Below are 57,671 nucleotides of genomic sequence, written 5' to 3'. Positions count from 1 at the left end.
AGAGCTTGACCTTTACGTCTGCCTGCGTCCCGTCCGTTACTTCGACGGCGTACCTTCCCCGGTTAAACGTCCGGAGCTCGTAAACATGGTTATCTTCCGCGAGAACACGGAAGACATCTATGCCGGCATCGAGTACCAAGAAGGTTCGGACGAGGTCAAGAAAGTGATCGCCTTCCTGCAAAACGAAATGGGCGTCAATAAAATCCGCTTCCCTGAAACGTCGGGTATCGGCATCAAGCCGGTTTCGGCAGAAGGCTCCAAACGTCTGGCTCGCGCCGCGATCGAATACGCGCTGAAGCACGGCCGCAAAACGCTGACGCTCGTGCATAAAGGCAATATCATGAAATTCACGGAAGGCGCGTTCAAGAACTGGGGCTATGAAGTGGCCGAGCAAGAGTTCGCGGATCAAACCTTTACGTGGGGCCAATACGACCGCATTAAAGAAGCCGAAGGCACGGATGCTGCCAACAAAGCGCAAAAAGACGCGGAAGCCGCAGGCAAGCTGATCGTGAAAGACGCGATTGCCGACATCGCGCTGCAACAAGTGTTGACGCGCCCTACGGATTTCGACGTGATCGCCACGTTGAACCTGAACGGCGACTACCTGTCCGACGCATTGGCTGCCCAAGTAGGCGGTATCGGCATCGCTCCAGGCGCCAACATCAACTATTTGACCGGACATGCTATCTTCGAGGCCACGCACGGCACGGCTCCGAAATACGCGGATCTTGACGTGGTTAACCCGGGTTCCGTTATCCTCTCCGGCGTTATGCTGCTTGAGCACCTTGGCTGGCAGGAAGCGGCTGATTCCATCTACAAAGGCTTGGAAACGGCGATCAACAACAAAACGGTCACGTACGACTTTGCCCGCCTGATGGAAGGCGCGACGGAAGTGAAATGCTCGGCGTTTGCCGACGAAATCATCAAACATCTGTAAGAAACAGGGGGTCCTGTTGACCCTTTAGTTTAAAAATAAAATCATAAGTGCATCCTCTAGATATTAAGTGCACCCCCTAAATCCCCTTGAGGGGGACCCCAAGGGCTTCGCCCTTTGGAATCCCTTCGAATAACGGGCGAGCAGGAGAGGCGCTTAAATGTAGATGCGTGCAGGGCTTACGCAAGATCCGCATGGCTTCGCTTATGCGGATCTTGCCCGCTTTACGTCGTTCGAGCGGTTAGGCGCTTGCAGCGTTCTATAAAACTAACGATGGCCGCTTGACGCGGTTATACTTATGGGAGGCTTTCTAAGATGGCGATTAAACGGCATAAGATTACGGTTGTCGGCGCTGGCTTTACCGGTGCTACTACGGCTTTGATGCTGGCGCAGAAACAGCTTGGCGACGTTGTGCTGGTCGATATCCCGCAGCTCGAGAACCCGACGAAGGGCAAGGCGCTGGATATGATGGAATCCACGCCGGTCCAAGGTATCGACGCCAAAATCACGGGTACGTCCAACTATGAAGATACGAAAGACTCCCAAGTCGTGATCATCACGGCCGGCATCGCCCGCAAACCGGGGATGAGCCGCGACGATTTGGTCAACACGAACGCGGGCATCGTGAAATCCGTCTGCGAGAACATCAAAGCAACCAGTCCGGACGCTTACGTCATCATCTTGTCCAACCCGGTCGACGCCATGACGTACGTGGCTTACAATGCACTGGGCTTCCCTAAGAACCGCGTCATCGGCCAGTCCGGCGTGTTGGACACGGCGCGTTACTGCGCGTTCATCGCCGAAGAGCTGAACGTATCCGTTGAGGACGTTCGCGGCTTCGTGCTCGGCGGGCACGGCGACGACATGGTTCCCCTCGTACGGTATTCCAACGTCGGCGGCATTCCGATCGAGAAGCTGATTTCGGCCGATCGCATCGAGGCGATCGTGCAGCGGACCCGCGTCGGCGGCGGAGAAATCGTCAACCTGCTCGGCAACGGCAGCGCGTACTACGCGCCTGCGGCATCGCTGGTCCAAATGACCGAAGCGATTCTGAAGGACAAAAAACGCATCACGCCGGTCATCGCGCTGCTGCAGGGCGAATACGGCTACGACAATCTGTTCATGGGCGTACCGGCGATTCTGGGCGGCGACGGCATCGAGAAAGTGTTCGAGCTTGAGCTGACCGAGGCCGAGAAAGCGGCGCTGGAGAAATCCGCGAATTCCGTTCGCAGCGTGATCGCTGTCGTGAACGGCTAGTCGATACGTTTATCGCAACACTCATGAAGCACATGAGACCCTGACTGATCAGCCGTCAGGGTCTTCCTGTTTTTACGGCCTTATGAAACGGATTATTATGCAAAAGCGATTTTCAAGCGGATACCTAACACGTTTAAGGAGGGAGTCTTATGCATCTCGAAGCGCTGCAGACGCTAAAAAGGATTTACGGCTATGACAGCTTCCGCAAAGGACAGAGCGATATCATCGAGGGCCTGCTCTCCGGCAAGGATACGTTGGCGATCCTGCCGACGGGCGGGGGGAAATCGGTCTGCTATCAAATCCCCGCCATGCTCCAGACGGGCACGACGATCGTGGTCTCGCCGCTCATTTCATTGATGAAAGACCAAGTCGATACGCTGAACCGGCTGGGCGTGCCCGCCGCGTATTTGAACAGCTCGCTCGATGCGGCCGCATACCGGGACGTCGTCAGGCAGACCTCGCAGGGCGCCTATAAGCTGCTGTACGTCGCGCCCGAGCGGCTCGACAGCGGCATGTTCGAGTCGTTGTCGGCCCAAATGCATATTCCGCTCATCGCGATCGACGAAGCGCACTGCGTCTCCCAATGGGGGCATGATTTCCGTCCGAGTTACCGCCAATTGGCGGGCTGGATCGGCCGGCTCGAGAACCGGCCGCCGGTCGCCGCGTTCACGGCCACGGCGACGCCGGAAGTGTCGGAAGATATCGCGGCGATGCTTGGGCTGCACGATCCGAATATATTCGTAACGGGATTCGCGCGAACGAATCTGACGCTCTCGGTCGTAACGGGAACGGACAAACGCAAGTTTCTGCGGGATTTCGTGCAGCAGAGGCCCGATCAATCGGGCATCGTCTACACCGCCACGCGCAAAGAAGCCGAGGAAGTGTGCGAGGACCTGTCCCGGCTCGGCATCGCGGTCGGCAAGTATCACGGCGGCCTGAACGACGGCGAACGCGCGGATGCGCAGGAACGGTTCCGGTTCGATGAGAACCGGGTGATGGTCGCGACGAATGCGTTCGGCATGGGCATCGACAAGCCGAACGTCCGCTTCGTCGTGCACTGGCAGATGCCGGGCGACGTGGAATCGTATTATCAAGAAGCCGGACGTGCCGGGCGCGACGGCGAGGAAAGCGAATGCGTGCTCTTGTTCGAGCCGCAGGACGTCCAGGTGCAGCGGTTTCTCATCGACCGCGGTACCGCGGATCCGGAGCGCAAGACGGTTCAATTGAACAAGCTGTATACGATGATGCACTACAGCCGGTCGGAGAAATGTCTGCTGCAATACATCGTTCGGTACTTCGGCGAAGCGGACGTTCCGGAATGCGGCAAATGCAGCAATTGCCTCGACGTCAGCGCGATGGCGGACGTCACGGAGGACGCCCGCAAGGCGTTGTCCTGCGTAGGAAGGCTGAAGGGCCGGTTCGGAATTTCGATGGCGGCGAAGGTGCTGAAGGGCTCGCGGGAGAAGCGCATCCTGGAATTCGGCTTCGATCGTTTGTCGACCTACGGGCTGATGCGTCAGTGGGCGGAACGCGACATTGCCGATTTGATGTATTTCCTGGTCGCCGAAGGGTATTTGCGCATCAGCGAAGGCGAATACCCGACGGTCTCCTTGACGGCGGAGGCGCTGCCGGTCTTGGAAGGCTCCGTGCCCGTGCAGCGGCGTCAGAGCGCGTCCGTCAAACGGCGGGATACCGGTTCAGCGGTGTCGGCCGCGAATGCGCAATTGTTCGAGGCGTTGCGTGAGTGGCGCCGGGAGACGGCGGCCCGGGAGAAGGTGCCGCCGTTCATGCTGTTCTTCGATTCGGCGCTGCGGGAAATCGCGGACAGGCAGCCCGTTACGTCGGAGCAGCTGCTCGGCGTGAAAGGGATCGGCGCGGCGAAAGTCAGCAAATACGGGCACGACGTCATCGCGATCGTCAGGCAGCATAAGCAGGACGGAGCAGAGGGGCAGGCGCGGAACGGTCCGGTAACCGGGGGATTCGCGCCGTCGGCGGCGGTTCAATCCGCGCAAGATTCGTCGGGTGTTACGTACGCCGATGAAGGAGCAAGCTACGGCGCCGCCACCGGTGCGGCCGGAGGCGATGAGTTGGCCCGGATAGCGGATCTGCCGAGCCATGTGCAGACGCTGACGCTGTTCGCCGATGGCAAATCGCTGCCCGAGATCGCTTCGCTTCGCGGAATGAGCCGCGTGACGATCGAGAACCATCTGCTTCGGTGCGGGGAAGAGGGCGAGGAGCTGCCTTGGGGTGACTTCATCCCGGAGCGGCACGAGGCGCTGATCGTGGAGACGATCAAGGAGATCGGCACGGAGAAGCTGAAGCCGATCAAGGAGGCGCTGCCGGAGGAAGTCGATTATTTCGCGATCAAGGCGGCCATCGTGAAGCACCGCCTGTCGCAGGCCGGCGAATAAAGCGTTTCTTTGTATTGCAGGGTCAGTTTTAGTATACTTAGAAGTGACTATAGATCTACCGAGGAGGACGCTTGATGTTAAGTTTTATGTTGTTTTTGCACGTAATCGGTGCAGCCGGATTGGGGTTCTACATCGCCCTGCCTTTCATGGCCGGACGCGCGTCCAAGCTTGACGGCGGCGGACAAGCCGGATTGGCCGACGGACTGGCCGCGGCGAACCGCATCGCCCAATACTTCCTGGTGCTTCAGCTTCTTACGGGCGGTTATTTGATGTCTCAGAGCGATTATAAAGTCATTTGGATGATCATCGTCATCGTGCTGTTCCTGGCGATCGCCGCGATCGGCGGCATTATCACGAAGCCGCTCAAGCGGATCTCGTCCGCGATCCAAAGCGGACAAAGCGCGTCGGCGCATATCGCGAAAGTACGCACGATGAGCGTTATTTTGCTGCTCGTCTACCTGGTGACGCTCTATTTCATGAAGTATCCGATCCTGAAGTAGGAACCGGCTGCGGACGATAGAGGAGGGGAACGGTTGTTGAAATCGCAATCACCGGATTTGCTTACCTTCGGGGAGACGATGGCGCTGTTCATGCCGCAGGATTTCCGAAGCATCGAACACGCTTTTTCGCTCGAGCAGAGCTTCGGCGGGGCGGAGAGCAACGTGGCGATCGGCGCGGCGCGGCTCGGATGCTCGGTCGGTTGGTTTGGCGCATTGGGCGACGATCCGTTCGGTCGGCTGATTCTGAAGCGGGTCCGCGGAGAAGGCGTCGACGTATCCAGGGCGAAGCTCGCGCCGGATGCGCCGACGGGCATGATGTTTCGCGAGACGGTCGCGGGGAAGCTCGCGGTCCACTACTACCGCAAGCAATCGGCGGCAAGCCGGATGACCCCGGACGAGCTTGATCTGGACTACATACGGGGCTGCAAGATTCTTCATGTTACCGGGATTACGCCGGCGCTCGGCGACAGCTGCCGCGAGACCGTATTCGCGGCCGTGTCTGCCGCGAAATCGGCGGGCGCGCGCATCAGCTTCGATCCCAACCTTCGGCTCAAGCTGTGGACGATCGAAGAAGCGCGGCGCGTCGTGCTGCCGCTCGCGGAGATGGCGGATTACTTTCTTCCGGGTTGGGACGAGCTGCGCATGCTGTACGAGACGGACGACTTCGAGCTCGTGAAGGATAAGCTGTCGCAATTGAAAGCGGTCAGCGTCGTGAAAGGCGTCGGCGACACGACGGTCGTGCTGGAGAACGGCAACGTCGTCGAGATCCCGTTCTACCCCGTCGATCAGGTCGTGGATACGGTCGGCGCCGGCGATGCGTTCGGTTCCGGATTTTTGGCCGGGCTGCTGAAGGGCATGAGTCCGGCCGAGGCCGTCCGACTCGGCAGCATTAACGGCGCGCTTGTCGTGCAGATGCGCGGCGACTGGGAGGCGCTTCCCGATTGGACGACGGCAAGCCGCAGACTATCGGACAAAGGCTGGGTGGAACGGTAGATGGCGGAGGTGCAATCGTCGAAAGGGCAGCGTCGCCGCGAAGGGATCATGAACGTGCTGAAGCGGCAGGGGCGGATCACGATCCAGGAGGTCGTGGAGCGATTCGGCGTTTCCGAAGCGACGGCCCGCCGCGACCTCGAGCTGATGGAGAAGGCGGAGCCCGTCATTCGGACGATCGGCGGCGCCATGTACGACGGACTGAACGCGGTGCGCGAGCTGCCATTCGCCGAGAAGGAAGGATTGTCCTTCCTGGAGAAAGAGCGGATCGCCGCGGCCGCGGCCGGTCTGATCGCCGAAGGCGACGTCGTCGGCTTGTCCGGCGGCACGACGAACTATTATTTGGCGAAGCTGCTAAAGACGCGCAGAGGCATTACGGTCGTGACCAACACGGTGAACGTGGCGATGGAGCTCGCGGGCAGCGACATCAATGTCGTCGTGACCGGCGGCATGATGCGGCATAACAGCTTCGAATTGTGCGGACCGCTCGGCGAAGGCATGGTCGCGCAGCTGAATATCGGCAAAATGTTTCTCGGCGTGGACGGCGTGTCCTCGACCGGCGGGATTACGACGTATTCGGAGCAGGAAGCCCAGATCGCCAAAGCGATGATCCGGCGTTCGCAGGCGACGTACGCCATGTTCGATCATACGAAGATCGGACGCACTTCGCTGTTCTCGATCGCATCCCTGGCGGAATTGCAGGGCTTCATCACCGATCGGGAGCTGCCGCAGCAGCTGGCTTCCATTGCGAACTCGCACGGCATACAGACGGTGATCGCATCCGTCGGGCATGAAGATTCCGGCATTTAACGAGAAAGCCCGATGCCGCAGGGGCTTTCGACTGGCAAGGTCCGTATCGCGCATCGGCGCGGCGGGCCTTTTTTAGTAAGCTTAAAATTTTCTCACATTATTTTTAACTCCCGAGATTCTCAAGATTTGGTATACTGGGAGGGATCTTATTCGCAAAGGAGAAATGATACGTGTCTGAAAAATTGATCATTGGCAGCGCATCACATTCTTACGAAGTCGCCAGCGGCTGGGGCAAACTTCCGGAGGGCATCGCTTACGGATATACGCACGGGATTGTAGTGGATGAAAATGATAACGTTTACGTACATAACACGAGCAAGGATTCCGTCGTCGTGTTCGATAAAGACGGCCAATTCAAAACGTCATGGGGCGCGGAATTCGAAGGCGGCGCGCACGGCTTCTACCTGCACCGCGACAACGATGGCATCGAATATTTGTATTTTGCCGACACGAACCGCTCCCTCGTCGTCAAGACGACGCTGGCCGGCGACGTGCTGCTTGAAATCGGCACGCCAGACCGTCCGGATCTATACGACGCGGAACGCCGCTACGTGCCGACGGACGTATGCGTGGCGCCGAACGGCGATATCTACGTATCGGACGGCTACGGCCAATATCATATCCATCATTACGATGCCAAAGGCGGCTACATCCGGACGTTCGGCGGCCGTGGCTCGGAACCGGGCAAAGTCATCGAGCCGCACGGCATCTCCATCAACCTCCGCGGCGGAGAGCCGGAAATCTACGTGGCGGACCGGGGCAACGGACGGATTCAAGTGTTTACGCTCGAAGGCGAGCATAAACGCTTCGTCGATCACAACCTCGACCGGCCGTGCAGCTTCTATTTCTTCGGCGACGAAGTGTACCTGCCGGATCTGGACAGCCGCATTACGGTGCTGGACAGCGAAGACCGCTTGATCACGCATCTGGGCGAAGACCAGAAGGCATACAAGCAAGAGGGCTGGCCGAACCTGCCGAAAGCGTACTATCGTCCGGACAAATTCAGTTCGCCGCACGGCGTCTGCGTCGATTCGCAGGGCAACGTGTACGTGGCGGAATGGATTTTCGACGGCCGCGTGACGAAGCTGATTCGGCAGAAGTAAATTTCCCGGACTTGCTCGCATGGATGGTTAAATAGAAAAGAGCCCATGAAAGCCGCCAGTCGGCTTCCATGGGCTCTTTTTAAGTATAGGCGAGGCTATGCCCGGATCGATGGATGGCGCCGAAGCGCTTCAGCCGAATCAAACCTGCTTCGCATCATGAACAAGTCTTCCCTGCACCCAAGTATGGCTGACGCCGGAGAAGGACGCATCCGCAAGCACGAGATCCGCAGCCATACCGACCGCGATCGCTCCCGTCACGTTCTGAAGGCCGAGCTGCTTCGCGGGATTGCCGCTGGCCATGCGGCTGACCTCGGCAACGCTAAGCGAGGTATGTTCGAGAACGTACCGGACCGCGTCGATCATCGTCAGCGTGCTGCCGGCGAGGCTGCCGCCTTCGCGAAGGCGGGCGACGCCGTCCGCGACATCGACGTCGAGTCCGCCGAGATCGTAACGGCCGTCGCCGAGGCCCGCGGCCGACATCGCATCGGTGATCAGGATGACGCGGTCGCGCGGCTTCGCCTGCATGAGCAGGCGGATGGCGGCCGGATGCACGTGATGGCCGTCGGCGATCAGCTCGGCGTGGATCCGGTTATCGCCGAGCACGGCGCCGACGGTGCCCGGTTCGCGGTGATGCAGCGCCCGCATGGCGTTGAACGTATGGACGGCCTGCGACAAACCGGCCTTGACCGCCGCTTCGACCTGCGCGTAAAGCGCGTCCGTATGGCCGGCGGCCGCGACGATGCCATTAGCGGCAAGGTACGCGATGACCTCGCCCGCGCCTTCCTTCTCCGGAGCCAGCGTCAGCTGCTTGATCGTGCCGGGATAGGCGTCGTTCCAGGCTTGCACCCAATCCAGACGCGGCGGCGAAATGAAACCGGGATTTTGCGCGCCGGGCCAGAGCTCGCTGATGAACGGGCCTTCCAGATGCACGCCTTCCAGGCTGGCGAACGGCATCGGATTCCGCCTGTAAGCGGCGGTTGCGTCCAGTACGGCTTCTATGGCTTCCGGCGGTGCGGTCACCGTCGTCGCCAGCATGCGCGTGGTGCCGTGCGCGGCGTGGAAAGACGTGATCGCGTCGTACGCTTCTTTGGAGGCATCCATGAAATCAGAGCCGAAGCCCCCATGGACATGCACATCGATAAACCCGGGCAGCAGCCAGCCGCCGCCTCCGTCGATAAGGGGTGCGCCATCCGCTTGCGGACGCTCCCCGCCGACGAGAATCTCCGCGATCTTGCCGTTCGCGATCACGACGACTACATCTGCGGCCTCAACATCGCCGATGACCGCGCGGACGCCTTGAATGATCCATTTTCCTTCGGCCTTGTTCATGGTTTACAACAACCTCCCTGCCTCTCGATCGACCAATACCGTAACGTTTTTGTGCGTTTGCAGCAGCGACGCGGGGCATTCCGTCGTAATCGGCCCCTGCAGCGCTTGTTTGACGATGACCGCTTTATCCGAGCCTTTGACGACCAGCAGGATGGATTCCGCTTTTAGAATCGAGCCGACCCCCATCGTGATGGCCTGCGTCGGAACGTCGTCGATGGAAGCGAAAAATCTCGCGTTGGCTTCCCGCGTCGCTTGTTCAAGCTCGACGATATGCGTGCCGCCCCGCAGCTCCCGGTCCGGCTCGTTGAATCCGATATGGCCGTTATGGCCGAGTCCGAGGAGCTGAATGTCGACGGGCCGCTCCTCCAGCATCCGGTCGTAGTTCGCGCATTCCGCCGCCAAATCGTCCGCCGTGCCCCGGGGAAGATGAATCTGCCCGGCCGGAAGATCGATATGGGCGAACAGATGCCGATTCATGAACCGCGCGTAGCTCTGTTCGTGGTCCGGCGTAAGCCCGACGTACTCGTCGAGGTTGAAGGTAGTCGCGTATTTGAAGGACATATCGCCTTGTTGGTACAGCTCTATCATTTTTTCATAAATTCCGACGGGTGTCGAGCCGGTGGCCAGTCCGAGCGTCGACTCCGGTTTCTCTTTCAATGCGTCGGCAAACAGCTGCGCGGCATAGCGGTCCAATTCGGACGTCGTTTCAAAGAATTTCAGTTGCATCGCAAGCGCCTCCCAGTAGGTTCGTTCTGATGCTAATTATAAATTATTTTGTTGGAATCGACAATTAAAATGATTGTAAAAATCATTTTAAAGATAAAAATGATCAAAATACCCATAATGAGGCACGGACTTGCTCCGTTGCCGACTCTATGCCATGATGGATGGAAATCGAATGGGATGGAAGGAGCACAATCTCAGCATGACGGACAGAATGGATGCGGAGCATGCCGTTACCGCAAACCGGAAGGGCGAGCATATCCGCATTTGCCTGCAGGAGCAGGTACAGAGCACGGGAGCGGGACCGGGCTTCGACGGCTATCGGTTTCGTCATCAGGCGCTTCCGGAAATCGCCTACCACGATATCGATCTTGCCGTTTCTTTTCTTGGCAGGAGGCTGTCGGCGCCGCTGCTCATCAGCTCGATGACGGGCGGAACGGAAGAGACCGCGCTTATTAACGCCCGGCTTGCCGAAGCCGCCGAGACGCGGGGCTGGGCGATGGGACTCGGATCCATGCGTGCCGCAATCGAGAACGAAAACCTCGCGTCGACGTTTCAGATGCGTAGGCTTGCCCCGAGCATTCCGATCATCGCCAATCTGGGCGCCGTCCAGCTTAATTACGGCTACGGGATCGATCAATGCCGACGGGCGGTGGAAATGGCCGAAGCGGATGCGCTCGTGCTTCATTTGAACAGCATCCAGGAAGTGTTCCAGCCGGAGGGCAACACGGACTTCCGGGGCTTGCTCCGCCGGATCGGCGAAGTATGCCGCTTGATGGACGTGCCCGTCGGCATCAAGGAAGTCGGCTGGGGCATCGATGCGGAGACGGCGGGCGTGCTGCTGGAAGCCGGTGTCGCCTTCATCGACGTGGCCGGAGCGGGAGGAACCTCGTGGAGCCAAGTCGAGAAGCATCGCGCGCGCGACGAGCTGCGCGCGGATGCCGCCGCGGCGTTCGCCGACTGGGGAACGCCGACCGCCGCGTGCGTCCGCGACATCCGGGCCGAACGGCCGGAAGCGACCGTGATCGCGAGCGGCGGCCTCGCGAACGGCGTGGATGCGGCGAAAGCGATCGCGCTCGGAGCCGATCTTGCCGCATACGGCCGGACGCTGCTCGGCGGAGCGGCCGATCCGGCAGCCGGCGCGAGCGGTCCGCTGCAGCGCCGGATGGAGCGCATCGAGTTCGAGCTGCGCGCGGCGATGTTCGGCATCGGCGCGGCGAATATCGGCCAGCTGCGGGCGACGGACCGGCTAATGCAGGTCTAGCATGGCGGCAGCAAGGGCAGAACCGTTTGGATAACGGGTCTGCCCTTGTTTTATTTGACGAGTCCCGTGCCTTCGATCTCGACCCGGACTTTGATGTCGAATTTCAAATCGGGGTAAATTTTTTGCCAATCCTTCCACGTCTGTTCGGTTCCGGGATGCGTGGCCCGGTAGCGCAGGCCGAAGCCGAACGGATCCACCTCCGCCTGCTGCATTTTCTTGAACAGCTTCTTGATTTCCGATTCGATCTGCTGATTGAACAGCGCCTCCAGCTGGTTCCAATCCTCCTCGTATACCCCGAGCGGAGCCTCTTCGAAGATGCCGCTGACGTTCAGCCACAGCCGTAATACATGCTCGCCGTTTCCGTTCGCGATTTTGAAATGCGTCGCGATGTGGTCCACGTTGATCACCATGGTGTTTCCGTTCTTCACGGCCGCTACCGTCGACTTCGCGTCTTGGTTCCGGATCTGGCTGTACGTTTCCGTCTCGCCCGGCGTCAACGTCTCCACCAGTTTGGATTTGTTCAGCACGCCCAGCCTCGTGATGGCATAGCCGTCCCGTTCCGCGCGGATGAGGGGCAGCACGGGATCGATCCCGTGTTCCCTGTAGCGCCGGATGAAATCGAACAAATAAACGGGAACGAGGTAGGAAGATTGCGTGCCGTCTTTGCCGAACATCAGGAACAGCGTGTTGCCCGGGTAGCGTTCGCTTTTCGGCTCAACCTGCAGAATCGACTTCGCGTCCGGCTGGGCGACGGCCACGTAAGCGATGCTCTGCACGTCCCGCCTGCGGGTTAGCCAGCGCAGAATATCGGTATAATCGCTTCGGGCCAGCTTCTCGCCGAGCGCGAACAATTTGCAATGGCCGAAATCGAATTCTTTGTCGACATGCGCTTTCAGCAGCCTCACGGCTTCCGCGATGGAGCTGGCTTCCATGGTGACTACCTGATTATTGCCGGCGCCGGGCTCGACCTTCGGCGAGGGCACCGCGAGCCGCAGCGTGATTTTATAGCCTTTCGCGCCATGATCCGCCGGGTCGATGCCCATCGCGATGACGAAAAACCGCTTGTCGATATCCCTGAAGCCGCATCCGGCCGTCGCCGCGAAGCTAAGCGCCGTCAGGGCCAGCAGCGTTATGCGAAGAATTTTCATGGCTCACCAGCTTCTTTCTTTTCCCTGATCCAAACAGGCTAAGCACGAAAACGAACAGCACCGAGACGATTTCCACGCAGGCTCGCAAGACGATCCAATGGCTCGTGATTTTCAAATTTTCCTTTTCGTTGAACCAGTAGGCGTAGGCGACCGTCAGCACGGCGAACAGCCCGACGATGACCCAATTCGAACGGGGCGTGCGCGCGGGATCGACATCCGTTTTCTTCTCCGGCAGGCAGCTTTTGACCATTTCCATCCCCATATGCCAGCCGATCATCGCGAAGATCAGCGATAACACCAGATACATCAGCAGAAATACGAAAATGACTCGTTCGATAAACCCGTAGCTCATGATGAGCGTGTCCGAGGTGACGCTCCAGATGTACAAGTAGTCGGCGGCTCCCTCCGTTCCGTGGAAGCCGATGGGAACGAAGAACGAAGTGAGCAGGATCAGGCTGCAGAAGATGGGGGTGACCCAACGAAACCGCAGCCGGAAATTCGGCGAATTCAGCCGGTTGAACATAAAGAAATTCATGTACCCCGTAAAGACGAACAAGGAGGCGGCGAACGGCTTTACCTGCGGGCCGCGGTTCCAATAATGGCTGACCGTCCGGATGGCGTCCCAGTCCAGCATCGAACTGTTGAAGGCTTTGAACAACAGGAACAAAATGATCGGGGCGCAAACGACCAGACCGACCTCCAGCACGAAGATCACCGTCAGCGTGGAACGCGTCGCGGCGTACATGCAGACGAGGCACATAAAGACGAGCACGATGAGCGAACCCGTGTCCGGATTGAAGAAACGGTTGATGAGCACGGAAAAGGCGTACAACGTAATGGACGATGCCGTCAGCCACATGACGGCGCAAACGATCAGAATGGGAACCGTCAGCGGTTTGGGCATAAACACCCGCAGGATTTCCGGCAGGCCTTTTCCGGGAAAGGTTTTCATGACATGCATGAAGAGCAGGGCGAGCACGGTACCGACGATCGCGGCGCACAGCATCGACATGATCGCGCCTTTGTAACGGTATTGAATCAACAGGTACGGGACGAACAGCATCAGATTCAGCAAACTGACGAGAATGACGTTGTAGAAGAAATAGCGGCTCATTACCGGCCCACCTGCCCGACGTCGCCCGATTGCGATTGTCTTCGCCCGAAGATCCGGAAGTACGGCTTGCCGAAGCTGCGCAGGTCGGCCAAGTAGACGAGGTAGCAGAAGACGCCGAACGTCACGCCGGAGATGCCGAAGAAGATCGCGGGCACGATCAAGGGATACTTCAGGAAACGTATGGCCGTCGACATGTTGTTGACGGGTATGACGAAGTTCGAGATGGCCACGACGGAGGTGACGATGATCATGATGCTGCTGACGAGTCCGGCCTGCTGCGCGGCCTGGCCGAGAATCAAGCCGCCTACGGTGGTGGCCGTCGAACCGATGTATTTGGGCAGGCGGACGCTGGCCTCGATCAGCGATTCGATCATGAAGAGCATGATGAACACCTCCACGAAGGACGGGTAAGGGACGGCGGAACGGCTGCCGGCAATGGAAAAGGTCAGCTGCACGCGGAACAGCTCCGGATTGTAGGACATGATGGCGACGTAAAGCGCCGGGAGCGTGACGGTCAGCACGACGGCGATATAGCGCAGCGTGATCATGGCGCGCGTCATCCAGAAGGAATCGTAATCGTCGTCTACCGCGTGCAGGAATTCGAAGAAGGTAGAAGGCAGGATAATCGCGAACATGGAGCCTTGCAGCAGCACGATTATTTTGCCGTCCTCGATGCCGGCGCAGACGCGGTCCGGACGCTCCGTCACCATCATCGAAGGGAACAGGCGGTAGCGGTCGCCCAGCGAACGGACAAGTTCCCCTGTGGCCGTGTAGAACGGATCGGAGATGCGCTCCAGCTTGGCGCGGATATGGCCGAGCACGGTGGCGTCCACCCGGTGCTTATCGTACACGAGCAGCATCCGGGTTTTGGAGATCGTCCCCACCGTGCGTTCCTCGACGGCAAGCTCCTCGCTCGGATACCGGCTTCGAACGATGTTGATCGAATCGATCAAATCCTCGCTCAGCGAGATCTGCGGACCCATAATGACGGTTTCCACCATCGTTTGGGGGTTTTCGTTGCGGATGATCCGCGCGGCGTCGAGCTTGTAGACCATGCCGTTCAATTGCAGCAGCACGAAGCCGTGGAGCAGCGTCTCGCCCCATTTGGCCGGATCGTCCAGCCTTTTGAAGGACGGATTGCGTTTGATCAAGTCTTCGAAAGGATGCTCCTCTTTCGTGAACGGAACGAGGATGAAGTCGCTGACCTTGCTCTCGTCGCAGAGGGTGTTGATGTAGGCGACCTCGATGATCAGCGTGTCGTTCTGCAAACGGTCCAAGGTCAGGTCCCGCGATTCGGCGAACAGAGTCCCGATACGGTTCAGCATGTCATCACACCCTTGATCGAAGAATATCCAACCGTTTATGGAAACGGCTGGCAGCTCGATATAGTATGGATTTCCAATTCGAAAAATATGCCCCGTTCGGCATTTTGCCAGATTTGCGGGCTTGCGTTACAATTGGGTGAGTTGCGCCTTGGCGCGAATGGTATCGGGAGGGGAAAGGATGGACGGAATAGCAGGAAGGCCGGCCGCGACGGCGTGGCCCGGCGGCATCGTGCAGGTACGGGTGCCGCTGCCTTTCTCGTTAAAATGGGTGAATGCTTATTTGCTGCGGGACGAACGGGGATATACCCTGGTCGATCCGGGCTTGCATACGCACGAAGCGAAGGCGGCATGGGAAGCGGCCATGGCGGAGCATCGGCTCGCGTTCGCGGACATTCATACGATTCTATTGACGCATCAGCATCCGGACCATTACGGCCTTGCCGGATGGTTTCAGCAGCACACCGGCGCGCCGGTCTGCATGTCCGCGGAATCGCATGCGTACGCGCAGCGGTTGTGGGGACCGGACGGCGGCGCCGCTTTCGCCGCGGAGCTGGCTGCGCTCTACGCGCGGCACGGGATGCCGGCGGAAGTCGTCGCGACGTTGAGGCCGCATTTGGACAGCTTCGTCGCGAAGGTGTCGCCGCAGCCGGAGGTGCGCTACATCGAGGCGGGGCAAACCGTCCGCATGGCCGGTTTGGATTGGCAGGCCATCGACGCCCGGGGACATGCGGGCGGACAGCTGTGCTTCTATGCGGCGGAGACGAAGTGGATGATCTGCGGCGACCAGGTGCTGCCGACGATCACGCCGAATATCAGCGTCGTGCCCGGGGAGGACGACCGGCAGCTGGAGTCGTTTCTGGCCAGCTTGCGGGAGCTGTCCGGCTATGAGGTCGAGCGGGCTTTTCCGGGCCACCGGGAACCGTTCGACCGCTTCGAGCGACGGACGGCGGAACTGGCCGCGCATCATGAACGCAGGCTCGAGAGCATCGCCGCGATGCTTCGGGAAGAGCCGTGCACGGGTTATCGGCTCTGCTTGCGGTTGTTCGGCGATAGAATCGCCGGGGACGCGCATCATATGCGGTTTGCCATGTCGGAAACGCTGGCCCACGTCTATTATCTGGAGCATCGGGGTTTGATCGGCAGGCGCGAAGCGGAAGAACGAATCTCGTATTTTGTGTAAAGGGAACGATGTTCCCGGAAAAGGAGCCCGCGGATCATGGTCATGTCACGCTCTGAATCCCATCAGCGTCAAAAGAAGCAGCGCTCCAAGCGGCTGCGCAGGCTCGTCGTCATTAACGGCATTTTGCTGCTGCTCATCGGCGCCTTAGCGGTCGCGTATGCCGTGCAGCGCGGCGGCGGAGGCGACAAATTGGACGCGCCGTCGAACGGTAACGGCACGACGGCGCAAGACGGCGCCGGGGACGGCGGAGAGGATGCTCCGCCCGCGCCTGAGGGCGACGCCGGCTCCGTGCCGGATGCCCCGTCGGGGAATGATGGCGCCTCGATTGATGAAGGGCCGGATGGAGACTCGGCTGGCGGAACGAACAGCGGAACGGGCGGAGAAAATGCCGGCGGGACGGGCGGGGGAACCGCCGGGGATGCGCCCGTTAACGCGCCGGCCGATCCGCTGACCGATTCATCGCCCGGCGATACGTCGGGTGCGGATGCCGGCGCTGCAGCAGGCGGCGCTCAAGGCGGGAACGGTTCGTCGCAAGGGTCGGCCGGAAACGGCGGAATTGCCGGTCCCGGAGAAGACACGGCCGATCTTTCCTTTACCGGAGATATTCTGCTGGCGGCGTCGGTCGAGAAGCTGATGCTCAAGAACGGTTACGAATACCCTTACGCGAAGGTGCGGAATTTCCTGCAGCTGTCGGACGTGACGGCGGCGAATCTGGAGACGCCCGTCACGCTTCGCGGCACGCCGGCGCCCGACAAGCAGTACGTGTACAAATCCTCGCCGGACGCGCTGCCCGCGCTAGTGGATTCCGGCATCGACGTGGTCAATTTGGCGAACAACCACACGCTGGACCAGGGCGAAGAAGGCCTGCTGGATACGATCGATTACTTAAACAAGGCGAAGATGCCGAACATGGGGGCGGGCAAGGACGATACCGAAGCGTTCAAGCCGGTCATCAAGGAAGCGAACGGCATCCGGATCGCCTATCTCGGCCTGACCCGCGTCGTTCCCGTCGGTTCGTGGAAGGCGGGCAAGAACCATCCGGGACTGGCGGAATCGTACGATCCGACGAGGGCCGTCGCCGCGATCAAGAAGGCGAAGGAAGAGGCGGACGTCGTCGTCGTCATGGTCCATTGGGGCACCGAGCTCGCGGATAAGCCCAATGCGGATCAGACGCGGCTCGGGCACGCGTACATCGATGCCGGGGCCGATCTGGTCGTCGGCAGCCATCCGCATGTGCTGCAGGGCTTCGAGGCGTACAAAGGCAAATGGATCGCCTACAGCCTGGGCAATTTTATTTTCAGCGGCATGCCGGATAAGCGAACGGCCGATACCGGCATTCTCGACGCCGCTTGCGATGCCCGCGGGACATGCTCGCTCCTGCTGCATCCGATGCAGGCCGTTCAATCGCAGCCCGCTCCGCTCGAGGGCGCGGAGGCCGCTGCGCTGTTGAAACGGATTTCGGGCATTTCCATCCATGCGTCGATCGATTCGAACGGTCGAGTTCATATGAAGGAGTGAGTTCATTGTTAAATCCTTGCGTTGCCCACCGGGGCGCTTCCGGCCTTGCGCCGGAGAATACGATGGCGGCATTCAGGGCGGCACTCGATTTTCCGTTCGTGCAGTGGATCGAGCTGGACGTCCAGCTGTCCAAGGACGGCATTCCGGTCGTCATTCATGACGATTCGCTGAGACGAACGGCGAATACGGGGGGCCGGGTCGGCGACTATACGGCCGAGGAGCTGGGTCGGATGGACGCCGGCGGCTGGTTCGGCAAGTCTTTCAAGGGAGAAGGCATTCCGACGCTCGAGCAGGTGCTGGATGCGACGATCGGCCGCTGCCGGCTCAATATCGAACTGAAAACCTACGGCGGGCGTTATCCGGGCATGGAACGGAAGGTCGTCGAACTCCTGTACGGCAAAGGGCTGCAGCATGACTCCGTCATCACGTCCTTCGATCGGGAGGCGCTTCGCCGGGTAAGGGAGCTGACGCCGGAAGTGCGGACGGGACTTATCATCGACGCGCTGCCTTGGACGCTGACCGACGAGCTGAAGCAAATGGGCGCCACGTTCTTGTCCATCGGGTACACGCGCGTCTCCGAAAAGCTGCTTGCGGACATGAAGCGGGCGAATATCGCCGTCATGGCCTGGACGGTCAACGACACGCCGATGATCAAACGGTTGGCGGGACTCGGCGAAACGCTGATGATTTGCACGAATTACCCGAACCGCTTCCTGGAGGCGGCCCAGTCGGGGGCGTAAGCCGCGGGCGCCGATTCGCGGGAAGCAAAAAGACGCATAGCGCGGCGCGGCCGCGACTATGCGTCTCGTTCTGTTGAGATATTTTCGGAGATAGCGCGCGGATTCGATCGGGCTTCGCGTAATGCTATAGCATCGGCTCGTCCCGGTAATGCTCGCGTATGCCCGGCAGCGCGGGCAGCTGCTCGAAGAAGACGTCGAAGATGCGCGATCGAAATGCCGGCCGCGCTCAACGCCAAGATGGAAGCGCAATGAACAACTGGCAGGATGGGGGAAACGCGGATGGAATGGTGGATCAGAGCGGGAGCGGGTCTAGTGGGAAGCGTCTTGATCGCGGGAGCCGCTTACCGGTCGCGGTCGCTCTCCGGTTCGGGCGCATGGTCGGCCGCGGTCATGGGAACAGGCTACGTGGCGCTCGGCGGTCCGCTGTGGTTCGGGACGCTGCTGGCGTTCTTCCTGTCGTCGACGCTGTGGTCTAAATGGAAGAAGCGCCACGCGCGTAAGGAAGCGGCCGAGGCGAATTACGCCAAGACCGGCAGGCGCGACGCCATGCAAGTCTGGGCGAACGGCGGGCTCGGCCTGCTCTTGTGCGCCGGTCATGCCGCATGGCCGGGCAACGGTTGGATCTACGCGTTCGCCGGCGTCATGGCTGCGGTCAACGCGGATACGTGGGCGACGGAGATCGGCGCGCTCAGCCGCCGGTCTCCTCGCTCGCTGCTTACCGGCCGCCGCGTATCGGCCGGAACGAGCGGCGGCGTCACGGCGCTCGGCAGCGCCGCCGCTCTGGCCGGCGCCGCCTTTATCGGCGCGACAGCCGCGGCGCTCGCGCCGGCGGGCATCACGCTCGGCCCGCTGGTCGCCGCCGCGGCTGTCGCGGGCACGGCCGGCGCCTTCGCGGATTCCTTGCTCGGCGCAACCGTGCAGGCCATGTACCGCTGCCCCGCATGCGGCAGCGAGACGGAGCGAGCCCATCACTGCGGCGTCGCTGCCGTGCGCATCCGCGGCTTCGCCGTCATGACGAACGATGCGGTTAATTTCGCATCCTCGGCCGTTGCCGGCATGCTGGCGTGGGGCATCGGCTGCGCCTTGGCCTAGGCGGCTCCATGCCGCCTCGATTTGCCGGCAGGGCATGGAAATGCCCCCGCCGCCTTCGGCCCGGCACTCCGCCCTCCGGCGCGGCATTAGCAGCCCCGCACGCCTTCGCCCCAGCACCCCGCCGTCGGCCGCGGCATCAACCTCCCCCCGCCATTAACGCGCACTGTATCACCCGAAGCGCGTACATCTGCCAACTCTACCAATGCGCCTATTATTCCATTTCCATAATTTTACCTATGTAAAAGCATACGTATGCAGGTTGACAGGGGGGACGATAGCCTAGTATTCTAACTCTAATAGAAAAAATTTACAAATAGTTTTCTTTTTTTGAAAGCGAATTCATAGGACGGAAGCGGAAGGGAATGACCGATCGTGACGAACGTGCCGGCGGAATCGCCGAATGCGCAGCCTTTGCTGCAGGCGGTCAACGTCAAGAAGGTATTCGGACGCGGCGACAATGCTGTAACCGCTGTCAAGAATATTGACCTCAACATACGTCAAGGCTCCATGATCGCGCTGAAAGGGCGGTCCGGCTCGGGGAAGACGACGCTGCTCAATCTGCTGGCCGCGCTCGACCAACCGACGGAGGGCCGGGTTTTTTATGAAGGGCGGGTCATCTCGGAGCTGCCGGAGAAGCAGCGAAGCACGTGGCGCAGAACGAATTTGGGCCTTGTTTTTCAAGCCTTCGGCCTGATTCCGCTCATGTCGGCGTACGAGAACGTGGAATTCGGGCTGCGCATCGCCGGCAGCGATCCCGCGCTGCATAAGGAGCGCGCGGAGCAGGCGTTGGAATGGGTGGGCATGAAGGGGCGGATGAAGCACCGTCCGCCGGAGCTCTCCGGCGGGGAACAGCAGCGCGTCGCGATCGCGCGGGCGATCGCTCACCGGCCGGCGCTGCTGCTTGCGGACGAGCCCACCGCCGAGCTGGACAGCCGCATGGGGCTGCAGGTGATCAAAGTATTTCGCGATCTCGTCGAAGACCTCGGCATGACGATCGTCATGACGACGCATGATCCCGGCATTATGGAAATTGTCGATCACGTTATAGCACTGGAGGATGGAGAGATTGTCGTTGAACCCAACGTCTAGACGCCGCCCCAAGCGGTTTGCGAAACAAGCTGCCGTCGTCATGGTCGCCGCAGCCCTGCTGTCCGGCTGTTCCCTGCTGCCGGCGAAGGAAACGACGCTGCAGCCGCCGCTGATCAAGCCCGCCGCCGAGAAGGTGGATGCCGTCGAGGTGAAGAAAGGGACGATCGAGCGCTATTTCTCCGGCACGGCCGTCGTCGCGTCCAGCCATGCGGTGCCGCTGTATTACAAGGAGAGCGGCCGCCTCAAGGAGCTTCACGTCTCGCAGGGCGACGAGGTCAAAGCAGGACAGCTCATCGCCGAGCTCGACAGGGGCGACCTGGACCTGCGCGTGCAGCTGGAGAAGCTGAATTTGGAGCGCGCCCAAATCGTGCTGAACGGCGCCAAGAAGGACGGCGTCACGGGAACCGATCTCCGCATGAAGGAAATCGACGTGGAACGCGAGCAGATCACGCTCGATTCCATGATGCAGCAACTCGAATCCGCCAAGCTCGTCGCGCCGATTAACGGCGTCATTTCCTATGCGGATACGAAATCGGCCGGGGACGGCATCAACGGCTACACGCCGCTCGTCGTAATCGCGGATCCGACGCAGACGCGTCTCGTGTACGCGGCCGAGGACGTTAAGCAGATATCGGGCATCGAGCGCGAAATGCCGGTCGAGGTGACCATTGACGGGAAGAAGACGGCGGGCAAGGTGCTGCAGGGACCGCTGGATGCGCCGCTCACCGGGAACAAAGACATCGACGACCGCAATACGAAGCTGCTCTACGTCGGCGTCACGGACCCGTCCGTCAAGCTGGAGCTGGGCAAATCGACCGATATCCGCATCGGGCTCGAGAAGAAGAACGACGTCATCGTCATTCCGCGAAGCGGCCTGCGCACGTACCTCGGACGCACGTACGTCCAAGTGGCCGACGGCGACCGCCGCAAGGAAATCGACGTGGAACCGGGCCTCATGACGCAGACGGACGTCGAGATCGTAAAGGGATTAGATGCGGGCATGAAAGTCATTTTGAACAACTAATTCCGGCGGATCGGTGAGAAGAGGTGAAACGATGGCATTATGGACGATGATTTTTCGGAAAATGGCGAAAAACCGCTGGCTTCAGCTTAATTTATGGTTCGGCCTTACGCTATGCGTCGCGCTGTTCAGCTCCATGCCGCTGTATTCGCACGCGATATTGCAGCGCACGCTGTTCAAGGAGCTGCAGCAGCTGCAAAAAGATCAAAATATTTATCCGGGCTTGATTCGCGCCACGACGTCCGTATCGGGCGGACGCGCCTTCGAAACGACGCATTCGCTCATTCAGAAGGCGGACAGTTATATGGCGGGAGCGCCGAAGCGCATGGACCTCGGCGTGCAGTCCTACATCGTCACGCGGAGCACGCAATCGTTCCGGATCCTGCCGGCGGACGCGTCGGACAAAGAGAAGAAGGATATGACGGTGTCCGGAAGCTTCCGTACCGTATCGGATCTCGACAAACACGTGAAAGTGATCGACGGGCGCCTTCCGGATCCGAATCGCGGCGACGGGGTATACGAAGCGGTCGTCACGCAGAAGTTCATCATTGATTTGAAGCGCGATCTCGGCAGCGAATTGGTGTATACGAACAAGGACACGGGCAATACGATCCGCATCGTGCCGGTCGGCATCGTGGAGTCGAATTCCGCCAACGCGTACGATCAATTCAGCGTCGAATCGAACAATTCGTCCTTCTATATTCCGTTCGAGCAATTCAATCACGACTTCGTGGACAATCAGGGTCCGCTTAATCTCTCGCTGCTGACCTGGCAGTATTCGTTCGACTACAGCCAGATGAACATCGACCGCATCGATACGTATTTATCGCAATTCAACGCCATGAACAATTATTTCAACACGCGCATCGGCATCGGCAACGCGGACATGCCGGCCAAGACGCCGATCGCGACCTATTCGGAGAAGAAAGTAAAGCTGGACCTGATGCTGTGGTCGCTGTATTCGCCGGTCATGTTCATGCTCGCTTTCTACCTGTACATGGCGGCCAATCTGATCATCGACCGGCAGAAGACGGAGATCTCGGTGCTGCGCAGCCGCGGTGCCAGCCGGCTTCAAATCATGACCGTGTTTCTGATCGAGAGCGTTATTCTCGGTGCGCTGGCGCTTGCCGCCGGACCGTTCGTCGGCGTGTATTTCACGAAATTATTGGGCGCTTCCAGCGGGTTCCTGGAGTTCGTGCAGCGCGCCTCGCTTGACGTCGTCCTGAACAGCACCTCATACAAAATCGCGGCCGCCGCGATCGTCGGCTCCATCGTGCTCATCCTCATCCCGGCCCTGCTCGCGACGCGGGTAACGATCGTCGGGCATAAGCAGCGGATGGCGCGCCTGACCAAATTATCGTTCTGGCACTTGATCTGCGCGGATTTCATTCTGCTTGCGGTATCGCTGTACGGGCTTTACACGCTCAAGTCGCAGCTGAACGGCTTGAAGGCGCTCGCCCTGGATCCGACCTCGATCCGGGTGGATCCGCTCATCTTCTTCATGCCGCCGCTCTTCTCGCTTGGCGCGGGGCTGCTCGTCCTGCGCGTCTATCCGTGGTTCATCAAGCTGGTATTCTGGATCGGCCGCAAATGGTGGACGCCGGCGCTGTATTCCACCCTGCTGCAGATCAGCCGTTCCTCTTCCCAGTATTTGACCATCAAGGTCTTTCTGATCATGACCGTCGCCACCGGACTGTTCAGCGCGAACGCGGCGAGGACGATCAACGGGAACATGGAGGACCGGATCCAATACATGACCGGCTCCGATATCCAGCTCTCCGTTCACTGGGACAACGACAAGCCGCCTCCGCCGCCTCCGGGCGCGCCGGGTCCGCAAGAGTCGGATCCGGCCGCCGCGGCGCCGAAGGTCGTCACCTATACCGAACCGTCGTTCATCACGATGACCGAGTTGGACGGCGTCGATTCGGCCGCGCGCGTCTTCCGCAAGGACAACGCAAGCTTCTCCGCGGGCTCGCAGAACGGGGCAACGACCTTGTACGGGATCGATCCGTACGATTTCGGCAAAGTGACCTGGATGCGCGGCGGCTTGCTGCAGTATCCGCTGAACAGTTATTTGAACCTGATCTCGTCCAACCCGAAGGCGGTGCTCGTCTCGCGCTCGATGGCGAAGCAGTACGGCGTCAAGGCCGGCGACACGATAGCCGCGAAATGGGAAGGACTCGACAGCGCCGATTTCCTCGTCTACGGCATCATCGATTATTGGCCGGGCTGGAGCCCGCTTCCGGTGTCGGGCGACAAGGACGATCCCGACGTCCGGCTGCCGAACCTCATCGTCGGCCAGCTGCCGTACATCCAGAATCATCTGGCGCTCGAACCGTACGAGGTATGGGTCAAGCTGAAGGCCGGTGCGGGCAGCAAGGTCGTATACGATGACCTGATCAAGAAGGATATTCCGATCGAGAACCTCGTCGATGCCAACCAGCTGTTGATCCGTTCCAAGAACGATCCGTTCCGGCTCGCGATCAACGGCGTCATGACGCTGGGCTTCGTCATTTCGATGCTGATCAGCTTTTTCGGCTTCCTGCTGTTCTGGGTGCTCACGCTGTCGGGCAGAACGCTGCAATTCGGCATCCTCCGGGCAATGGGCATCTCCTTCAGGCAAATAATCGGCATGCTCCTAAGCGAGCAGGTGCTCACCTCGGCGGCCGCTATCCTGTTCGGGGTCGTCATCGGCAATACCGTCAGCAGCCTGTTCGTGCCGTTATTCCAGTTGTCGTTCAGCGCGACGGATCAGGTGCCGCCGTTTGAGATCGTCCGGCAGCTGAGCGATTACGTGCAGCTTTACGGCGTCGTCGGCTTCATGCTGTTGACCGGGCTGGCCGTGCTCGGCATTCGGGTCTCGCGGATGAAGATCACGCAGGCGCTGAAGCTAGGGGAGGAATAGACGATGATCCATTGCGACGGACTCGTGAAAATTTACAAGACCGACGACCTGGAGGTCGTTGCGCTGCAGGGCTTGGACCTGCACGTGGAGGACGGCGAGCTGATGGCCATCATCGGCAACAGCGGCAGCGGCAAATCGACCCTGCTGAATATGCTCGGCGGGCTTGACCGTCCCTCCGCGGGCAAGCTGATCGTGGATGACAAGGATCTGCTGAAGTTTACGGAGCGCGACCTGGTCAACTATAAACGCGAAACCGTAGGATTCGTCTGGCAGAGCAACGCGCGCAACCTGATTCCGTATTTGACGGCGCTGGAAAACGTGGAGCTTCCGCTGCTGCTGAAAGGCCGCGGCAAGCGGCTCCGGGCGCTGGAGCTGCTGGATGCGGTCGGACTCACCCACCGCATGAAGAACCGGCTCAGCGAGCTCTCCGGCGGCGAGCAGCAGCGCGTGGCGATCGCCATCGCGCTGGCGAACGAGCCGAAGCTGCTGCTGGCGGACGAACCGACCGGGTCGCTGGATACGCGGATGTCCAATCAGATCCTCGACCTGTTCCGCGAGCTTAACCGCAGGATCGGCATCACGATCGTCATCGTCACCCATGATCCGCTGCTCGCGAGGAAGGTCGACCGCGTCGTGGCGATTCGCGACGGCAAGACTTCTTCGGAGATCATCCGGCGCCAGTCGTACGCGGAGGAGCTCGCCGCGCTCGAGAGCGGCGCGGTCATCGAGGAGGAGAGTCACGTGGAATATGCCGTCATCGATAAAGCGGGGCGCATGCAGATTCCTTCCTCCTACCTGCAGGCGGACGAGTTCAAGGAGAAGAACAAAGTGCGCGTGGAGAAGGAAGAAGGACGGATTATCATTTATCCGCCTGAAGCCTGACCGGAAACGCAAACGATCGTGCGGCTATCCGGCCCGCTAAGCAAACAAAACACAAACATGCCGCTTTCCTGCTAAGGAAGGCGGTTTTATATTGGCAGGCAATACCTACTTGACAGCGGCTGCATATGCGAGAGAGAAAACGAACGCAATCGATTTAATTCATAGTTTACGGGTAGGAATTATGGTTGTATAATGAATTCAATATTCATTTCACGAGGAGGAAGCCTGTCATGCCGAAAGCGATTATTATATCCGGAAGCCCGAATCCGGTTTCCCGTTTGAACGGGATCCTGCAGTACGCGGAAGAGAAGCTGGCATCGCTCGGCTGGGACGTCGTTTCCCTGCATGTGGCGTCGCTGCCCGCGGAAGACTTGATCGGCGCCCGCTTCGACAGCCCCGCGATCGCCGAAGCAAGCCGGCTCGTGGCGGAAGCCGACGCCGTCATCATCGCAAGCCCCGTCTATAAAGCTTCGTACACGGGCGTGTTGAAAACCTTCCTCGACCTGCTGCCGCAGAAAGGGCTCTTCGGCAAAATCGTCCTGCCGTTGTTCATCGGCGGCACGCTCGCGCATTTGCTCGCGCTTGATTTCTCGCTGAAGCCGTTGCTGTCCGCGCTTTACGCCAAGCACGTGGAGCCGGGCGTCTACGCGGTGGACTCGCAGATTCTGAAGACCGACGACGGCGGTTACGCGCTCGACGAGGAGCTGGCGCAGCGCTTGAACGCCGCGGTTGCTTCGTTCGTGGAGACGACGCTGCTGCTCAAGCAGCCCGCGGGTACGTTGAACATTTGACGCCGCGCGCGGACCGGACGGCTGCAGCCGTTTCGTCCTGCAGTTTGTACGCGGAGCGAATTTGCAACCGTATCGGCTAGATGGACGCAAGCAACCGAATAGCCGCATAACAAAAAGCAGCGGGTACCCCGGAGTCCGGGACCCGCTGCTTTGGCGTTGTCGGAGAAGCTTATTTCGTCAGCTGCTCCATTTGCTCGATCAGGCTTTCGAAGACGCTCATGGCCTCTTCGATCGGCGCAGGCGAGGACATGTCGACGCCTGCTTTTTTGAGAATGTTGATGGAGTAATCGCTGCCGCCGCTCTTCAGGAAGCCGAGGTAGCGTTCCACCGCCGGCGCGCCCTCCTCGAGGATTTGCTTGGAGAAGCTGGTCGCGGCGGAGAAGCCCGTCGCGTACTTGAAGACATAGAAGCTGGTATAGAAATGCGGGATGCGCGCCCATTCCATCTCGATCTCTTTATCGATGACCATTCCATCGCCGTAATACAGCTTGTTGAGGTCGTAGTAGATTTTGCTGAAATCCTGCGGCGTCAAGGACTCGCCTTCCTCGGCGCGCTCGTGGATGAGCTTCTCGAATTCCGCGAACATCGTCTGGCGGAACACCGTCGTGCGGAATTGATCGGCGTAGTAAGTGAGCAGGTACATTTTCTCCTTGGGATCGGTCGACTTCTTCAGCATGTAATCCATCAGCAGCGCTTCGTTCAGCGTCGAGGCGACTTCCGCCAGGAAGATCGTATACTGCGCGTCGCGGTAATCCTGATTGCCGTCGGAGTAGTAGGAATGCAGCGCATGGCCCATCTCGTGCGTGAGCGTGAACATGCTGTTCAGGTTGTCCTTATGGTTCAGCAGCACGTACGGATGCGTGCCGTAAGCGCCCCAGCTGTAAGCGCCGCTGCGTTTGCCTTCGTTCTCGTGGACGTCGATCCAGCTCTTGTCGAAGCCGTCCTGCAGTACGTTGAGGTAGTCCTCTCCGAGCGGCTTGAGGCTCGCCTTGACCGTTTCCTTCGCCTGCTCGTACGTGATGTCCATCTTGAATTCGTCCACCAGCGGGGCGAACAGGTCGTACATATGCAGCTCGTCGACCTTCAGCAGTTTCTTGCGCAGCTCCATGTAACGGTGCATGAGCGGGAGATGCTTGTGGATCGTGCCGATGAGGTTCGTGTAGACCTCTTTCGGGATGTTATCGCCGTAGAGCGACATCTCGAGCGTGGACGGATACTTGCGCGCGCGTGAATAGAAAATGTTCTTCGTCACGTTCGCGCTCAGCGTGGAGGCGATCGTGTTCTTCAGCTTGCCGTACGTCTCGTACATCGCCTTGAACGCGCCTTCGCGAACTTCGCGGTTTTTGCTTTCGAGAAACTGTATGTAACGGCCTTGGGTCAGCTCGACTTCTTCGCCGTTCTCGTCCTTCACTTTCGGGAATTTGAGATCGGCATTGTTCAACATGCTGAATATCGTGCCCGGCGCTTGGCTGACGTTGCCGACCTGCGCAAGCAGCGCTTCTTCCGACTTGGAGAGCACATGCGCTTTCTGGCGGCGCATCTCTTCCAGCGTTTGGCGGTATTTGGCGAGGTCCGGATTCTCGATCATCGCGTTCAAGGCATCGTCGGAGAGACCGAGCACTTCCGGCGTAATGAAGGAGAGCGCTTCGCCCGTCTCGACGCTCAGCTTCTTGGATTTCTCCGAGAGCGCCTGGAACGCCGGCTCGGCCGTATCCTCGTGATGCTTCATGTTGGCGAATACGTAGAGACGCTCGACTTTAAGCGACAGGTCGTCCTCGAGCTGGAAGCAGGCCTTCAACTGACCCGGATCGGACAGCTTGCCTTGATAGGCCTCGACGCTTTTCATTTGTTCTTTCGCCTGCGCGTATTCCTTGTCCCATGCGGATTGATCCGCGAATAAGTCCTCGAGCTTCCAACGGTGTTCGGGTGCGGTCTCGGAACGTTTCGGTACGTGGTTCATAGGAACCCTCCTCGCCTCGGTTTTGGATGGTGCTGCGGTTAATGCGGCATGGGAGGCTTGCGGAAGCAAGCGGTCCGCGCTGCCTTGGAGCAGAGAGAACGATAAAACGATCGGCAGCCATTTCATGCCGGAGGTCACGCTCCTTTGACAGAATGTGCCTCTTAGTGTGACCCGGCTGCCGGTTCGTTATGACCCCATGGTCGCCAAACTGTAAACGACCAGGAAAAACGCAAAGGCGATAAACACGATTGCCGCGATGGCCAGACCTCTGCGCAGGTTCGGGGGAATGTTGTTTCGCTGCATAAGAATGACGCCGCCCAGCGAAAAAGCCGCGATGATGAAAATAATCGTAGATGTCTTATCCACGTGACTTGAGCTCCCCTCCGCACAACCTATGCATGCTTACATACGGTTATGTTCGCTAAACCGGCCCCGTTTTCCTTCTTCTGGACGGACCGTGCCGGTCATACGCCGCGGAAGCCTTCCATGATGGCCGCGCGTTCCTCTTCCTTGCCCGCGAAATCCTCCGCGCGGAAACGGTTCTCCGCCCAATGCAGCATTTCCGGCCGGCTGACGAAGGTATGGCATTCCTCGCCCCATTGATCGGAGATTTCCCGCACGATCAGCGTCTTGCCCTGCACCTCCACGGTAAGCATGTTGTATTTATCGGTTTTATAAATTTGGACTTTCTTAAACATAAGACCATCCCTTCGCAATAAAGCGTGTGTATCCTCCAATGATAGCCAAAATGCGGGGTAGAAATCAACTCGGCGCCATGCTAAAATATGGAAACCGGACGGGCGGATGGCAATTCCGCTGCCGGTTGCAAGCGAGCCGAGCCAGGATTGCGAGTCGAGAAGAGACGAGGAGAGATGAGCATGAGTCAACGTTACGAGCAGCTCGGAGTGGCGGTTACCTGCCGCAGCTTCGAGGAGTATGTGCGGATGTTCGATTTGGAGGAAAGCCAGCTGGGCGGGCGCATTCTGGATATCGCGGGCGGGGCGTCCTCCTTTACCGCGGACGCGGTAGCGCGCGGGTTGGACGCCTGCGCCGTGGATCCCAGGTACGCCTTGAAAGCCGAGGCACTGATCCGGGAAGCCGTCGAAGAGATCGAAGTCTCGACGGCCAAGCTGGATAAGCTGCGCGATAAGTTCGATTTCAGCTATTACGGCAGCTTGGAGCGTCATCGCGCGAACCGCGAAGCTTCGCTGCAGCGGTTTGCCGGCCATTTCGGGGACCCGGCGAAGCGGGGGACGCGCTATACGGCCGGAAGTCTGCCGCGGCTGCCTTTCGAGGACGGTCGGTTCGATACCGTGCTGTGCAGCCACTTTCTGTTTTTGTACGAGGAGCAATTCGATTACGGCTTTCACCGCGACGCCGTGCTGGAGATGATGCGCGTCTGCAAGACGGGCGGCACGCTGCGAATCTATCCCGTCATGTCGCTTGGCTGGAGGCCGTACGCCCGCATGGAGGAGCTGCTCGATGCGATTCGCGGCCAGGGCGGAGCGCCTGGATTTTATGCATCCAAGCTGCCGTTTATACCCGGATCAGAGCTTGGCCTTTTTGTCAACCTTTAATTGCAAATCCCGCCCTCTAGGTATATAATGGAGGAAGCCGCCGGTCAACGGCGCTCATTTTTAGGAGGTTGTTACATTGAAAGGAACAGTAAAATGGTTTAACGCAGAGAAAGGCTACGGCTTCATTCAAGTTGAGAACGGAGAAGACGTGTTCGTTCACTACTCCGCGATTCAAGGCGATGGCTTCAAGTCTTTGGACGAAGGTCAATCCGTCGAATTCGATATCACCCAAGGCAACCGCGGACCTCAAGCCGCTAACGTTATCAAATTGTAAGATCGGTGCTTCCAAGGGGAAGCTTCTTATAATGGAGTAATGGAATAGATAGCAAGACGAACGAATTACCCGACATCCGCTGTCGGGTTTTTTATTGTGGCGGGCGGTCAGGCGGGAGCCGCTTCGCGATAAAGAGGCTCGTTCGATAAGCCAGGCGTTGGCGACGAGATTTCGTTGGCGAGCGAGAACCGCAAGGCAATTTGAGAGGCGGAACCTTTTATCGAGAAAGCAGAAGGGGAAATACGAGACGACCAGCGCCTGGTTCGTTAAAGCCGCATACATAGAATTACGCAGCATCAGTACTTCGCGGCCGATGGCGGCGCGCGTCTAAGGCGGCCGTCTGCCGAGTGACGGAGCGCCCCGGCGTCGGCGAGGAGTCCATGTCGACTTTCACTCCGAATTTGCGGCCTGATCGTATACGCGGCTTGAATTACGAAGCCCGGTACAGCATAGGGGGAACAAGTTTTCGCGCTGGATTTACATTCTATGAAATGGTACATTAGTGGATGGAGGTTTTGAGACGTGAACCATTACTTCATATGGGATGATCGGCTTGGAATCTCGCTGCCGGCGCTTCATCTAGCGTGGGATCGGTACAGCGAAGCGGAACGGACGTACATCGTCACGAAGTGGGAAGACATCCGCGGGACGATACCGGATCGGGTGCTCGCTTTCGAACGCATCATTAACGTGAAGCAGGAGGAGCTCTTCGAGGAGGAAAACTTCGAACGTTCCTGCGGCATTAATTCCGACATTGCGGAGTTGGCCAGCCGGATCAACGATCTGCATATCTGGTACCGCATTAACCAAGAGATCGAGAATAAGCGCCATTCATGAGCACGGAGTGGAATAAAGGAGGGCGCCGAAGGATGAAAACGTCAGCTAAGACCCGCCAAGTGCCCAAAACACCCGTTACCCTCATGTATAGGGTATACAAATATGTGTTGCCGGAGGTCCGCGCGGAGCTGGCTCGGCTTCGAGTCATCGCCGAGCGTATCCCGGACGATGAATTGCGCGTGCAGGCGCTTGCAAGCATGACAAGCAAGCAGTTCCACTGCGAAGGGGGAGGCATATACGCCGCCGCCAATTTGAACAGCAGGCATATCCTCGTTCCCCTGATCGTCTGCCTGCAGACGATCAGCGATTATCTGGATAACCTGTGCGACAGGAGCACGTCGCTGGACGCCGGCGATTTCCGCCTGCTCCATCAATCCATGCTCGATGCCGTGGATCCCGAAGCGCCGCTGCAGGACTATTACGCGCTTAGGGCGGAGCGGGACGACGGCGGGTACCTGCATGAGCTCGTTCGTACCTGCCAGGCCTGCGTCAGCATGCTGCCTTCGTACAAGTCCGTCCAATCGCTCGTGTCCGAGCTCGTCGGCTTGTATGGCGATCTGCAGGTGTACAAGCATATTGCCAAGGACAAGCGCGAGCCGGCGCTGCTGCAATGGTGGGAGAAGCATCGGCATGCCGTGCCGCATCTGCAGTGGAACGAGTTCGCGGCCGCAACCGGTTCGACCTTGGGGATGTTCATGCTGTTTCTCGCCGCGTCGGACGAGGACTGCACGCCGGAAGATGCGCTCCGCATCCGCAGCGCTTATTTTCCGCATGTTTGCGGACTGCACATCATGCTTGATTACTTGATTGATCAGGAAGAAGATCGAATCGGCGGCGATTTGAACTTCTGCAATTATTATACGAATCAAAGCCAGCTGATCGAACGGATCGGCGCCATCGTCGAAGGGGCCCGCAAGGACGTCGGCAGATTACCCGTTCCGAGATTCCATCGCATGGTGATCGAAGGGTTGATCGCGCTTTATTTGTCCGATCCGAAAGTGAGCGGACAAGAAGACGTTCGGCTCGTGTCCAAGCGGCTGATGCGCAGAAGTCCGTTAACGCGGTTGTTTTTCTGGGGGAACAGCGTCATGATCCGCAAACGACAATCTTCGAACTGAATCAATAGCATGCTTAGATAAAAAATAGAGGAGTGAGTGGAATGTCAGCAGTAAAATCGATTGCCGTCCTAACGAGTGGTGGAGATTCGCAAGGCATGAACGCCGCGGTCCGCGCCGTCGTCCGCAGCGCGTTGTACCACGGACTGGAAGTGTACGGCGTCCAGCGCGGCTACCAAGGGCTGCTTAACGACGACCTGCGCCAAATGGACCTTCGCAGCGTCGGCGACATCATCCAGCGCGGAGGCACCATCCTGCAAACGGCGCGCTGCAAAGAGTTTCTGACGCCGGAAGGCCAACAGAAAGGCGCGGAAGTGCTGCGCGAGCGCGGCATCGACGGCCTGGTCGTCATCGGCGGCGACGGCTCTTACCAAGGCGCGAACAAGCTCTCCAAGCTCGGCATCAAAACGATGGGACTGCCGGGCACGATCGATAACGACATTCCATTCACCGATTATACGATCGGTTTCGATACGGCCGTGAGCATCGTAGTAGACGCGATCAATAAGCTGCGCGACACGATGACGTCGCACGAGCGCTCGTCCGTCGTCGAGGTAATGGGCCGCCACTGCGGCGATATCGCGCTGTATGCGGGACTAGCCAGCGGCGCGGAGACGATCATCGTGCCTGAAGTGCCGTTCGATCTCGACACGGTCGCGAACCGGATGAAAGAAAACTTCGCGTCCGGCAAACGCCACAGCATCATCGTCGTCGCCGAAGGCGCAAGCACGGGCGAGGAAATCGGCCATGGCATCATGACGCGCTGCGGCATGGAGCCGCGGGTAACCGTGCTCGGCCATATTCAACGCGGCGGTTCCCCGACGCATAAGGACCGGGTGTTGGCGAGCCAGCTCGGAGATTTCGCGGTTCGCAAGCTGATGGAGGGCGATTCCGGCAAAGCGTGCGGCATCATCAACGGCGAGCTGGTCGTGACGGATATCGATAAAGTCGTCAACACGAAGAAGCCGTTCAACATGGAACTGTACAACCTGGCGCTTCGGTTGTCGCAATAATTCGGGCAAGCAAGCCTTAGAGCAGCGTGAGCGGAAGCGAGTTCCGAAGCGGCTGCCCGAGGCTTTTTTTATGCGAATTTTAGCCTTGGCGGTGCTTTCCGCATCGGTTGGAATAGGCGAATTCATTATTAGATCGCTTTTTGGGATCTTTCTATTGACCAAGCAGACTTTACATACTATTATGTATGTAAATATTGGAATTGTGGAGGGATTATCGATGCGCATTGCCATTCTTGTCGGGGCTACCCGGCGCGATTCTACGACGGCCTTGATCTCGGCCTATATCGCGAAATTAATGGAGGACGAAGGGCATGAGGCGACGTTGTTCGACCTGCGCGCGAAGCCGCTTCCGTTCTACGACGATGATGACGAAGAGATCCATCCGCATACCTCGGAGCTGATGGATGCGGTGCTGCATGCCGACGCCGTCGTGCTGAGCACGCCGGAATACCATGGCAGCTTGACAGGGGTGCTGAAGAACGCGCTGGATTATTTGGGCGGCGATCAATTCGGCGGTAAAGCGGTGCTGTCCGTCAGCTCGGCAGGCGGCGCGGTCGGGTTAAGCTCCCTGCAGCAGCTGCAGACGATCGTCCGCAACGTGCACGGCATCAATTCGCCGGAATGGATCTCGATCGGCGGCGCTCAGCGCCAATTTCTGTCGGACGGCACGCCGGAATCGCTGGACGTCCAGAAACGGGTTCGCCGGACGGTGGCGTATTTCCTGCAGCTGGCCGCCAAGCTCCGGGGATAACGAACGGGATATCGAATAAAACGCTCTGCTCGGTTGAGGTCGGAAGTTCATTCCGTCTCGGCCCGCAGAGCGTTTTGCGTTCTAAAATTTCGCGTCCGCCGTATAACGGTTGCCGGCGTTCCAGAGTAAATACTCGTCGACGCCCGATTCGTGCAGCGCTTTGATCTGCGCGTCGACCTGAGGCTTGCCGTAGGGGACATAATGCCCCTTGCCAAGCCAGCTTGCCGTGAAATCCTGAATCCATGGCCGGATGACGGGTTTGTAGGAACCGATTGGATCCAGCTTTTTATGCGTATCCCTCATGGCGCCTTTGATCGTCGCGTATGGATTCGTGTCCGGATCCTTCACGCCGAACCAGCCGGTACCGTAATGGCTCGGATAGATCATCGGCGAGATGACGTCCACGTTCTTGGAGATTTTCACGAAATCCTGACCGATGCCTTCCGCGGCGGGCACGGAAGCGGCATAACCGAAGATGTCGACGGAAACCCGGACGCCGAGCGGTTCGAGCTGCGCTTTCGCGTACTTCACGAACGCCGCGATCGTATCGACGCGCGAATCCTTCGTTTTGTCGAATACCAGGGAAGCGGCTTTATTCTCGAAGCCTTCGGGGAAACGAACGTAATCGAACTGGATTTCTTTGAAGCCCATTTTGGCCGCTTCTTTGGCTACGGCGATGTTATAATCCCATACTTCCTTCCGATAGGCGTTCACGAAGCTGTCGCCGTTGCCGTTGGACCAGATCGAGCCGTCCTTGCGCTTGAACGACAGCTCTGGATGGCTTTTGGCCAGCACCGTGTCTTTGAACACGACGATTCGCCCGATGGGGTAAACGTTATGCTTATCGAGCTTCGCCATCAAGGCCGGCAGGTCGCGGATGAACTTCTGCGGTTTCCCGTATTGCAGGAGCTCGGGGTTCGTCGAAGGGAATGTGATGTAGCCGTTGTCGTCCTTGACGTCGATGACCATGCTGTTCAACTCCGTATCGTCGAGCAGCTTCAGCAGCGAGTCCAGTCGAGCGCCGCCCGCGCTGTACGCGGTAACGTAGATGCCTTTGACTTTCGGCGCGTCAGGCTGCGGATCGTGCTTGACGATCGCGACGCCGGTGCCCGAACCGGGCTTGGCGTCCGCGGGAGCATCCGGCGTCATGCCGCCGGGTATAACAGGCGAACCGGGCTGCAGGCTAGCAGCAGGAGCGGTCAGGAGCGTCGCCAGCAGCTGATGCGTCGAGGCCGTTTCCGTTCCGGTCGCCGAAGATGAGCCCGTCAGTACATGAAACAATAATAATAAGGCCGAAACGATCGCGTCCATGGAACACTCTCCCCGCATGCAAAGTCACTTCGATTATAATGCAGCCGGCTAAGGAGGCACAGAGGTATTTCGTATGATTTCGGCCCTGGACGAACTTGATTACCGGCTCCCTCGCCCGTAAGCCTTATTAAACAAAAAAAGAACGAGAACAACAGGCTGTTCTCGTTCCGCGTTATCTAAAGGTCTATTGCAGAAGCACTTCTTTTTGATGCTCGCAAATGCTGTGCTGCACGATTTCCATCGCGTCTTCCGGTTCCAGCCATGCCAGTCCGTCCCGCAGCACGATATTCAAATTCAACTCCCGCTCCGTGAGGAAAGGCACTAATTCGGGTGCTAACTTCTCCACAATCTGTACGAGTCTGACCGTTTCCATATCCATGAAGCATCACCCTTTCATCGTAATGGAGGGTAAAACGTATGGCACGAAACTTTGTTGTACGGGATAGCTATATTATAACAGCCGAACTTTGAAAAACCTAGTGTCGCTTGCAAAAATCCATGTTTGCCTCCGCCTGTTTCCGGGGTAATTCCCTTATAGGGCCGGTTTGCGGAAGTCCCCCAGCACCCCGACCGTTTCGACGATGTTGACGAAGGCTTTAGGGTCGGTGGCCGCGATGATTTTGCGCAGCTCGCCCAGCTCGTAGCGCGTCGTCACCGTCATCAGCATGTCGTTCTCCGTATTCGAGTAGCCTCCCCGGGTTCGAATAACCGTGACCCCGCGGTAGAGCGGTATCAGCGCCTCGCGCATCGCTTCGGTTTTCGAGGTGACGATGAAAGCCGTCATTTTGTTATGGTTGATGTGAATCAGGTCGATGATTTTGCCGGACGTGAAGATGGAAAGCAGGGAGAAGAGGGCGACGTCCCAGTCTTTCGTGAGCAGCCCGAGCGCCCCGATGACGGATCCGTTCAGCACGAAGATCAGCATGCCGATCGAGATGTCCCGCTTGCGGGTCACGATGGCGGCGATAATGTCGAAGCCGCCGGACGAGGAGCCTGCACGGAGCGCGAGACCGCTGCCGAAGCCGACGACGACGCCTCCGAAGACGGCGCCGAGCATCAAGTCGCCGACCAGCGGCTTGACCGGAACGAGCTGCATGAACAACGTCGTCGCGGCCACGGCGACCAGGCTCCACCCGACGAAACGCAACCCGAGCACGCGCCATCCCCAGAGCAGAATCGGGACGTTCAGAATAAAATACAGCCAGCCGATATTGAGTCCGGTCGCGTAACCCGCGATCATCGTGATGCCGGAGACGCCGCCGCTGATCATTTTATGGGGGATGAGCAGCTGGTTGAAGCCGAAAGCGATCAGCAGCGCGCTGATCAATGTCGTAGCCGCGGTTCTGGACGTTCGCATGCAAAGGCCACCTCGATTGTTCGTAGCTGGGAATGATGTTTAGTATGTGTAAATAGTCCTTGCTGGTATTCTGAAACGCAGTTGTGCTATAATGAACTGTATATTTTCTGTAGGATGCAGATAGAAGGAGATTGAAACAGTTTGAAAACATTTGCTGAATTCGGCTTGGAACCTAAAGTGTTGCAGGCCATTACGGAGCTCGGGTTCGAGGAATCGACCCCGATCCAATCCAAAGCCATTCCAATTGCGCTGACCGGAACCGACTTGATCGGTCAAGCTCAAACAGGAACGGGTAAAACGGCTGCCTTCGGAATCCCGCTCGTGAACAAGATTCCGGTAACGGAAGACCGCATCGTGGCGCTCATCATGACGCCGACCCGTGAGCTTGCCATCCAAGTCTCGGAAGAGATCGGAAAGCTTACACGTTACAAAGGTTTACGTTCGTTGCCGATTTACGGCGGTCAAGAGATCGGCCGTCAAATTCGCGCATTGAAAAAGAAACCGCAAATCATCATCGGTACGCCGGGACGTCTGCTCGACCACATCAACCGCAAGACGATTCGCCTGGACGACGTTCAAACGGTGATTTTGGACGAAGCGGACGAAATGCTCGACATGGGCTTCATGGAAGATATCACGTCCATTCTTTCTTTGGTGCCGGACAACCGCCATACGATGCTGTTCTCGGCGACAATGCCTCCGAACATTCGTAAACTGGCCGATCAATTCCTGAAGGATCCGCAGCATGTGTCGGTTATCCCGACGCAAGTCAGCGCTCCGACCATCGAACAAGCGTATATCGAAGTGCACGAGCGTCAGAAGTTCGATGCTTTGAGCCGTTTGCTCGACATGGAATCCCCTGAGCTGGCCATCATCTTCGGCCGTACGAAACGCCGCGTCGACGAATTGAGCGAAGCGCTGCAGAAGCGCGGATACTCCGCCGACGGCTTGCACGGCGACTTGTCCCAGAATCAACGGGACGCCGTCATGCGCAAGTTCCGCGACGGCAGCATCGACGTATTGGTCGCAACCGACGTTGCGGCGCGCGGACTCGACGTATCCGGGGTAACGCATGTCATTAACTTCGACTTGCCGCAGGATCCGGAGAGCTACGTTCACCGTATCGGCCGTACCGGCCGCGCGGGCAAAGAAGGCACGGCGTGGTCGTTCGTGACGCCGCGCGAGCTCGATCACATGCACTTCATCGAGAAAGTAACGCGTCACAAGATCGCCAAGAAGCCGCTTCCTAGCATCGCGGAAGCGATCGAAGGCAAGCAGCGCGTAACGGCTGAACGCATGATTGAAGCGATGGACGGCGAATCCGTTCACGAGTTCAAGGCGATCGCGATTCAGCTTCTGGAGCAATACGATTCCGTCAATCTGCTGGCAGCGGCGATCAAGCTGATCACCGGCGAGAAGAAAGACGTGAATATCGAGCTGACTCCGGAGGATCCGATCCGCGCGAAGAAACGCAGACCGGATGTACGCACGAACGGACGCCGTTTCTCGGGCGGTCCATTCGGCGGCGGCAATCGCACGGGCAGCGGTCCTCGCGGCCGCAGCGAAGGCGGAGGCGGTTACGGCGGCGGCAATCGCGGCGGCTACGGCGGCAACCGCAGTTCGAGCAGCAGCACTAGCAGCAGTAGCAATAGTGGCGGCGGCGGTTACAACCGTGATCGCGACCGTGACGGCGGTTACAGAGGCCGCAACGAGGGTCGTTCCGACGCGCCTCGCCGTCCGCGTCCTTCCGCAGATGAATAGTACGAGATAACGTGGCCGGGGCTTCCGTTTAACCGAGCAATCGGATAAGCGGAAGCCTCTTTTTACCTTATGAGTCTGAGTCTGGTTTTCCGCAGGCGAGTTGGCATTTCCGAAGTCATGACCTGTATTGTTCGCTAGCGCGGCGACCTCCCTTCGGAATCGGACAAGGCTGCCTTGTCTCGACAGCGGATTCGGCAGGATCGATCCTATTCGACTCCGGATTCCCGAAAATGGACGTTGGCTTATCCGGCCGCCTATATTATAGTTAACATAGGATGAAATGAAATCGCTTGCTAGGAGGATTCGGCAATAATGGAAATGAAGGGCATGATGGGCGGGTTTTACAAAATCTCGGAATGGATAATGCGTTTATCGGTAACGAACATCCTGTGGATCATCTGTTCGATTCCGTTTGTTTTTGTGTTATTTCCGATTTTTTTCGCGGATACGACCGACCAGGTCACGTCGAATTTGATCTTTTCGGCGATTGTCGCTCCATTCACGCTATTCCCGGCTACGGCTGCCCTGTTTGGCGTAACGCGCAAATGGGTCATGGGGGAAGTGGACGCGCCGCTGCTGCGGACGTTCTTCAAGAACTATAAGGAGAGCTATCTGCAAGCGATGATCGGCGGAATCCTGTACGCGGTGCTGTTCACCGTCCTGATCGTGGACTTCCGCGTCTATCTCGTCAAATTGGGCTCGATGGGCATCATTTCGTACCTGTTCGTGGCGTTGATCGTGCTCGTGGGCGTCTCGTTGCTGAACTTCTTCTCGATGCTGGTGCACTATCATATGAAAACGCTGCAGCTGCTCAAGAACGCGCTGCTCATTACGATCGGCCGGCCGCTGCGGTCGCTGTCGACGGTCGTGCTTTGCGGCGTGGTGATCTATATCAGCTTCAGTTCGCCCAAACTGATGTTTCTCGTGCCGTTTTTTACGATGAGCATCGTCGGCACGATCGCGTTCTGGAACTTCTACGGCATCTACACGAAGCTGCAGTTGCAAGCGGAGAAAGCGGCCGAGGCGGAAGCCGAGGAAGAGCGCAATCGCCTGGAAGAAGACGCGGCCATCATGCTGCCGAACACCGACGATGGGCATACGACCATTAAATAACGGCGGACGCCAAGTTTACTTTTCCCCGGCATGGGGCTATAATAACAGTACATCCTGCGGTGTGCGTTACGGCTTATCACTTGTTTTGAACCAATGGCTGTTTTTAGGGAGATCAATATTGAAACGCAGCTGACAAGCCCTCGAAAAGGGATCTCAAAAACGTTTCTGCGGCCACCCACCTGCGAGAGCGGGTTCAGAAACAAGCAAGTCGGACGGCATGGCGGGTTACTTACTAATGAAAAGGGGGCAACCCCTTTTTTTTATGTTACAAACTGTGCTATGATAACTCTTAGCGTACATAGAAGACGTTGGAGGGGGAGATTACCTTTGTTGAAGCGGACCCTAATCGGGTTGCTGCGCAGTCACGAATTGACTGGCGATAAAGCGAAAGATCCATTGCTGAAATCCCATTATTACAAACTATCCCGTGAAAGAGCGTGGGAAGAAGTCGTCTCCACATTGAAAAAGATGCAAGGCTATAAAATCTTACATGAAGTCCAATCCGTCGGCGAGATCGTGATGGAGAGGCGCACGATGACCGGCCGTACCATGGATATTACCGTATCCGTCATCAACATCAACCCGGTAACGTCCGCGGTTGACATTTATTCCGCTTCACGCGGCTCCTTCGGTGACCTAGGGTCGAACTATCGCATCATTCTTGATATTTACCGGACGCTGGATAAGAAGCTGGCTCAATATAAAACGAGCGGCATATAATAACGAAAAAAGCGAGGAAGGGAGTCCCTGTCCTCGCTTTTATAATGATTGGCGGCTATCGCTTATACGAGTGCTTTCAATGCGTTCAGCGCGTTTTCATAGTTCGGGTGCTCGGTCATTTCGCTGAGCACTTCGATGTATTGAATCTTGTCGTTCGCATCGATGACGAAGATCGCGCGCATATCGAGCGTGAATTCCTTGATCAGCACGCCGTAAGCTTCGCCGAAATTGTTGTTTTTGTAGTCGGACAGCAGTTCGACTTTGTCGACGCCGGCAGCGCCGCACCAGCGAGCTTGAGCGAACGGAAGATCCACGCTGACCGTCAGGATGACGACGTTGTCGCCGAATTTGCTTGCTTCTTCGTTAAAGCGGCGCGTTTGCGCATCGCAGACGCCCGTATCGATGGACGGAACGACGCTGATGAGTTTTACTTTGCCGGCGTAGTCCTTCAAGGAAACGACGTCCACGAGCGACTTGTTCAGTTGGAAATCGGGAGCTTGGTCACCGACCTTGAGTTCCGGTCCGATCAGCGTAAGCGGGTTGCCTTTGAATGTGGAAACGCTTGTACGTTCTTGTGTCATTATGAAATAGCCTCCTTGATTGGAATTGGTTTCTACCAAATAATTATAAGCATAATGAATTACGGTTGTCCAATTAGGAGTGCGTAAAGGAGACTGCCATGATTTTTTTGCGCTATGAAAGCTTCGGCAGCTATCTGCGGATGTTTCCAGTCACGGCTGCCATTATTGCATTGAATATCCTGGTTTACGCGGCCGATCATCTGTTTCTGGACGGGCGGCTGTTGGATCGAGGTCTTTTTTACAGCTCCCCGAACGACAACTACTTCTCGTTGCAGGAACCATGGCGATACGTAACGGCAGTATTCCTTCATTTGAACCTGCAGCATATTTTCTTCAATATGTTCAGCATCCTCGTTTTCGCGCCGCCGCTCGAACGGATGCTCGGCCACGTCAAGTATGCCGTGTTCTATCTTTTGTGCGGGATCGTCGGCAACCTGTTCAGCGCGATCGCCGAGCAATCCACGGCAGGCGCGGGCGCGTCGGGCGCCATCTACGGCGTCTTCGGCGCTTACCTGTTCCTTGCGTTGCTCAAGCGCACGCTGGACGACAATTCGCGCAAGACGGTCTACGGGATATTGATATTCGGCGTCATTTATACGCTCATCGCGCCGAACATCGGCATATGGGCCCATTTCGGCGGGCTGTTCGCGGGGTTCGTGCTTGCTTACGCGTATGACCGGTATTTAACATCCAAGGAGAACAGACGATATAGAAGGTAGTCGTTCGGCGCCGGAGCGGATAGCGCGGGCCTTGAGGAGAAGAGGACGTCATGGAGCTTCGACAATTGTATTATTTCGTGAAAGTCGCGAAGCGGGAGCATGTCACGAAAGCAGCCGAGGAACTGCATGTGGCGCAATCGGCGGTGAGCCGGCAGATCCATCAGCTCGAGGAAGAGCTGGGGGCCAAACTGTTCCTGCAGAAAGGCCGCAACCTGCAGTTAACGCCGGTCGGCATCTTGTTCCTGAAGCGCGCGGAAGTGATATTGGCGGACCTGGAACGCGCGGTTTTGGAGATCCAGGAATTTCTGGATCCCGAGAAAGGCGAGGTTCGGCTCGGATTTCCCCACAGCCTGGGCATCTCGCTTATACCGGAGGTCGTATCCGCGTTTCGGAAACAGAATCCGAACGTGAATTTCCGCTTTAAACAAGGCATGTACCCCTCGCTCATCCAAGACGTGATGAAGGGGGAGGTTGATCTGGCTTTCGTGTCCCCTTGTCCGGAAATGCATTCGCATGTGACCGGCCAAACCGTGTTGACCGAAGAACTGTTCGCCATACTGCCGCCGGGACATCCTTTGGCGCAAGAAGAAGCGATCGACTTGATTCAATTGAGAGACGAGAAGTTCGTGCTCTTCAGCGACGGATATTCGCTTCGGCCGATCGTGTGGGATGCCTGCCTGGAAGCCGGCTTCACCCCGAATATCGGGTTCGAAGGGCAGGAGACGGATACGATTCGCGGTCTCGTCGCGGCGGGCATGGGCGTTAGCTTGCTCCCGGAGATGGCCCTGCACGGATCGGGGAAGCTGCAGCCGGCCAACGTCCGCGTTCGTTCGCCGCGCGTGACGCGCACGATCGGGTTGATCTATCGTTCGAACGAGAAGCTTCCGCTCGTCGCGAAAGTCTTTCAGCGGTTCTTGCTCGATTTCTTCGCCTGCGTCGAGTCGAAGGGCCGCCTATAAATCGGATAAGAGTCTTATTGCGGATGATCCCGTTCGCGATAAGGCTCTTTTTGCTGCTTATCCCAGGAGGAATCAATGATTGAACGTTTGACCGCAGGGGGATAATGGAAAGCGAGAATGCGATTCCAAAAAAGGCGGGCGAAGCGGCGAATGAGCAAAGAATGGCGAAGAGCAAGGCAACGGCGAGTGTTCCTCGTCCTGATCGGCATGAGTTTGTTTCTGGTCGCCATCCTGCTGCGGCTGGCGTGGCTCCAACTTTCGCCGGTTGAGCCGGCCGGCGCGGGGAGTACGCGCTGGAAGGCCGAGTCCGTCGCCCAGCGCGAGCGCGAGCTTGTGCTCGACAGCGGCCGCGGCGATTTCTACGACCGGTCGGGAATCGCGCTAACGGGGGAAACCTACGAGGCGCTCGCGGTATTTCCTTTGCATGATGCCAAGGCGCGGATCGCCGGAAACCCGGAGGATTTGAATAGGCTTGCCGGCGCGCTGCATATGCAGCCGAATCGCTTGGAGCGATGGATGCAGTCATTGAAGGAGCCGGCTTTCTGGCGCGAAGAGGACGCGCGCAGCCCGCTGAAGCTAACGGCGAAGCAAGCTGGCGTCATTCGGAATCTCCGCTTGAACGGCGTCCGCATCCTGCCCTACCGCAACCGCTACTTGGACGGATTCAACGCGAAGCACGTTATCGGTTACGTCAGCCAGCATCCGGAGCTGCTTCGATTGGATTACGGCCTGCGATTAAAAGAGCGGACGATGAAGCTGACCGATCAGACCGGCGGCGCAGGGCTAGAGCGATCGCTTGACCGCCTGCTGCAGGGGACGGGACCGACGACGGTGTCGTATTTTACGGACGGGGCGAATAAACCGATGCAGGGCTTGGACTGGCGGCTGAACAGCTCCGCCAATCCGTATTATCCGGTAAGGGTCCGGACGACCATGGATCTTGAGCTTCAGAATCGGTTGGAGCATTATGTCGACGCGGAAGGGCTGAGAGAAGGGGCGGTCGTCGTACTGGATGCCGGTAACGCGGATATCGTCGCGATGATATCGAGGCCGAGGCTTCCGCAAGTCAAACAGGGAGGCAGTCCGGAGGATTACGTGAATCATGCGGTTCGGGCCGCGACACCGGGGTCGATTTTCAAGCTAGTGACGGAGGCCGCCGCTTTGGAGTCGCATGCCGTGAACACGCATGAAACCTTTCAATGCCATGGGAATTATGGACGATACGGCCTGCATTGCTGGAAGAGAGGGGGCCATGGACAATTGACGCTGGAAGAAGCGCTCGCCGGCTCCTGCAACGTCGTATTCGCGACATTGGCGGAACGGATGAGCGCGCAGGAGCTGTACGTGACAGCGGAGAAGATGGGTATCGGCGAGCAGGTGGGATGGGTGAGCGAGTCCGCCTTCGCGCCGCTGGACAAGCCGCTAAGGCTTTTGCCGGAAGAGGAGGCGGGACATGTGTTTGCCTGGCTTCCGACGGTTCGTGACGGCGGACAACTGGCTCAAACGGGCATCGGGCAGCGGGATGTCCGGCTTTCGCCGCTTCAGGCGGCCAATCTCGTCGTTACGCTGCTGCACGGCGGTTCTGTGCAAGAACCGCGCCTCGTGAGCGACATTCGTTATGGAAACGGCCAGCTGCTTGCCGAGCTGCCGCGCCAAACTTGGCCATCTCGTTACGGACAGGTCAGCCGGCAGACGACGCAGACGATTTTGCGCGGTATGGCAGCGGTCGTGGCGTACGGAACGGGACAAAGCATCGCGGACGGCAAATGGGCCGTTGCGGGGAAATCTGGAACGGCGCAAGTACGGCAGCATGGAACAGAGCGGTTGAACCAGTGGTTCGTCGGTTACGGTCCAGTGCGATCGCCGCGATACGCCGTTGCGGTGCTGTCGGAGAACCGGGGCGTGCATACGTCCAATCAAGCGACCAAGCTATTTCGGGGCGTCATGGATATCCTGGCGGACCCCGGGCAATAAAAAGAGCCGGGCTCCATCATAGGATGGAATCCGACTCGTCGTATGGATTCGACGCATTTTCAAACTCCCCTTTGGGGGAATGGATCCAGCGGTGAAAGTAACGCTGATCGTACAATGCCTTAAGCAGGATCATGAGAATCGGCGAAAGAATGACGCCCGATATGCCGAAGATCGACAAGGATACGATCATGAAGGCGAGCATCGTGAATGCCGAGACGCCGAGCGTATCGCCGGTGATCTTGGGCTCCAGGATTTGCCGGGTCAGGACCACGAGCAGGAATAGCGCGGTCAGCCAGATCGCCAGCGAGGTTTGTCCGACGATGAACAGGTAGATGATCCATGGAATGAAGACGGTGCCGACGCCGAGCAGCGGCAGGATATCGAAAAACGCCGACAAGAGCGCGATCGAGAAAGCGTTTGGAACCCCGAGCAGCAGCAACGCGATGAAAATGACGACGAACGTGATGCTGATCAGCTTTCCTTGCGCTTTCAAATACCCGGCAATGCCGACGAATACGTTCTCGCGCAGGAATTGGAACGCGCGTTTGAACGTATTCGGCGTTTTATCGCGCGCGAGCTGTTTCCATTCCTTGATTTCCAGGCTGAGAAAATAAGCGAGAATAATCCCGATCGAGAAGTTAATGATAAAGGTTGAGAACGACATCAGGTAACCGCCCAGCGAAAGGAGAAACGTGCCGGCAAGCCCTTGGCCCCAGTCGGTGACATAGCCGATGACCTTCTCCGCATTGTCGACGACGTCCGGCGGAAGCCCGGAGATCTTGTCCTCAAGCAAACTGGCATGCTGCTGGAATTCCGTGACCAGTATGCGTTGGTACTCCGGCAGCTTATGGGCAAGCCCCGTGACCTGCGTCGTGACGACGTAACCGGCGCCGACGAAAGCGGCGACGATGATAAGCGTGAAGATCAGCACGGAAATGCCAGATGCGATCGATTTTTTCAGCCCCAGCCGGGTCAGCCAGCGCGCAGGCGGTTCGATGAACAAATAAATCAGGAACGAAAGAAAAATGGGCGTCGCGATCCGGTATAAGTAACTGAACAAGTACATGATGAGCCAAACCGTCAGGATGATCAGCGCGATGTCGAATGCGGTGCGCCAGTATTTTCGGTAGAAAGACAGCATAGTAAACTCCTTTTCGCACTATTATTCTTCTTATAGAATACCAGTATTTCCTAAAAAAGCTATGTTTAGTGCTTACCGCGGCAGCGTGCTTAAGGTTTACTTTAACTTTCGTAGCCGATTTCCGCAGGGCTATGGTACAATGGATGAAGTCAACGAGCAATGGGCACATGGCACTCCCTCTTCCATGGACGTACAAGGTTGAAACTAGGGGTGGTGGGAAAACAAGACATGGAAAACTTCCTGCTGTGGGGCTTTTATTTTTTGACGTTTTATGCGTTTTTACCCGGTTTGGTCAGCCGGACTTTCGGTTTTCACGTGTTTAAACGAGGGCGGGCGGAGCATGAAATCGCGCTCACGTTCGATGATGGACCGGATCCGGTCTATACGCCTCGGTTGCTTGATTTATTGAAGCGCTATGATGCGAAAGCGACCTTTTTCGTCGTGGGCATTCATGCGGAGAAGCATCCGGACATCCTCAAAAGGATGCATGACGAAGGACATGTAATCGGCATTCATAATTACGTGCACAAAACGAACTGGCTCATGCGTCCGAGGACGGTCAAGAAACAAATCCACCGCACTTCGGATATCATAAAACAGGCAACCGGATCACGAACCGCCTACTATCGTCCGCCGTGGGGCATCGTCAATTTGTTCGATTTCTCGAACTTGGGCTATCTCCAAATCATACTATGGTCGGCGCTTTTCGGCGACTGGCGCAAGCGCGTCGGCGCCGATCGGCTGCTGCAACGGATGATGAAGAAGCTTCGGCCGGGCGAAGTGCTGCTGCTCCACGATTGCGGTTTGACTTTCGGAGCCGACAAGGAAGCGCCGGAGAACATGCTTGCCGCGCTTGAACCCTTTTTGGCTGCGGGTCAGGCTAAAGGTTATCGATTCGTGCATATTACCGAGATGATCGCGCTGTCCGGTCGCGGCAAGAAAGTCAGCCGCACAAAGCCTTCGATCGGCTGGACGAAGCGTATCGCCGTCGCCTGCTGGATGGGATGGGAACGCGTCTTCCACGTATTGTTCCGCGTGAAGGAAGTCGCCGAGGATTGCATTTTCTATTATCGAATCGTGCCTTATCACGGGAAAACGCTGGAGCTGTCCGACGGCAGATCGATCACGGATAAGGATCGCGTCGTCGAGATTCACTTCGACAACAGGAAACTGGTCAAGTTAATGACGGAATCGCGATCGATGATGCAATTGGCCGTTATGCTTATTCGCGAAGCGAAGAAGGGAATGCCGCAGCTTGCCCATAAGCTTGCCGCTGACGAATCCGTACAACCCGCGAAAGGGATTTACGGCGTCAGCATGATTAACCGAGGCGTAGAGCAGTTCGGCTTTGATGTGCTGCCGCTGCCGAAGGGCCTATTTGATACGTCAACCCGCTTTTATTTGAAATTATTGCTGCGCGTCCTTAATCCTGCCGGCAAACAACGGTTGGCCGATCAGAACCATCGCTTGGAGCCGCGTATCATTGCTATGTCGATGGAACATTTCTGGCAAACCTCAGGCAGCAGGCAGCAAAATGAACCTGCAACTCCGCCAAGGAAACCGACCCTCCATTATGACGGAAGCATGCATGGCAACAGGGACGACATCCCGCCCGTATCATACGACAGTTCAAATGCCGCCAGAGAGTTTACTCCCTAGCGGCATTTTTACGTCCAAGCATCAACCAAAATTCGCGCCGACGAATTCAAATTGCAATTCTGACATTCCTTGGTAAGATGATGGTTGAACGTTTACTTCGATGGCGAAGGGATACTGGCAAACATGATGCGGTTGCGGATTCATGAAAGCAATGATCCTTGCGATGATGCGGCTATGTATATGTTCGACGGCCTGAGCGATTCCAGGCGAAATGCGTTTGAGTCGCATTTGGAGCGGTGCCCCGATTGCCAGCAGTTCGTGGCGGATATCCGCAGCGTTCACGAGCAGCTGCCGGCAGTCGACGATTGCCGCGAGTATCGCGCAAATGGAATGAAGACGTGGGTCACGGTGCATCTCATGCTGCGGGAATTTCGGAAGAATGACCGTGATCGGACTTCCTGGATAATCGGTTGTCTCGGAACTGTCTGCGTCCTGCTTATTCTGGCTACGGCGTTTCTTGCATTGCGGATCACAAGCCCGGCTTTGCACGGGGATATCGGTTCAAGCGCAGCCTTCCAGCCGAATGTTAAGAAAGTCGTCGATTTGGAAGCGCAAACGGGCGGCAGCGCTGCCGAGGGGCATGCCGTCATTATGCTGGTTGGCGGCGCCGTTCAGATCGTCGTGCAGGCCGCTCATCTGCCGCTTCCCGGCAAGGACGAGGCTTATCGCGTGTGGCTTGTGAAGGATGGCGCGCCCGTTGATGCTGGAGCCTTGCGGACCTTTGGAGGCGAAGGAGAGCTTCGTTATGCCGCCCGCGCGGACCGTTATGAACGAATATGCGTCTCTCTTGAACGGCAAGATGCCGATTACGGTCACGACGGGTTGGTCGTACTGGCTGGAAATTTGTCCTGAGCCAGGATCGGCACGCATTCGTCAATGGTTGATGTAGCGCTCGAAGACGGAGCCGAAATCTTTGGATTTGAACTGCTTTTGCGTGTCGGACATCCAATCGAACGCGATCTGATTGATCGATTTGAACTGCACGGACAAATCGTTTTCCGCTTTGTGAATCTGGCTGACCGCAGCGGTAGCCAGATCCAGGCTCTGTCTTGCAAAGCCGAGCGAGAGCTCGTTCTCATGCGTGATTTCGGCAATTTTAATGAGTGCCTTGTACAGATTTTTCAAGTCCTCGATATATTTTCTCCCTACATCGATGGTGAATGCTTTGCCTCCGAGCGCGAACTTGATCTCCACGTCCAGATCGACCGTTCCGGCCGTTTCCAGGCTGACATCGGAAACCTTGTACGTGCCGTAACCGTATCGGTGAAGCACGCGCTTCTTACTGACCGCACTCGTGCCGTCCAAATGAATCAGCGCCAGATTCGTGAAGCAGTATTCGTCTGATTTGGATTTAACGACGAAGTAAATCTTCTCGTTGTCTTCGCGAAGCACATAATCGTCCGCGTCGACTTTGTCGTAATTCTCCGGCTTGATCACGGCGCCGAGGTCGCTTAATCCCAGCACGTCGGCTGCTACTTTGCCAAACATAATAAGGTCTCATCCTCCCAATAAAAAATGCCCTGCGCAGATGACTGACATTCAGTCATACGCAGGGCATTTCCGCAAGTTTCAGCTCGGGCGGAAATTAGTTGAATTTCAGCACGCCGCCTGTGCTAGCGTTGGTTACCAGGTGCGAGTAGCGCGCCAGGTAGCCTTTTTTGATTTTGGATTCGAATCCCGGCCAAGCGGCACGGCGCGCTTCGAACTCCTCGTCGCTGATGAGCAGGTTCATTTCATTGTTGTTCAAGTCGAGCTCTACGAGATCGCCGTCTTGAACGAAAGCGATTGGTCCGCCTTCAGCTGCTTCCGGAGAAACGTGGCCGATGCTGATACCGCGGGAAGCGCCGGAGAAACGGCCGTCGGTGACGAGACCGACTTTCGCGCCGAGTCCCATGCCGACGATTTGCGACGTTGGCGCCAGCATTTCCGGCATGCCCGGTCCGCCTTTTGGACCTTCGTAGCGGATGACCACGACATGGCCCTCTTTGACTTTGCCGTTCGCGATGCCGTGAAGCGCATCGTCCTGGGAGTCGAAGCAGATGGCAGGACCTTTATGATAGCCTCCAACGGATTTGTCGACCGCGCCGACTTTGATGATCGCGCCGCGTGGAGCGAGGTTGCCGAACAGTACGGCAAGTCCGCCGCGTTGGCTGTGCGGGTTGTCCAGCGTGTGAATAACGTCGGTATCCTGGATTTCGCAGCCAGCTACGTTTTCGCGAAGCGTTTTGCCCGTAACGGTGAGAACGTCGCCGTTCAAGGCACCTTCATGTTTGAACAGCTCGTTGATAATGGCGCTTACGCCGCCAGCATTATGAACGTCTTCGATATGGTAATCGGAAGCAGGAGCGATTTTTGCCAGATGCGGTACGCGTGCAGCAATTTCGTTGATGCGTTCGATCGGGTACTCGATGCCGGCTTCGTGTGCGATTGCCAGCGTGTGAAGAACGGTGTTCGTGGAACCGCCCATAGCCATGTCGAGGGCGAAGGCATTGTCAATGGATTCCAATTTTACGATATCGCGAGGCTTGAGATCCAACTTGATCAGTTCCATCAATTGACGAGCTGCTTGTTTCACGAACTCTTTGCGCTCTGGCGATACGGCGAGAATCGTACCGTTGCCTGGAAGCGCAAGACCAAGGCCTTCGGCCAGGCAGTTCATGGAGTTGGCCGTGAACATGCCGGAACAGGATCCGCATGTCGGGCAGCCGTATTGTTCGAGCTCGGTCAAGCTGGCTTCGTCGATCTTGCCCGCTTGGAAGGCGCCTACGCCTTCGAATACGCTGGAGAGCGAAATCGGACGTCCTTCGGAGGTTTTGCCGGCTTTCATCGGGCCGCCGCTGACGAGCATCGTCGGGATGTTGACGCGAAGCGCGCCCATGATCATGCCGGGCGTGATTTTGTCGCAGTTCGGAATGCAAACCATACCGTCGAACCAGTGCGCGTTAACGACGGTTTCGACGGAATCCGCGATAATTTCGCGGCTGGCGAGGGAATAGCGCATGCCGATATGGCCCATCGCGATGCCGTCGTCGACGCCGATCGTGTTGAACTCGAACGGCACGCCGCCCGCTTCGCGGATCGCTTCTTTAACCAGTTTACCGAATTCTTGGAGATGAACGTGTCCGGGAATGATGTCGATATACGAGTTGCACACCGCGATGAACGGTTTGCCGAAGTCTTCTTCCTTTACGCCGGCGGCACGCAGCAAGCTGCGATGAGGAGCGCGGTCAAAGCCCTTTGTTATCATGTCTGAACGCATCTTTTTTGAAGCCATTTCGGTACCTCCCATGTGTTAGTTCAATACTGAGTAGTCTATCACATTGCACTAGGAATGACCAGTATTCCGGGCTGTTCGCGGCCTGGTGAGAGAGTCATTAGAGAGAGGAATAAGTCACCTCCGTCCAGCTATATTTCGACAAAATATGACACATCTCAGTGAGGTTTTTTGCAAATTGACGAATTATCTTTCATTTCGTGTCAGTAAATATGACGCAAATTATTTACTTGCCTTTGCACGGCCGTTATAATAGGAAGTGATCTTGTACGAATACTCTCATCGCGGTGCTACTTTATTGGCGTTATGCATTAAAGCGGTCATTTATAAAATTTAGGAAGAGGTGCCTCCATGCAGTTGACTGAACGCGAGAAAGAAAAACTTCTCATCACGATTGCGGCCGATTTGGCTCGAAGGCGCCTTCTCCGCGGCGTGAAGCTGAACTATCCGGAAAGCGTGGCCCTCATTACGTCCGAGATCTTGGAAGGCGCGCGGGACGGCCAAACCGTAGCGCAACTGATGGAATTCGGTACAACCATATTGAATCGCGAACAAGTCATGCCCGGCATTGCGGAAATGATTCATGATGTCCAGGTCGAGGCGACGTTCCCGGATGGGACGAAGCTGGTTACGATTCATCATCCCATACACTGAGAGCGAGAAGGTGATACGCATGATTCCCGGGCAATATCGCATCGTTCCAGGCGAGATCGAGCTTAACGCCGGACGGGCTACGGCTCGTATCGTCGTCGTTAACACGGGCGACCGGCCGGTTCAGGTCGGTTCGCATTTCCATTTCTTCGAGGTGAACCGGGCGCTTTCGTTTTCTCGAGAGGAGGCGTTCGGCATGCGGCTTGATATTCCCGCGGGGACGGCAGTCCGGTTCGAGCCCGGCGAAGAGAAGCCGGTCCAGCTCGTCGAGCTCGGGGGATCCAAACGCTCCTTCGGTTTGAATGCCTTAACGAACGGTCCGGCCGTACGCGGAGAGATACCGGAGGACGTACGGGCGCGCTTGACCGCATGGAAAGGAGAGCAGCCATGAGCAAAATGGACCGAAGCAGCTACGCGGCGATGTTCGGTCCGACGACCGGCGACGCCGTTCGGCTTGCCGATACGGAACTTTGGGCCCAAATCGAGCACGACTATACGGTCTACGGGGATGAAGGCAAGTTCGGCGGGGGCAAAGTCATCCGCGACGGCATGGGACAGTCGAGCGGTGCGCTGCGCGGCGAGGGCGTGCTCGATACGCTTATCACGAACGCCGTCATTATCGACCATTGGGGGATCGTCAAGGCCGACATCGGCATTCGCGACGGCGTCATCGTCGGTATCGGCAAAGCCGGCAATCCCGATATCATGGACGGCGTCATGCCGAATATGATCGTCGGCGCCAGCACCGAGGTGATTGCCGGCGAAGGGAAGATCGTGACGGCCGGCGGCATCGACACGCATATCCATTATATATGTCCGCAGCAGATCGAGACGGCGTTGGCTTCCGGGGTGACGACAATGATCGGCGGCGGCACGGGACCGGCGACCGGCACGAACGCCACGACCTGCACGCCGGGAGCTTGGCATATGCGCCGAATGCTGGAAGCGGCGGAAGCGTTCCCGATGAACCTGGGCTTTACGGGAAAAGGCAACTCGTCTTTCGCGGGGCCGCTTATCGAGCAGATCGAAGCGGGGGCGATCGGCCTCAAGCTGCATGAAGACTGGGGAACGACGCCGGCTGCAATCGATATTTGCCTGGAAGTGGCGGATCAATACGATGTTCAGGTGGCCATTCATACGGATACATTAAATGAAGCGGGATTTTTGGAGGATACGCTGGCGGCGTTCAAAGGGAGAACGATCCATACTTATCATACCGAAGGCGCCGGGGGCGGACACGCGCCGGATATCATCCGCGCTGCCGGAGAGCGCAACGTGCTGCCTTCATCGACGAACCCCACTCGACCTTTTACGGTGAATACGATCGAAGAGCATCTGGACATGCTGATGGTTTGCCATCACTTGGACAGCAGCATTCCCGAAGATGTCGCGTTCGCGGATTCGCGGATTCGCCCGGAGACGATCGCGGCGGAAGATATTTTGCACGACATGGGCGTGTTCAGCATGCTGAGCTCCGATTCGCAAGCGATGGGCCGCGTAGGCGAAGTCATTATCCGCACCTGGCAAACCGCCGACAAAATGAAAAAACAGCGCGGACCGCTCGCGCCGGATACGTCTGACGAGATCGATAATTTCCGAATCAAACGTTACATCGCGAAATACACCATTAACCCTGCGATCACCCACGGCATCTCGCATTTGGTCGGATCGGTCGAACCGGGCAAATTCGCGGATTTGGCCATTTGGAGCCCGATGTTTTTCGGTGTCAAACCGGACATGATCCTCAAAGGCGGGATGATCGCATATGCGCAAATGGGCGATCCCAACGCTTCGATCCCGACGCCTCAGCCGGTGTTCGGCCGGATGATGTTCGGCGGTTTCGGCAAAGCCGTGGCCAGTACTTCCATTACCTTCGTCTCGCAAGCGGCCTATGACCGCGGCATCGCGAAAGAGCTTGGCCTCGCGAAGCGTATCGAGCCCGTCCGCGGCTGCCGCGCCATATCGAAGAAGGACATGATCCACAACGATGCTACGCCAGTCATCGAAGTAAATCCCGAGACATACGAAGTGAAGGTCGACGGCGTGGCGGCTACCTGCGAACCCGCGGAAGTGCTGCCGATGGCGCAGCGGTATTTTCTGTTTTAAGCGAAGAGGTGTGCTGAAATGACGAAGGAATCGACTGCTTCGACGCGCGGAATCGTACCTTGGCTTGCGCTGCAACAGCTTCTGGATTCGGCGCTGCCGATCGGCGGCTTCTCGCATTCGTTCGGCTTGGAGACGCTCGTTCAGGAAGGGGCGCTGCGGACGAGCCGTCAGCTCGAGGCATATGCATCGACGATGCTGATGCAGAGCTGGGCGACGGCGGATCTAATGGTGATCAAAGCGGTCTATCGCGACGTCCCCGCAGGAAACTGGGGCTCGTTATGGGCCGTGGAGCGACGGGTTCATGTGCAGCGAACGGCGATCGAAACCAGAAGCGGCATCGAGAAAATGGGAAGGCGGCTGCTGCAGCTGCTCTCTGCGGCGTACCCGCAGCTGGATTGGAAACCGCTGTCCGAGGGACTGAAGAACGGCGCTTGTTTTGCGACGCATCCGCTTGTTTTCGGCTACGCGTGCTTCTCGCTCGGAATTTCGCTGGAGCAGGCGGCGCAAGGCTATTTGTACGGTTGCATCGTCACCTGCCTGAACAGCGCTTTGCGGCTGATGTCCATCGGACAGACGGAGGGGCAGAGCATCATTGCGCGTTTGACGCCGAGAACGGCGGAGGCTTGGCGGATCGCGGCGGCGCTCCAGCCGGAAGAAGCCTATACGAACATGCCGCTCAGCGAGATCGCGATGATGCGTCATGAGCACTTGTATTCGCGGTTATTCATGTCGTAGAACATCATTAGAGGAGGAATATATCATGTGCCAAGGACAAGGACATACGCATCAGGAATGGGAACAACCGGCGCTGGATCGTTCAAGACCGATCCGTATCGGCATCGGCGGCCCTGTCGGTTCGGGCAAAACCGCGCTGGTCGAGAAGTTGGCCGGAGCGATCAAGGATAAATATAATATCGCCGTCATTACCAACGATATTTATACGAAGGAAGACGCGCGTATATTGGCGGCGACCGGCGTGCTCCCGGAAGAGCGGATCATCGGCGTCGAGACGGGCGGCTGTCCGCATACGGCGATTCGCGAGGACGCATCGATGAATTTCGAAGCGGTCGAGGAGCTGACGGGCCGATTCGATAACCTGGATCTGATTTTTATCGAAAGCGGCGGCGATAATTTGGCGGCAGCCTTCAGTCCGGAGCTGGTGGACCGGTTTATTTATATCATCGACGTCGCCCAAGGGGAGAAAATCCCCCGTAAAGGCGGTCCCGGGATTATGCGTTCCGATCTGCTGATCGTGAACAAAATCGATTTGGCGCCTCATGTCGGCGCCAGCCTGGAAGTCATGGAAGCCGATACGAAACGGATGCGCGGCGACCGGCCTTACGTGTTTTCGAACCTGTACGGCGGCGTCAACGTCGATCGTATCGTCGCATGGCTGGAGCATGAGCTTGCTCACGCGAACGGAATCGCGCACCACCATGAGCACGAACACGAGCATGATGCAGCCCATCGCCATCACGCCTAGCGCGCTGCGTTCATCCACGCTCCGCGCGACGTTCCGAAAGCGGGAAGAGCGCACCTTCATCGTCTCTAAATACCACACGGCGCCGATCAAGATCGCGAAGGCTTTTCCGCTCGAAGGGCAGCTCGGCGTGATCGTCATGGACGTTTCGCCGGGGCTGCTTGACGGAGACCGGTACGATTTCCAGTGGAACGTCGAGGACGGCGCGCATGTTTACATTACCAATCAGTCTTTCACGAAAGTCCATCCGTCTCACGCGGCAAGCAGCGGTTCGTCGATGAGCCAATGGTTTGAACTGGGCTATGGGGCTGTCGTGGAGTCGATGCCGGAACCCGTCATGCTCTATCGCGATGCGGCACTCTTCAGCGAGTCCGAGGTGCGCTTGTCGCCGGGAGCGTTATGGATGGGGGCGGACGTGTTCTGTCCTGGAAGAACGCCGCGCGGCGAACGGTTTGCCTACCGTGAATTTCGGAATAAACTGAACGTTTATTATGGAAACGAACTGATTTACGCGCAGCATCAACGGATCGAGCCTTCGCGGCAGGAACTCTTTGCGCCGGGATGCATGGCTGAAATGACGCATACCGGCGTATTTTATGCGTTCTCTGATCGCATTGGCGCGCGCGAAGCGGACGTTGTTCGAGAGGCGTTGGATTTACTTCCGAAGCAGGAAGGGCAGCCTCTGATATGGGGGGTATCGTTGACTTTCAAGTACGGACTTACCGTTATGGTAGCCGGAAAAGCCGCCTGGGCGCTGCAAGAAGCGTTGGCGGCAGCCTGGGCGTCGCTTCGCTTGCACCTGTTGCAGCGGCAGCCCTTGAATTTTTTAAGATGAGTCCGGATCGAACAAAGCTGGCGGTTTAACCGCCAGCTTTGTCATGTTATTGAGGAGCATACTCCAACCTGGTCAGCCCGTAGTATTCGACATCCTCATACTGATTCCATTTCTGGATATGTTCTTTCATGCAGCCCTCGTATCGCAAACCGGCTTTGTTGAGAACGGAGGAAGAGGCGGGATTTCTCGTCATGGCAGCCCCCCAGATCCGATTGAGGTCAAGTTCTTCGAATCCGAATTGGATCATTCTTCGTGCCGCTTCCGTTGCGTACCCTTTTCTCCAATGCGCGCTTCCAAGCCAATAGCCGATCTCGGCGCGCCGGTGTGCGGAGGTTAGATTCAGGCTGATACAGCCGATGAGTTGGTTCGCGGCTTGCTCGACAATCGCGAAAGTAAAGCCGTGCCCGTGGCGCGCGGCATCCTCGCGGAAAGAAATCCATAATTCGGCGGCTCCATCGGGGTAAGGATGAGGAAGCGAGAGCGTGGTATCGGCTACGACGAATTCCCCCGCCATTAGCTGGACGTCCTTGGCATCTTCCTGAACAAACGGGCGCAGCAGCAGCCGTTCGGTATGAAAATGTACATGCAAACCCGATCACCTCGCCATGTTTTCATTTATTATACCAACAAAAAAGAACCCCGTGGATTCCCTTTTTGACTCGGGAAACGAGGGGTTCAGTAGGAACCGTCTATGGTGCTGAATTAGTCTTCCGAGCTGTTTTTGTTCTTTTTGTCCGACGTTCTGGTCGTTGTGTTCTTGCGACCATGACCTTGCTGTTTGGCCAATGGGATCTCCTCCTTCTGCATCAGCTGTAGCGTATTGTGCGTAAGAGAAGGAGGCATTATTCCATGAAAAAGCCTTGTTCGGAGACGATGTCCGTCACCTCCTGAACAAGGCCTTGATAAGGCTACATCGCCATTGGCTTATGTGCGGAAAGTAGGTTTTTGACGCCGTGCTGTCTCCATTTCGGAACGTGGATTTGTTTCGTTTCGGAACAGCCGCGGTCGAAACAGATCAAGCCGTCGGTAACGGAAATCACTTTGCCTGCATTGACGTAGCAATTCGAGCCTACTTTCACGAAATGCCCCGAAGTGATGTAGCTGTGCAGCTGCTCGGTAGAAATGCTCTTTTTTATGTTGTAGTTTCTACCGTGAAAGCTGACGAGTCCGAGTCTGCCGACTTTAAAGTAGTAAATATCCTTCTCTACCTCAAAGCTCTCGTATATACTGCGCGTGTCATCTGCTATTACATTCATCATGTAGTGCTCCCCCTTAATAAGATGAATTTGTTAGCGCTTTCATTCTAACACATCGGATTTATTTTGTGAACCGGAGGACAAAGCATTTACAAAAAAAATTCTGCGTATGTTTACAATTAAAACAGAATAGATATAGTAGAATGCGCTGTAACGTTGCAATTAAAGCATCTAGATTTTTCTTGATGTAAAATAATACCTGTTGCAACGTATGCGACGGATGTGGTAAATTCTAATTCCGGCCGAGAGAGATACACGGCAGCGGTGATCGAAATCGAAACAAGCCTAAAAATAAAGCTTGCAAAATGCTTTCGAAATATGATATATTATTATTCCGGGCTTGCACCGGTGTAACAACAAGCAACACACTTGTACCTTGAAAACTGAACAATGAGCGACCTGTCAAAAGGTTATAAATACGGTGAAACGATCGACGTCATCTAGGTGACGAAGCGAGTTTCATCGGGTAAGTCAGCGATGAGCTAACAAGCACATCCTTACAGACGAGTGCTGCATGTCCGACCTCGCGGTTGTACACGCAAACCAATCGTCTTTTATGGAGAGTTTGATCCTGGCTCAGGACGAACGCTGGCGGCGTGCCTAATACATGCAAGTCGAGCGGAGTTATCCTTCGGGATAGCTTAGCGGCGGACGGGTGAGTAACACGTAGGCAACCTGCCTGCAAGACTGGGATAACATTCGGAAACGAATGCTAATACCGGATACGCAGTTTCCCCGCATGAGGGAACTGGGAAAGGCGGCGCAAGCTGCCACTTGCAGATGGGCCTGCGGTGCATTAGCTAGTTGGTGGGGTAACGGCTCACCAAGGCGACGATGCATAGCCGACCTGAGAGGGTGATCGGCCACACTGGGACTGAGACACGGCCCAGACTCCTACGGGAGGCAGCAGTAGGGAATCTTCCGCAATGGACGAAAGTCTGACGGAGCAACGCCGCGTGAGTGATGAAGGTTCTCGGATCGTAAAGCTCTGTTGCCAGGGAAGAACAGCCAGGCGAGTAACTGCGCTTGGCGTGACGGTACCTGAGAAGAAAGCCCCGGCTAACTACGTGCCAGCAGCCGCGGTAATACGTAGGGGGCAAGCGTTGTCCGGAATTATTGGG

Annotated in this window: 54 protein-coding genes, 1 rRNA gene and 1 other RNA gene (1 of these 56 running past the window's edge); 39 read left to right on the top strand and 17 right to left on the bottom strand. The window is 57.5% G+C overall.

Annotated elements, in window-relative coordinates:
• From icd to AC50YL_RS13555, 7 genes are all read left to right on the top strand, one after another.
• Window positions 1–937 carry the 3' portion of an NADP-dependent isocitrate dehydrogenase gene (icd, locus tag AC50YL_RS13585; RefSeq protein WP_494832674.1) on the top strand. It extends 356 nt beyond the left edge of the window, so 937 of the gene's 1,293 nt are visible here — the last part of the coding sequence; the start codon falls outside the window, past its left edge; the stop codon is at window positions 935–937.
• A gap of 312 nt (window positions 938–1,249) precedes the next feature.
• Entirely contained in the window at window positions 1,250–2,191 is a 942-nt protein-coding gene (gene mdh / locus AC50YL_RS13580) for a malate dehydrogenase (protein WP_494832672.1), read from the top strand.
• A gap of 149 nt (window positions 2,192–2,340) precedes the next feature.
• A complete protein-coding gene (recQ, locus tag AC50YL_RS13575) occupies window positions 2,341–4,602 on the top strand; it encodes a DNA helicase RecQ (protein ID WP_494832670.1) in 2,262 nt (753 codons plus the stop codon).
• A 74-nt stretch (window positions 4,603–4,676) separates the two neighbouring features.
• Window positions 4,677–5,102 carry a hypothetical protein gene (locus AC50YL_RS13570; RefSeq protein WP_161744872.1) on the top strand — a complete coding sequence of 142 codons (426 nt, stop codon included), beginning with the start codon at window positions 4,677–4,679 and terminating at the stop codon, window positions 5,100–5,102.
• Between the two features lie 36 nt (window positions 5,103–5,138).
• On the top strand, window positions 5,139–6,095 hold the full coding sequence (locus AC50YL_RS13565; RefSeq protein ID WP_494832668.1) for a sugar kinase: 957 nt from the start codon (window positions 5,139–5,141) through the stop codon (window positions 6,093–6,095).
• Complete coding sequence (locus AC50YL_RS13560) at window positions 6,096–6,902, top strand: DeoR/GlpR family DNA-binding transcription regulator (protein WP_494832666.1); 807 nt, start codon at window positions 6,096–6,098, stop codon at window positions 6,900–6,902. It begins immediately after the preceding gene.
• Window positions 6,903–7,072: 170 nt separating this feature from the next.
• Complete coding sequence (locus AC50YL_RS13555; protein ID WP_494832664.1) at window positions 7,073–8,005, top strand: NHL repeat-containing protein; 933 nt, start codon at window positions 7,073–7,075, stop codon at window positions 8,003–8,005.
• Window positions 8,006–8,143: 138 nt separating this feature from the next.
• Here AC50YL_RS13555 and nagA read toward each other — a convergent pair whose 3' ends face one another.
• Together nagA and nagB are read right to left on the bottom strand one after the other, a co-directional pair.
• Window positions 8,144–9,334, bottom strand: coding sequence for an N-acetylglucosamine-6-phosphate deacetylase (gene nagA, locus AC50YL_RS13550; protein WP_494832662.1), 1,191 nt, complete (start codon window positions 9,332–9,334; stop codon window positions 8,144–8,146).
• Window positions 9,335–9,337: 3 nt separating this feature from the next.
• The gene (gene nagB / locus AC50YL_RS13545) at window positions 9,338–10,060 is read right to left on the bottom strand and encodes a glucosamine-6-phosphate deaminase (RefSeq protein ID WP_494832660.1); all 723 of its coding nucleotides are present in this window, start codon (window positions 10,058–10,060) and stop codon (window positions 9,338–9,340) included.
• A gap of 199 nt (window positions 10,061–10,259) precedes the next feature.
• Between nagB and fni the strand changes: the two genes are divergently transcribed.
• Window positions 10,260–11,321, top strand: coding sequence for a type 2 isopentenyl-diphosphate Delta-isomerase (fni, locus tag AC50YL_RS13540; protein ID WP_494832658.1), 1,062 nt, complete (start codon window positions 10,260–10,262; stop codon window positions 11,319–11,321).
• 50 nt (window positions 11,322–11,371) lie between these two features.
• Here the strand turns inward: fni and AC50YL_RS13535 are convergent, their stop codons facing one another.
• From AC50YL_RS13535 to AC50YL_RS13525, 3 genes are read right to left on the bottom strand one after another with little or no spacing between them, the layout of a single operon-like run.
• Window positions 11,372–12,469 carry a Ger(x)C family spore germination protein gene (locus AC50YL_RS13535; RefSeq protein ID WP_494832656.1) on the bottom strand — a complete coding sequence of 366 codons (1,098 nt, stop codon included), beginning with the start codon at window positions 12,467–12,469 and terminating at the stop codon, window positions 11,372–11,374.
• Window positions 12,426–13,583, bottom strand: a complete 1,158-nt coding sequence (locus AC50YL_RS13530) for a GerAB/ArcD/ProY family transporter (RefSeq protein ID WP_494832654.1) — start codon at window positions 13,581–13,583, stop codon at window positions 12,426–12,428. The genes AC50YL_RS13535 and AC50YL_RS13530 overlap by 44 nt, the downstream gene beginning before the upstream one ends.
• Window positions 13,583–14,908, bottom strand: a complete 1,326-nt coding sequence (locus AC50YL_RS13525) for a spore germination protein (protein ID WP_494832651.1) — start codon at window positions 14,906–14,908, stop codon at window positions 13,583–13,585. Before AC50YL_RS13525 ends, AC50YL_RS13530 begins: the two co-directional genes overlap by 1 nt.
• Before the next feature lie 178 nt (window positions 14,909–15,086).
• Here AC50YL_RS13525 and AC50YL_RS13520 point away from each other — a divergent pair, with 178 nt between their 5' ends.
• The 9 genes from AC50YL_RS13520 (at window position 15,087) to ssuE (ending at window position 26,126) form a co-directional block, all read left to right on the top strand.
• Window positions 15,087–16,088: an MBL fold metallo-hydrolase gene (locus tag AC50YL_RS13520; protein WP_494832649.1), complete on the top strand. Its 1,002-nt coding sequence runs from the start codon at window positions 15,087–15,089 to the stop codon at window positions 16,086–16,088.
• Between the two features lie 36 nt (window positions 16,089–16,124).
• Window positions 16,125–17,606 carry a CapA family protein gene (locus AC50YL_RS13515; RefSeq protein ID WP_494832647.1) on the top strand — a complete coding sequence of 494 codons (1,482 nt, stop codon included), beginning with the start codon at window positions 16,125–16,127 and terminating at the stop codon, window positions 17,604–17,606.
• Between the two features lie 5 nt (window positions 17,607–17,611).
• Window positions 17,612–18,346, top strand: coding sequence for a glycerophosphodiester phosphodiesterase (locus AC50YL_RS13510; protein WP_494832645.1), 735 nt, complete (start codon window positions 17,612–17,614; stop codon window positions 18,344–18,346).
• 279 nt (window positions 18,347–18,625) lie between these two features.
• Entirely contained in the window at window positions 18,626–19,438 is an 813-nt protein-coding gene (locus tag AC50YL_RS13505) for a DUF92 domain-containing protein (RefSeq protein WP_494832643.1), read from the top strand.
• A gap of 381 nt (window positions 19,439–19,819) precedes the next feature.
• Window positions 19,820–20,527: an ABC transporter ATP-binding protein gene (locus AC50YL_RS13500; RefSeq protein WP_161744952.1), complete on the top strand. Its 708-nt coding sequence runs from the start codon at window positions 19,820–19,822 to the stop codon at window positions 20,525–20,527.
• Window positions 20,511–21,551: an efflux RND transporter periplasmic adaptor subunit gene (locus AC50YL_RS13495; protein WP_494832641.1), complete on the top strand. Its 1,041-nt coding sequence runs from the start codon at window positions 20,511–20,513 to the stop codon at window positions 21,549–21,551. The genes AC50YL_RS13500 and AC50YL_RS13495 overlap by 17 nt, the downstream gene beginning before the upstream one ends.
• Before the next feature lie 31 nt (window positions 21,552–21,582).
• Complete coding sequence (locus AC50YL_RS13490; RefSeq protein ID WP_494832638.1) at window positions 21,583–24,453, top strand: ABC transporter permease; 2,871 nt, start codon at window positions 21,583–21,585, stop codon at window positions 24,451–24,453.
• A gap of 3 nt (window positions 24,454–24,456) precedes the next feature.
• Window positions 24,457–25,335 (top strand): ABC transporter ATP-binding protein, encoded by an 879-nt coding sequence (locus tag AC50YL_RS13485; protein ID WP_494832636.1) that lies wholly within the window; start codon window positions 24,457–24,459, stop codon window positions 25,333–25,335.
• Between the two features lie 230 nt (window positions 25,336–25,565).
• Complete coding sequence (gene ssuE, locus AC50YL_RS13480; protein ID WP_494832634.1) at window positions 25,566–26,126, top strand: NADPH-dependent FMN reductase; 561 nt, start codon at window positions 25,566–25,568, stop codon at window positions 26,124–26,126.
• Between the two features lie 169 nt (window positions 26,127–26,295).
• On the opposite strand, the gene pepF is transcribed toward ssuE, so the two are convergent.
• From pepF to AC50YL_RS13465, 3 genes are all read right to left on the bottom strand, one after another.
• A complete protein-coding gene (gene pepF / locus AC50YL_RS13475) occupies window positions 26,296–28,086 on the bottom strand; it encodes an oligoendopeptidase F (RefSeq protein ID WP_494832632.1) in 1,791 nt (596 codons plus the stop codon).
• A gap of 186 nt (window positions 28,087–28,272) precedes the next feature.
• The gene (locus tag AC50YL_RS13470) at window positions 28,273–28,452 is read right to left on the bottom strand and encodes a hypothetical protein (protein ID WP_161744853.1); all 180 of its coding nucleotides are present in this window, start codon (window positions 28,450–28,452) and stop codon (window positions 28,273–28,275) included.
• Between the two features lie 98 nt (window positions 28,453–28,550).
• The gene (locus AC50YL_RS13465) at window positions 28,551–28,784 is read right to left on the bottom strand and encodes a hypothetical protein (protein ID WP_161744852.1); all 234 of its coding nucleotides are present in this window, start codon (window positions 28,782–28,784) and stop codon (window positions 28,551–28,553) included.
• 180 nt (window positions 28,785–28,964) lie between these two features.
• Between AC50YL_RS13465 and AC50YL_RS13460 the strand changes: the two genes are divergently transcribed.
• The 6 genes from AC50YL_RS13460 (at window position 28,965) to AC50YL_RS13435 (ending at window position 33,653) form a co-directional block, all read left to right on the top strand.
• A complete protein-coding gene (locus tag AC50YL_RS13460; protein WP_494832629.1) occupies window positions 28,965–29,663 on the top strand; it encodes a class I SAM-dependent methyltransferase in 699 nt (232 codons plus the stop codon).
• Between the two features lie 76 nt (window positions 29,664–29,739).
• Window positions 29,740–29,937, top strand: coding sequence for a cold shock domain-containing protein (locus AC50YL_RS13455; protein ID WP_161744850.1), 198 nt, complete (start codon window positions 29,740–29,742; stop codon window positions 29,935–29,937).
• 522 nt (window positions 29,938–30,459) lie between these two features.
• Window positions 30,460–30,774 (top strand): hypothetical protein, encoded by a 315-nt coding sequence (locus AC50YL_RS13450; RefSeq protein ID WP_494832627.1) that lies wholly within the window; start codon window positions 30,460–30,462, stop codon window positions 30,772–30,774.
• Between the two features lie 32 nt (window positions 30,775–30,806).
• Window positions 30,807–31,892, top strand: coding sequence for a tetraprenyl-beta-curcumene synthase family protein (locus tag AC50YL_RS13445; protein ID WP_494832625.1), 1,086 nt, complete (start codon window positions 30,807–30,809; stop codon window positions 31,890–31,892).
• A 41-nt stretch (window positions 31,893–31,933) separates the two neighbouring features.
• On the top strand, window positions 31,934–32,902 hold the full coding sequence (gene pfkA, locus AC50YL_RS13440) for a 6-phosphofructokinase (RefSeq protein ID WP_161744847.1): 969 nt from the start codon (window positions 31,934–31,936) through the stop codon (window positions 32,900–32,902).
• A 217-nt stretch (window positions 32,903–33,119) separates the two neighbouring features.
• A complete protein-coding gene (locus tag AC50YL_RS13435) occupies window positions 33,120–33,653 on the top strand; it encodes an NADPH-dependent FMN reductase (RefSeq protein ID WP_494832622.1) in 534 nt (177 codons plus the stop codon).
• An 81-nt stretch (window positions 33,654–33,734) separates the two neighbouring features.
• On the opposite strand, the gene AC50YL_RS13430 is transcribed toward AC50YL_RS13435, so the two are convergent.
• From AC50YL_RS13430 to AC50YL_RS13420, 3 genes are all read right to left on the bottom strand, one after another.
• Window positions 33,735–34,964, bottom strand: a complete 1,230-nt coding sequence (locus AC50YL_RS13430; RefSeq protein WP_494832620.1) for a putative glycoside hydrolase — start codon at window positions 34,962–34,964, stop codon at window positions 33,735–33,737.
• Between the two features lie 184 nt (window positions 34,965–35,148).
• Window positions 35,149–35,343 (bottom strand): hypothetical protein, encoded by a 195-nt coding sequence (locus AC50YL_RS13425; RefSeq protein ID WP_161744844.1) that lies wholly within the window; start codon window positions 35,341–35,343, stop codon window positions 35,149–35,151.
• Window positions 35,344–35,496: 153 nt separating this feature from the next.
• Entirely contained in the window at window positions 35,497–36,321 is an 825-nt protein-coding gene (locus tag AC50YL_RS13420) for a YitT family protein (protein WP_494832618.1), read from the bottom strand.
• Between the two features lie 141 nt (window positions 36,322–36,462).
• On the opposite strand from AC50YL_RS13420, the gene cshA reads away from it, so the two are divergent.
• From cshA to AC50YL_RS13400, 4 genes are all read left to right on the top strand, one after another.
• Entirely contained in the window at window positions 36,463–38,082 is a 1,620-nt protein-coding gene (gene cshA, locus AC50YL_RS13415; protein WP_494832616.1) for a degradosome RNA helicase CshA, read from the top strand.
• A gap of 312 nt (window positions 38,083–38,394) precedes the next feature.
• Window positions 38,395–39,195 (top strand): YesL family protein, encoded by an 801-nt coding sequence (locus tag AC50YL_RS13410; RefSeq protein WP_494832614.1) that lies wholly within the window; start codon window positions 38,395–38,397, stop codon window positions 39,193–39,195.
• 48 nt (window positions 39,196–39,243) lie between these two features.
• A non-coding RNA gene (ssrS, locus tag AC50YL_RS13405) (6S RNA) lies at window positions 39,244–39,426 on the top strand.
• Window positions 39,427–39,522: 96 nt separating this feature from the next.
• Window positions 39,523–39,915 carry a DUF1499 domain-containing protein gene (locus tag AC50YL_RS13400; protein WP_494832613.1) on the top strand — a complete coding sequence of 131 codons (393 nt, stop codon included), beginning with the start codon at window positions 39,523–39,525 and terminating at the stop codon, window positions 39,913–39,915.
• Window positions 39,916–39,977: 62 nt separating this feature from the next.
• Here the strand turns inward: AC50YL_RS13400 and tpx are convergent, their stop codons facing one another.
• Window positions 39,978–40,496, bottom strand: coding sequence for a thiol peroxidase (gene tpx, locus AC50YL_RS13395; RefSeq protein ID WP_161744839.1), 519 nt, complete (start codon window positions 40,494–40,496; stop codon window positions 39,978–39,980).
• Between the two features lie 98 nt (window positions 40,497–40,594).
• On the opposite strand from tpx, the gene AC50YL_RS13390 reads away from it, so the two are divergent.
• From AC50YL_RS13390 to AC50YL_RS13380, 3 genes are all read left to right on the top strand, one after another.
• Complete coding sequence (locus tag AC50YL_RS13390) at window positions 40,595–41,215, top strand: rhomboid family intramembrane serine protease (protein ID WP_494832611.1); 621 nt, start codon at window positions 40,595–40,597, stop codon at window positions 41,213–41,215.
• Window positions 41,216–41,265: 50 nt separating this feature from the next.
• Window positions 41,266–42,174 (top strand): glutamate biosynthesis transcriptional regulator GltC, encoded by a 909-nt coding sequence (gene gltC, locus AC50YL_RS13385; protein ID WP_494832610.1) that lies wholly within the window; start codon window positions 41,266–41,268, stop codon window positions 42,172–42,174.
• 150 nt (window positions 42,175–42,324) lie between these two features.
• Window positions 42,325–44,148, top strand: coding sequence for a peptidoglycan D,D-transpeptidase FtsI family protein (locus AC50YL_RS13380; RefSeq protein ID WP_494832608.1), 1,824 nt, complete (start codon window positions 42,325–42,327; stop codon window positions 44,146–44,148).
• Window positions 44,149–44,164: 16 nt separating this feature from the next.
• Here the strand turns inward: AC50YL_RS13380 and AC50YL_RS13375 are convergent, their stop codons facing one another.
• Window positions 44,165–45,289: an AI-2E family transporter gene (locus tag AC50YL_RS13375; protein ID WP_494832607.1), complete on the bottom strand. Its 1,125-nt coding sequence runs from the start codon at window positions 45,287–45,289 to the stop codon at window positions 44,165–44,167.
• A gap of 210 nt (window positions 45,290–45,499) precedes the next feature.
• On the opposite strand from AC50YL_RS13375, the gene AC50YL_RS13370 reads away from it, so the two are divergent.
• Together AC50YL_RS13370 and AC50YL_RS13365 are read left to right on the top strand one after the other, a co-directional pair.
• On the top strand, window positions 45,500–46,948 hold the full coding sequence (locus AC50YL_RS13370) for a polysaccharide deacetylase family protein (RefSeq protein WP_494832606.1): 1,449 nt from the start codon (window positions 45,500–45,502) through the stop codon (window positions 46,946–46,948).
• Window positions 46,949–47,071: 123 nt separating this feature from the next.
• On the top strand, window positions 47,072–47,800 hold the full coding sequence (locus tag AC50YL_RS13365) for an anti-sigma factor domain-containing protein (protein WP_494832604.1): 729 nt from the start codon (window positions 47,072–47,074) through the stop codon (window positions 47,798–47,800).
• Window positions 47,801–47,821: 21 nt separating this feature from the next.
• Here the strand turns inward: AC50YL_RS13365 and AC50YL_RS13360 are convergent, their stop codons facing one another.
• Together AC50YL_RS13360 and ilvD are read right to left on the bottom strand one after the other, a co-directional pair.
• Window positions 47,822–48,436, bottom strand: coding sequence for a PH domain-containing protein (locus AC50YL_RS13360; protein ID WP_494832602.1), 615 nt, complete (start codon window positions 48,434–48,436; stop codon window positions 47,822–47,824).
• A gap of 97 nt (window positions 48,437–48,533) precedes the next feature.
• Complete coding sequence (ilvD, locus tag AC50YL_RS13355; RefSeq protein WP_494832600.1) at window positions 48,534–50,222, bottom strand: dihydroxy-acid dehydratase; 1,689 nt, start codon at window positions 50,220–50,222, stop codon at window positions 48,534–48,536.
• Between the two features lie 351 nt (window positions 50,223–50,573).
• Here ilvD and AC50YL_RS13350 point away from each other — a divergent pair, with 351 nt between their 5' ends.
• From AC50YL_RS13350 to AC50YL_RS13325, 6 genes are read left to right on the top strand one after another with little or no spacing between them, the layout of a single operon-like run.
• Window positions 50,574–50,876, top strand: a complete 303-nt coding sequence (locus AC50YL_RS13350; protein WP_494832598.1) for an urease subunit gamma — start codon at window positions 50,574–50,576, stop codon at window positions 50,874–50,876.
• A gap of 19 nt (window positions 50,877–50,895) precedes the next feature.
• Window positions 50,896–51,264: an urease subunit beta gene (gene ureB / locus AC50YL_RS13345; protein WP_494832596.1), complete on the top strand. Its 369-nt coding sequence runs from the start codon at window positions 50,896–50,898 to the stop codon at window positions 51,262–51,264.
• Complete coding sequence (gene ureC / locus AC50YL_RS13340; protein ID WP_494832594.1) at window positions 51,261–52,979, top strand: urease subunit alpha; 1,719 nt, start codon at window positions 51,261–51,263, stop codon at window positions 52,977–52,979. Before ureB ends, ureC begins: the two co-directional genes overlap by 4 nt.
• A gap of 18 nt (window positions 52,980–52,997) precedes the next feature.
• On the top strand, window positions 52,998–53,714 hold the full coding sequence (locus tag AC50YL_RS13335; protein WP_494832592.1) for an urease accessory protein UreF: 717 nt from the start codon (window positions 52,998–53,000) through the stop codon (window positions 53,712–53,714).
• A 25-nt stretch (window positions 53,715–53,739) separates the two neighbouring features.
• Window positions 53,740–54,462 (top strand): urease accessory protein UreG, encoded by a 723-nt coding sequence (gene ureG / locus AC50YL_RS13330; protein ID WP_494832591.1) that lies wholly within the window; start codon window positions 53,740–53,742, stop codon window positions 54,460–54,462.
• On the top strand, window positions 54,416–55,294 hold the full coding sequence (locus AC50YL_RS13325) for an urease accessory protein UreD (protein WP_494832589.1): 879 nt from the start codon (window positions 54,416–54,418) through the stop codon (window positions 55,292–55,294). The genes ureG and AC50YL_RS13325 overlap by 47 nt, the downstream gene beginning before the upstream one ends.
• A 46-nt stretch (window positions 55,295–55,340) precedes the next feature.
• Here AC50YL_RS13325 and AC50YL_RS13320 read toward each other — a convergent pair whose 3' ends face one another.
• Together AC50YL_RS13320 and AC50YL_RS13315 are read right to left on the bottom strand one after the other, a co-directional pair.
• On the bottom strand, window positions 55,341–55,883 hold the full coding sequence (locus AC50YL_RS13320) for a GNAT family N-acetyltransferase (RefSeq protein WP_494832587.1): 543 nt from the start codon (window positions 55,881–55,883) through the stop codon (window positions 55,341–55,343).
• Window positions 55,884–56,202: 319 nt separating this feature from the next.
• Window positions 56,203–56,553, bottom strand: coding sequence for a hypothetical protein (locus tag AC50YL_RS13315; protein ID WP_494832585.1), 351 nt, complete (start codon window positions 56,551–56,553; stop codon window positions 56,203–56,205).
• Between the two features lie 550 nt (window positions 56,554–57,103).
• Between AC50YL_RS13315 and AC50YL_RS13310 the strand changes: the two genes are divergently transcribed.
• Window positions 57,104–57,671 (top strand): 16S ribosomal RNA (locus AC50YL_RS13310); the annotation flags it as partial.

It is taken from the genome of Paenibacillus sp. J22P277 (assembly GCF_059383675.1).
This window is presented reverse-complemented; position numbering and strand designations above follow the sequence as displayed.

Coding starts and splice junctions, on each gene's coding strand:
- pfkA (WP_161744847.1), top strand. CDS start 31,934: ATGTCAGCAGTAAAATCGATTGCCGTCCTAACGAGTGGTGGAGATTCG.
- AC50YL_RS13430 (WP_494832620.1), bottom strand. CDS start 34,964: ATGGACGCGATCGTTTCGGCCTTATTATTATTGTTTCATGTACTGACG.
- recQ (WP_494832670.1), top strand. CDS start 2,341: ATGCATCTCGAAGCGCTGCAGACGCTAAAAAGGATTTACGGCTATGAC.
- fni (WP_494832658.1), top strand. CDS start 10,260: ATGACGGACAGAATGGATGCGGAGCATGCCGTTACCGCAAACCGGAAG.
- AC50YL_RS13380 (WP_494832608.1), top strand. CDS start 42,325: ATGAGCAAAGAATGGCGAAGAGCAAGGCAACGGCGAGTGTTCCTCGTC.
- AC50YL_RS13315 (WP_494832585.1), bottom strand. CDS start 56,553: ATGATGAATGTAATAGCAGATGACACGCGCAGTATATACGAGAGCTTT.
- tpx (WP_161744839.1), bottom strand. CDS start 40,496: ATGACACAAGAACGTACAAGCGTTTCCACATTCAAAGGCAACCCGCTT.
- AC50YL_RS13375 (WP_494832607.1), bottom strand. CDS start 45,289: ATGCTGTCTTTCTACCGAAAATACTGGCGCACCGCATTCGACATCGCG.
- AC50YL_RS13460 (WP_494832629.1), top strand. CDS start 28,965: ATGAGTCAACGTTACGAGCAGCTCGGAGTGGCGGTTACCTGCCGCAGC.
- AC50YL_RS13535 (WP_494832656.1), bottom strand. CDS start 12,469: ATGAAAATTCTTCGCATAACGCTGCTGGCCCTGACGGCGCTTAGCTTC.
- ureG (WP_494832591.1), top strand. CDS start 53,740: ATGTGCCAAGGACAAGGACATACGCATCAGGAATGGGAACAACCGGCG.
- ssuE (WP_494832634.1), top strand. CDS start 25,566: ATGCCGAAAGCGATTATTATATCCGGAAGCCCGAATCCGGTTTCCCGT.
- AC50YL_RS13515 (WP_494832647.1), top strand. CDS start 16,125: ATGGTCATGTCACGCTCTGAATCCCATCAGCGTCAAAAGAAGCAGCGC.
- AC50YL_RS13520 (WP_494832649.1), top strand. CDS start 15,087: ATGGACGGAATAGCAGGAAGGCCGGCCGCGACGGCGTGGCCCGGCGGC.
- AC50YL_RS13390 (WP_494832611.1), top strand. CDS start 40,595: ATGATTTTTTTGCGCTATGAAAGCTTCGGCAGCTATCTGCGGATGTTT.
- AC50YL_RS13335 (WP_494832592.1), top strand. CDS start 52,998: ATGACGAAGGAATCGACTGCTTCGACGCGCGGAATCGTACCTTGGCTT.
- AC50YL_RS13410 (WP_494832614.1), top strand. CDS start 38,395: ATGGAAATGAAGGGCATGATGGGCGGGTTTTACAAAATCTCGGAATGG.
- pepF (WP_494832632.1), bottom strand. CDS start 28,086: ATGAACCACGTACCGAAACGTTCCGAGACCGCACCCGAACACCGTTGG.
- AC50YL_RS13350 (WP_494832598.1), top strand. CDS start 50,574: ATGCAGTTGACTGAACGCGAGAAAGAAAAACTTCTCATCACGATTGCG.
- AC50YL_RS13530 (WP_494832654.1), bottom strand. CDS start 13,583: ATGAGCCGCTATTTCTTCTACAACGTCATTCTCGTCAGTTTGCTGAAT.
- AC50YL_RS13525 (WP_494832651.1), bottom strand. CDS start 14,908: ATGCTGAACCGTATCGGGACTCTGTTCGCCGAATCGCGGGACCTGACC.
- AC50YL_RS13425 (WP_161744844.1), bottom strand. CDS start 35,343: ATGGATATGGAAACGGTCAGACTCGTACAGATTGTGGAGAAGTTAGCA.
- ureB (WP_494832596.1), top strand. CDS start 50,896: ATGATTCCCGGGCAATATCGCATCGTTCCAGGCGAGATCGAGCTTAAC.
- AC50YL_RS13505 (WP_494832643.1), top strand. CDS start 18,626: ATGGAATGGTGGATCAGAGCGGGAGCGGGTCTAGTGGGAAGCGTCTTG.
- ilvD (WP_494832600.1), bottom strand. CDS start 50,222: ATGGCTTCAAAAAAGATGCGTTCAGACATGATAACAAAGGGCTTTGAC.
- nagB (WP_494832660.1), bottom strand. CDS start 10,060: ATGCAACTGAAATTCTTTGAAACGACGTCCGAATTGGACCGCTATGCC.
- AC50YL_RS13445 (WP_494832625.1), top strand. CDS start 30,807: ATGAAAACGTCAGCTAAGACCCGCCAAGTGCCCAAAACACCCGTTACC.
- AC50YL_RS13365 (WP_494832604.1), top strand. CDS start 47,072: ATGATGCGGTTGCGGATTCATGAAAGCAATGATCCTTGCGATGATGCG.
- AC50YL_RS13465 (WP_161744852.1), bottom strand. CDS start 28,784: ATGTTTAAGAAAGTCCAAATTTATAAAACCGATAAATACAACATGCTT.
- AC50YL_RS13490 (WP_494832638.1), top strand. CDS start 21,583: ATGGCATTATGGACGATGATTTTTCGGAAAATGGCGAAAAACCGCTGG.
- AC50YL_RS13435 (WP_494832622.1), top strand. CDS start 33,120: ATGCGCATTGCCATTCTTGTCGGGGCTACCCGGCGCGATTCTACGACG.
- AC50YL_RS13485 (WP_494832636.1), top strand. CDS start 24,457: ATGATCCATTGCGACGGACTCGTGAAAATTTACAAGACCGACGACCTG.
- AC50YL_RS13325 (WP_494832589.1), top strand. CDS start 54,416: ATGAGCACGAACACGAGCATGATGCAGCCCATCGCCATCACGCCTAGC.
- nagA (WP_494832662.1), bottom strand. CDS start 9,334: ATGAACAAGGCCGAAGGAAAATGGATCATTCAAGGCGTCCGCGCGGTC.
- AC50YL_RS13420 (WP_494832618.1), bottom strand. CDS start 36,321: ATGCGAACGTCCAGAACCGCGGCTACGACATTGATCAGCGCGCTGCTG.
- mdh (WP_494832672.1), top strand. CDS start 1,250: ATGGCGATTAAACGGCATAAGATTACGGTTGTCGGCGCTGGCTTTACC.
- AC50YL_RS13360 (WP_494832602.1), bottom strand. CDS start 48,436: ATGTTTGGCAAAGTAGCAGCCGACGTGCTGGGATTAAGCGACCTCGGC.
- AC50YL_RS13570 (WP_161744872.1), top strand. CDS start 4,677: ATGTTAAGTTTTATGTTGTTTTTGCACGTAATCGGTGCAGCCGGATTG.
- ureC (WP_494832594.1), top strand. CDS start 51,261: ATGAGCAAAATGGACCGAAGCAGCTACGCGGCGATGTTCGGTCCGACG.
- gltC (WP_494832610.1), top strand. CDS start 41,266: ATGGAGCTTCGACAATTGTATTATTTCGTGAAAGTCGCGAAGCGGGAG.
- AC50YL_RS13560 (WP_494832666.1), top strand. CDS start 6,096: ATGGCGGAGGTGCAATCGTCGAAAGGGCAGCGTCGCCGCGAAGGGATC.